The following is a 56309-nucleotide window of genomic DNA, read 5'->3' on the forward strand; positions in this document are numbered from 1 at the left end:
TGATTTTCGACTTAATTGAGGTTCGTTCCGACTTAATTTACTCTCATTTTGACTTAATTTTGTACATTCAGACTTAATTAGACTACAGAGATACCCCACTCCGTATGTTTTGAAGATCAGTTTCAGCCCCGAAACTCACCTACACCTCTCAAAATAGAAAGAAGATGGCCACAGCCATCTTCCAACACGCGATATTCTTCAGCAAAAGCTCTAAAAATCCATTAAAAAGCAATACTAGCTGATGCTTCAACCCTCTTTGAAGCCAAAAACTCATCCAAACGGCCCTGATCTTCCCTCCCAAGCCCCAAATAAGATCTCCTCATCAACCCAAAGCCACATAATTTCACGGTAATCGTGATTTTATTCACGGTAATCCTTCATATATTTACGGATAAGCTTCATAATTTCACGGATAAAATTTTTTATCAAATTTTCGACACCGACCGCCCCACAGACCAGCCACTTATAATATTCATCTCATCTTAACGCGTACATCCATCCTCCTCCAAAAGCATCATCTTTTCGACAGAATCATACAGGTTAAGAAGGTAATCATGAGGCAATAATGGTGGATAGAGATTTGCATTTTCGGAAAAAGGCAGGCTATAATATAACTATAGTCAAAGTTAGTCAAAGTCAGAAGGGGGAGGGGAAATGAGGAATATTTCAGATGTAATTGAAAATTACTTAAAGCAAATTCTCTCGAGCTCTAATGATCCGTCCATTGAAATTAAGCGGACAGATATTGCTGAAAGGTTTCAATGCGTGCCTTCTCAAATAAACTACGTCATTAACACGAGATTTACGATTGAAAAGGGGTTCGTAGTGGAAAGTAAAAGAGGTGGAGGAGGATATATTCGGATCATGAAGGTCCGTACCGAAAGCTCTGCCCACTTAATTGATCACTTAACCACCTTGATTGGTGAGAGGATATCGCAAGGCAACGCAGAAAATGTAATAAAGAGACTTATGGAAGAGACGATCGTTTCAGAACGAGAAGCAAGACTTATGCTGAGCGTGATGGACAGATCTATTTTAAAACTTAATCTTCCAGAACGAGACGAATTACGAGCAGAATTATTAAAAGCTATGATAAAAACGTTAAAATATCGAACCACATAGCCCTTTTTTTCATTCTATATAAAGGGAGGGAGCAGAATGAATTGTGAAGAGTGCCATGAACGTGAAGCGTCATTGCATTTTACAAAGATCATAAATGGGGAGAAAACTGAATTTCACATTTGTGAACATTGTGCCAAAGAAAAAGGAGAATTCTTGCCGGGGTCGAATTCTTTTTCCATTCACCAATTGCTTTCTGGGCTTTTACACGGCGATGGACATGTCCCGAACACGCCATCATCCAACTTCATTCCGCCCTCATTAAGCTGTGAAAAATGCGGGATGAGTTATTATCAGTTTGCGAAGATCGGTCGCTTTGGGTGTGATAATTGCTACAAGGCGTTTGAATCGAAACTAAATCCTATTTTTAAAAGAGTTCATGGTGGTAACACTTTGCATGCGGGAAAGATTCCACTCCGTGCAGGAAGCAGTATTCAAGAAAAAAAGCAGCTTCAGCAATTAAAGCAAGCTTTGCAGCAGTATATATTAAATGAGGAATTTGAAAAAGCTGCTGAAACAAGGGATGTCATCAGAGAGATCGAGCACCGCTTGCAACAGGGGAGGGATACGTAACCGATGTCTTTGGAACGATTTATCAGTGACGCAATCAGTCCCTGGATGAAACGGGAGGGGCCGGAATCGGATATAGTTCTATCGAGCCGTGTCCGACTTGCAAGAAATATTCATCAATATGTATTTCCCATCGCAGCAGATAAAGAATCAGCTCATGAAGTCATTTCAGCGATCTCGACTTGTATGAGCTCAGAAAATGAAGAAGAAGCAGAAAAGCTTGAAATGCTGATGATGGAGGAGTTAAAACCTGTTCAAAAACGGGTACTTGTTGAGAAACATTTGATCAGTCCCAATTTAGCAGAGCAAGCGAAATACGGTGCAGTTCTCATGAATGCAGATGAATCGGTCAGCATCATGGTGAACGAAGAAGATCATATACGCATCCAATGTTTAGCACCAGGGTTTCAATTAGAAGAAGTGCTTCATCGGGCGAATGAGATCGATGATTTTATCGAAAAGAACGTTGATTATGCGTTTGATGAAAGACGAGGATATTTAACAAGCTGTCCGACGAATGTAGGAACTGGACTTCGTGCCTCTGTCATGATGCACCTTCCAGCTCTCGTACTCTCAAAAAAGATGAGCCGCATCATTCCAGCGATCAATCAGTTAGGGTTAGCGGTAAGAGGGATCTACGGGGAAGGTACCGAGGCGCAAGGAAACATTTTTCAAATTTCAAATCAGATGACACTAGGCAAGTCGGAAGAGGATATAATGGAAGATCTCGCAGGTGTCGTCATGCAGGTCATCCAACAAGAACGAGCAGCTCGTCAACAGCTGCAGGATGGATTGAAATTACAGCTTGAAGACAAGTTATTCCGTTCATTGGGAACATTAGAGAATTGCCGGATCATCCAATCAAAAGAAGCTGCCAAGTGTTTATCAGATGTGCGGCTAGGCATTGATTTAGAAATTTTACCTGGCATTTCAAAAACGATCCTCAATGAGCTTATGATACTTACACAACCAGGTTTTCTTCAACAATATGCAGGTGAAGTTCTAACTCCAGAAGAACGTGACATAAGAAGAGCCACTTTAATCAGAGAAAGAATAAAATTGGAAAACCGATAAGGAGCGTGACGAGTATGATGTTTGGTCGTTTTACTGAGAGAGCACAAAAAGTTTTAGCTTTAGCACAAGAAGAAGCGATTCGTTTAGGTCATAATAATGTGGGAACTGAACATATCCTGCTTGGACTGATCCGTGAAGGCGAAGGAATTGCAGCAAAAGCACTTCAAGTTCTTGGTCTAGGGCCAGAAAAGATTCAAAAAGAAGTGGAAACATTGATCGGCCGCGGTCAGGAAGCTGTTCAAACGATCCACTATACGCCTCGTGCCAAAAAAGTGATCGAACTTTCCATGGATGAAGCTCGTAAACTCGGACATTCATACGTGGGAACGGAACACATTCTATTAGGCTTGATCCGTGAAGGAGAAGGCGTTGCAGCTCGTGTTCTCAACAACCTTGGTGTCAGCCTTAACAAAGCCCGTCAACAAGTGCTGCAGTTACTAGGAAGCAATGAATCTTCTTCTAGTCATAGAGGTTCATCTGCTAGTGCCAACACACCTACGTTAGACAGCTTAGCGCGAGATCTAACAGCGATTGCTCGTGAAGGTACACTAGACCCAGTAATCGGGCGTGCGAAAGAAATTCAGCGTGTTATTGAGGTTCTAAGCCGCCGTACGAAGAACAATCCTGTATTGATAGGTGAGCCTGGTGTTGGTAAAACAGCTATCGCTGAAGGTTTAGCGCAGCAGATCATCAATAACGAAGTGCCAGAAACACTTCGTGATAAGCGTGTAATGACGCTTGATATGGGTACAGTTGTAGCTGGAACGAAGTACAGAGGTGAATTTGAAGACCGTCTAAAAAAAGTGATGGATGAGATCCGCCAAGCGGGCAACATCATTCTATTCATCGACGAACTTCATACACTTATCGGTGCAGGTGGAGCAGAAGGTGCGATTGATGCATCCAACATTCTAAAGCCAGCTCTTGCTCGCGGTGAACTTCAATGTATCGGTGCTACAACCCTTGATGAGTATAGAAAATATATTGAAAAAGATGCAGCGCTTGAGCGTCGTTTCCAGCCGATCACAGTTAACGAGCCGACGAAGGATGAGAGTATTCAAATTCTTCAAGGACTTCGCGATCGTTATGAAGCTCACCACCGTGTAACGATTACGGATGAAGCGATTGAAGCATCTGTTCAGTTATCTGATCGTTACATCTCAGATCGTTTCTTACCAGATAAAGCGATTGATCTTATTGATGAAGCGGCTTCAAAAGTTCGTCTTCGTTCATATACAGCTCCACCGAACTTAAAAGAGCTTGAACAAAAGCTCGAGGAAGTTCGTAAAGAGAAGGATGCGGCTGTTCAGAGTCAAGAATTTGAAAAAGCGGCTTCACTTCGAGATTCTGAGCAACGCCTTCGTGAAGAGTTAGAAAAGACGAAGGATGTTTGGAAAGAGAAGCAAGGTAAAGAAAACACAGAAGTAACACCAGAAGATATCGCGCAAGTAGTATCGTCTTGGACGGGAGTTCCGGTTTCCAAACTTGCTGAAGAGGAAACAGAACGCCTTCTGAAGATGGAAGAGATTCTGCATGATCGCGTTATCGGTCAATCAGAGGCTGTTACGGCAATCTCTAAGGCTATCCGAAGAGCACGTGCTGGACTTAAAGATCCGAAGCGTCCGATCGGCTCATTCATCTTCTTAGGACCAACAGGTGTTGGTAAAACTGAGCTTGCAAGAGCTGTTGCTGAGACACTATTTGGCGATGAAGATGCGATTATTCGTATCGATATGTCCGAGTACATGGAGAAGCATACAACATCTCGTCTCGTTGGATCACCTCCAGGCTATGTTGGACACGAAGAAGGCGGCCAGTTAACAGAAAAAGTTAGAAGAAAGCCTTACTCTGTTATCTTGCTTGATGAGATTGAAAAAGCGCATCCTGAAGTATTCAATATCTTACTTCAAGTGCTAGAAGATGGTCGTTTAACTGATTCTAAAGGACGTACGGTTGATTTCCGTAACACGGTTGTGATCATGACTTCAAACGTAGGAGCGAGCACGCTTAAGCGTAACCGTTCTCTAGGATTTGCTGTTCATAACGAAGGTCAGAAGTACAATGACATGAAGTCTAAAGTGATGGATGAACTAAAACGTGCTTTCCGTCCAGAGTTCCTTAACCGTATTGATGAAATCATCGTGTTCCATTCTCTAGAAAAAGAGCACTTACTAAGAATCGTTAGCCTGATGGCAGCATCACTGAAACAACGTTTAAGTGATCAAGGTATCGAGATCGAGTTAACACAAGCTGCGCTCGAAAAGATTACAGAAGAAGGATACGATCCAGATTACGGAGCTCGTCCGTTGCGTCGTGCCCTACAGCGTAAGATTGAAGATCGATTATCTGAAGAGCTTCTAAGAGGAAATATCAACAAAGGGCAGACCGTTAAGATTGATGTTGACGAGAACGATTTTGTCGTCCAAACGGTCTAACTTTTACCACATATGAGAATATCCTACAAAAGACCCGGAAGACAGACATGTCCTCCGGGTTTTTGTCGAAATAATCTTGCCTGTTCGCCTTTTTTTGCAGAGCTCAAATGGAAGTAGTTGTTAGGTTTTATGTTATGATATTAGTGAATAAATCTTGATATTTTCAGTATTTAACTTTCTTGAATTAGAAAGGCGTTTCCATACTCATGGTTGCTCTTAGGAGTGGTTGCTTTCCGTTACAGGTGTTCGCTTTCCGCGGGGCGTGCGGTGAGCCCCCTGCCGCTTTGCGCCTTTAGGGGTCTCTCCTGCCCACTCGTCCCGCAGGACAAGGAATGCTTCGGCAGCGACACATCGCACGAAGAAAATTTGAAGTGTAATTTTCGAGGAGTCTCACACCTTCCACTCCAATCAACCTTTCCATGAAGTTTTTTAAAAGTATCAATTTCTCGAAGCGTCTGAAACTAGAAACTAAAGGTTATGAAATAGATAGATATTAAAGTGTTAAGTTTTGAAGAGGAGTTTTTATAGATGGCTAAAGTAAAATCAATCTTTCTTTGCCAAGATTGCGGTTATGAATCACCGAAATGGATGGGGAAATGTCCCGGTTGCCATGCGTGGAACACGATGGTGGAGGAAACGATTCGTCCTGAAAAAAACATAAGAGGGTTAAGTTCTGGGGGAGATAAGAACGTAAAGCAGAAACCTCAGTCGATAGCGGATGTGAAAAGCGAGCAAGAGCCGCGAATACCAACAAACTATCAGGAGTTCAACCGTGTACTAGGTGGAGGAATCGTTCCAGGTTCAATGGTTTTAGTTGGTGGAGACCCCGGAATAGGTAAGTCCACCCTGTTGCTGCAAACATCAGCACAGCTCGCAAAAAAAGGAGAGCGTGTTCTATACATATCTGGTGAGGAATCTGTGAAACAGACGAAGCTGCGTGCCGATCGTTTAGAGATCGACGCAAAGGACTTATTTGTTTTGGCAGAAACAGATTTAGAACTGATCGAACAGGCGATGTCTGATGTGATGCCTTCTGTGATGATCATCGATTCGATTCAAACCGTTTATCGAGCTGAAGTCACTTCGGCTCCTGGAAGTGTATCGCAAGTACGAGAGTGTACATCGCATTTGATGCGAATGGCGAAAACAAAAGGTATCGCTGTATTTATTGTAGGACATGTTACAAAAGAAGGAAATATCGCGGGTCCGCGTCTTTTAGAGCACATGGTAGATGCCGTATTGTACTTTGAGGGTGAACGGCATCACACTTTCCGAATCTTAAGAGCAGTTAAGAACCGTTTTGGCTCTACGAATGAAATCGGTGTTTTTGAAATGAAAGAAGTAGGTCTGGAAGAAGTATTAAATCCTTCTGAAATCTTTTTAGAAGAACGTTCCAAAGGGGCAGCGGGTTCGACCGTAGTTGCTTCTCTCGAAGGGACTCGACCGATGTTAGTAGAGCTTCAGGCACTAATATCGCCAACAAGCTTTGGTAATCCTAGAAGGATGGCTACTGGTATCGATCATAACCGCGTCTCACTGCTTATGGCCGTTTTAGAAAAGAGAGTCGGGTTGCTGCTTCAGAACCAGGATGCTTATCTAAACGTTGCGGGCGGTGTCCGTCTGGATGAGCCGGCGATCGACCTTGCAGTTGCGATCAGCATCGCATCAAGCTTTCGCGATTCACCAACCAAGCCAACAGATGTTATGATTGGAGAAATAGGATTAACGGGAGAGGTTAGAAGAGTTTCCCGTATCGAGCAGCGCGTACATGAAGCTGCGAAGTTAGGTTTTACGCGAGCTATTATACCTGATAAAAATATCGGTGGCTGGACGGTTCCAAAAGGAATTCAAGTCGTCGGAGTATCGACCGTTTATGAGGCATTACAAGCAGCGTTAGGAGGGTAAAGTATATTATGGATCATGCGATTAAAGAAGCAATCATAAGCCAAATGCTACAGCTAGTTGCTCCCGGAACACCACTACGGGAAGGGATTGACAACGTACTGCGAGCGAACACAGGTGGACTGATCGTTGTTGGATATAACGATAAAGTAAAAGAAATCGTTGATGGAGGTTTCTCTATTAACTGCAAATACTCACCAGCATCTCTATATGAACTTGCTAAGATGGATGGTGCGATCATTTTAAACGAAGATGCTGTTAAGATTCTGTATGCGAACACACAACTGATTCCAGATACGGTTATTCCGTCAACAGAAACGGGGATCCGTCACAGAACGGCAGAACGTGTTGCGCGTCAAACAGGTAACCTTGTGATCTCCATTTCTCAACGTCGTAACGTAATCACTTTGTATCAGGGGATGATTCGTTATTCGTTAAAAGAGATCGGTGTGATCTTGACGAAAGCGAATCAAGCGATTCAAACGCTTGAGAAATATAAAGTTGTTTTCGACCAAAGTGTTACGAACCTTGGCGCTCTAGAATTTGAAGAATTAGTGACTTTCCAAGAAGTTACACAAGTTATTCACAGAATTGAGATGGTTTTACGCATAAAAAATGAGATTATTAAATATGTTAATGAACTTGGTGTTGAAGGAAGGCTAATTCGAATCCAGATGGAGGAGCTTGTTTCAAACATCGAGGAAGAAGCACTGCTTTTAATCAAGGACTATATGAAAGATCGTGAAAGTGATCCTTATGCGATTCTTCGCCAATTGAACAAACTATCATCTGAAGAATTGTTCGATGAATCCGTTATTATGAAACTTTTAGGCTTCTCAGCCGGTATGAATATGCAGGATGAGACGATTCATCCACGCGGTTACCGTATTCTTGGCAAGATTCCAAGGCTTCCAGCGGTTATTATCGAAAATCTGACAGATGCATTTGAAAACCTTCCGCAAATTTTGCGCGCGTCCATTGATGAATTGGACGAGGTAGAGGGTATCGGTGAGATCCGTGCCAAAAAAGTAAAAGAAGGTCTAAAACGCATTCAGGAACAGCTTTTCGTCGATCGTCATATCTAGTGGAAACTTCCTCTGAAAAAAAAGGAATTTTCTATCTTTTACACGTTTTTAATACGGTCATTTTGTAAATAATGATTAGGGGAGGTGAATCAGGCATGCTAAAAAGAATTGTTCAGCTATTTTTCATTGTAATAGGTGGCATGCTCGGCTATCTATATATACCAGATCTTATTCGTGTACTTAACTTCGGTGATCTTCCGAATCAGGTAACATCCCCATATGTCGGGGCAGTGATTGGTGCACTTATACTTTTTTTATCTACATTTTGGCTGTCAGATTACGTAGTAGGATTAATCCGCTGGGCTGAGGAAACAGTTGTAAAGGCTCCGGCTACTGACCTTTTATCTGGAACGATGGGGCTGATCATCGGACTGATCGTCGCATTTTTAATCCAGTCACCGTTAAGTTCTATGGATATTGTTGTGGTCAGCTCCATACTACCTATCGCTATTACATTCCTTCTCGGTTATTTAGGCTTTCAGGTAGGTTTTAAAAAGAGAGATGAGTTGATTCAGCTGTTCTCATTGAAAAGCCAAGGAAAAGAGCGTAAAAAAGAAGCAGAGATCGAAAAGCCGAGTGGTAAGTATAAGATCCTAGATACGAGCGTCATTATCGATGGTCGAGTGGCTGATATCTGTCAAACTGGCTTTTTAGAAGGTCCGCTCATTATTCCTCGTTTTGTATTAGAAGAATTACAATATATTGCGGATTCTTCAGATGTTCTAAAACGTAACAGAGGACGCCGAGGTCTGGATATTCTAAATCGAATTCAAAAAGAGCTTTCTATGAAAGTTGAAATCTATGAAGGTGACTTTGAAGAAGTTACGGAAGTGGATAGTAAGCTAGTAAAACTCGCTCAGTTGCTAACCGGTGTCGTCGTAACGAATGATTTTAACTTGAACAAAGTATGTGAACTGCAAAACGTTGCAGTACTGAATATTAATGACCTAGCCAATGCGGTTAAACCGGTTGTTCTTCCGGGCGAAGAACTTGTAGTACAAGTGATCAAAGACGGAAAAGAACAGAGTCAAGGTGTAGGCTATCTGGACGATGGAACGATGATCGTCGTAGAAGATGGTCGTGATTATGTAGGCAAGACGATTGATGTTATCGTAACTTCAGTACTCCAAACATCAGCGGGCAGAATGATTTTTGCTAAAAAGAAACTATTAGAAAAAGCATTGTAACGAACGGTGGGGAAGCACGTGAATTATTGGACAGTCATTCCTGCTGCAGGACAAGGTAAACGAATGAAAGCTGGCATCTCAAAGCAGTGGATCGAGCTTTTAGGAAAACCAGTCCTCGCTCACACACTTGATGTGTTTGAAAAAGATTCAAATTGCGAGGGAGTCATCTTGGTCGGTAGTGAAAAGGAATTGCAGCAGATGCAATATTTTGTAGAGTCGTTCCAATATCAAAAAGTGCGCAAAATCGTTCCAGGCGGAAAAGAGCGTCAGCAAAGTGTTTATGAGGGTTTGAAGTTCGTACCTACTGATGCAGATCTCGTCCTCATTCATGATGCAGCGCGTCCTTTCATCACACACGATTCTATTTTACAACTAGTTAACACGGCACGAGATACCGGCTCTGCCGTGTTAGCTGTTCCTGTGAAGGACACAGTTAAGCGGGTAATCGAGAATCAAGTGGAAGAAACGATCGACCGTTCCAGCTTGTGGGCTGTTCAAACCCCGCAAGCTTTTCGTCTTTCTATCGTAATGGATGCACACAAGAAAGCAGACGAAGAAGGCTATATTGGAACGGATGACGCAAGCCTAGTAGAACGAATTGGACGAACAGTCGCTATTGTAATGGGAGACTATCATAATATAAAATTAACTACGTCTGATGACTTGTTATTTGGACAAGCCATTTTGTTAGAGAGACAGGGGGAAAAAGCATGATGCGCATCGGACAGGGTTTTGATGTACATGCCTTCAGTGAGGGTCGTCCGTTAATCATTGGCGGTGTAACGATTCCTTATGAGAAGGGACTTTTAGGGCATTCTGATGCTGACGTTCTTTTGCATGCCATCACAGATGCATTGCTAGGTGCAGCGGGTGAAGGAGATATCGGCAAACACTTTCCAGATACAGATCCAGCTTACAAAGACGCAGATTCGAAGCGTTTGCTGCTCGATTCTTGGAAATTGGTTGAGAAAAAAGGTTATTCTTTAGGTAATATAGATTGTACGATCATTGCTCAAAAGCCAAAGATGCTTCCGTACATTGAAGAGATGCGCGGAGTGATCGCCGGTATTTTTGGGGTTGATGTAGAAAGAATCAACGTGAAAGCAACGACTACTGAAAAGCTAGGTTTCCCTGGACGCGAAGAGGGAATCGCAGCTCAAGCGGTTGTTTTGATAGAAAAGGCACTTTAAAAAATGTTGCTTTGGGAGCATTCCGTTCATTATCTTCTCTGATAAAGTTGATTGGAGTGGAAGATGCGAGACTCCTGTGGGACAGGCGGTTAGGTGAGACACTTAAGAGTGAAACGTACGAATGTGGCTCATCGACTGCCCCACGGAAAGCGAGCATCTGGAACGGAAATCAACTACTTTCAAAGGCATCATCGTTAAGTAAAAAATATTTTTAGAGGTGAAACATGATGGCAAACGAAGTTCGAGTGCGTTATGCACCAAGTCCAACGGGACACTTACATATAGGGAATGCACGTGCAGCTCTATTCAATTATCTATATGCACGCCATACTGGCGGGAAATTTATTATTCGTATTGAAGATACGGATCAAAAGCGTAACATTCAAGGCGGAGAAGAGAGTCAGCTGGATCACTTAAAATGGCTCGGTATGGATTGGGATGAAAGTGTTGATATCGGAGGAGATTACGGTCCGTATCGTCAGATGGAACGTTTAGATCTATACGAGAAGTATACAGATGAACTACTTTCAAAAGGTCTTGCATACACTTGTTATTGTACAGAAGAAGAGCTTGAAGTGTCTCGTGAAGAGCAGATGGCTAAAGGGGATACTCCTGTTTATGATGGACGCTGTCTAAACCTATCAGTGGAAGAAAAAGCGGCTCTAGAAGAAGAAGGTCGCCGTCCGAGCATTCGTTTTAAGGTTCCGCAAGACCGTACGATCACGTTTGATGACATGGTTAAAGGTGAAGTATCTTTTGAATCAAGTGGCTTTGGTGACTTTGTTATCGTGAAAAAAGATGGAATTCCAACTTACAACTATGCGGTTGTTATCGATGACCACGAAATGGCGATCACTCACGTACTGCGTGGAGATGATCACATCTCAAACACACCGAAGCAGTTATTGATCTATGATGCGTTAGGATTTTCGCATCCGAAGTTCGGTCATACAACATTAATCGTGAATGAAAATCGTAAGAAACTGAGCAAACGCGACGAATCGATCGTTCAGTTTATCGAGCAATACAAAGATCTCGGATACTTGCCAGAAGCGCTGTTTAACTTTATTGCTCTATTAGGCTGGTCTCCAGGTGGAGAAGAAGAGATCTTCAGCAAAGAACAGTTCATTGAAATTTTTGATCCGAACCGTTTATCCAAAGCACCTGCCGTGTTTGATACGCAAAAGTTAGAGTGGCTGAACAACCAATATATGAAGCAACAAGACGTAGCTCGTATCGTTGAGTTGTGTATGCCTCACCTAGTAAAAGCGGGCAGAGTGTCTATGAACCCTAGCCCTGAAGAACAAGAGTGGATTACGAAGCTTGTCGCTCTTCATCAGGAAAAAATGAGCTACGGTGCAGAGATCGTAGACTTAACGGAACTATTCTTCAAAGAAGAGATCGAGTACGAAGGGGAAGCATTTGAAGTATTGCAAGGTGAAGGTGTTCCATCCGTTATGGAATCGTTCTTAACTCAGATCGAAAACAGTGATTCTTTTGAAGCGGAAGACATCAAAGCAATGATGAAAGCTGTTCAAAAGGAAACGGGTCAAAAAGGGAAGAACTTGTTCATGCCGATCCGTGTGGCGACGACTGGTCAGCAACATGGTCCAGACCTGCCTGCTGCTGTTTCTCTTTTAGGAAAAGATGTTATTACAAAGCGCGTAAATGCTGTACTGACTCAAATTAAAAAGTAATAAAAGTACACATTTTGCAAAGATTATAATATAGTAAAAGAAACTTATAATAAACGTGTAAAACGCAGATGAGGAAAGTAGGCTAGCGCCTTTTCATAGTAGAGAGAACCATCACCGGCTGAAAGTGGTTCATGAAAATGCTTGCTGAAGTGCCCCTCGGAGTCCCATGCCGAAAATTTTAGTAGGTTTGGGCGGCAACTCCCCGTTATGGAGCTTAAGGGAACAGGTGAGTTTAATAAGCCTGTTAAACAGAGTGGAACCGCGTCTATCCGTACGTCTCTGTGTCATATTTGGCACAGGGGCGTTTTTTATTTGTAGTCTTCGTCGCTCTTGAAAGTAGTTGATTTCCGTTACAGGTACTCGCTTTCCGGGGGGCGTGCGGTGAGCCTCTTAGCGCTTAGCGCTGTTAAGAGTCTCACCTGTCCCGCTGATCCCCCAGGAGTCTCGCACCTTACACTCCAATCAATTTTGCGATGAAGAAAATAAAAAATGCCTGAGACATCACGCGTAACAGGCAAGTCCCTTTTATAAAAAGGCAAGGAGGTTGGAGAACATGTTTTCAGCCATGAAAGAAGACATTCAGGTTGTTTTTGAGAAAGACCCAGCGGCTAGAAGTTCATTCGAAGTATTTTTAACATACTCTGGACTGCACGCGGTTTGGGCCCATAGATTAGCACATAAGTTATTCAAACGAAACTGGCTGTTTTTAGCCCGCTTGATCTCACAGATCAGCCGCTTTTTTACCGGCATCGAAATACACCCGGGCGCACAGATCGGCCGCCGCTTTTTTATCGATCATGGAATGGGTGTGGTGATCGGCGAAACGTGTATCATCGGTAATGATGTAACGCTCTATCAAGGCGTTACGCTCGGAGGTACGGGAAAAGAAAAAGGTAAAAGGCATCCTACGCTCGAAGATCACGTTCTTGTTGCTACAGGAGCCAAGGTTCTAGGGAACATTACCATCGGAAAAAATTCAAAAGTGGGAGCAGGATCGGTTGTTCTTCAACATGTTCCGCCTGATGCGACCGTAGTTGGGATTCCAGGAAGAGTTGTGATTAAAGACGGCATCAAAGTAGGATGCGAACTTGATCATCGCGATTTGCCTGATCCGGTAGCTGATAAATTTAGAGAGATGCATAACGAGATGAAACGAATGCGTGAAGAATTGGAAACATTGAAAAAAGGGAGTGAAGTTTAAATGGGTATTAAAATCTATAATACGATGACACGTCAAAAAGAGCTTTTTGTTCCGTTAGAAGAAGGAAAAGTAAAAATGTATGTGTGTGGACCGACTGTATATAACTATATCCATATCGGTAACGCAAGACCGGCTATTGTTTTTGATACGGTAAGAAAGTACTTGGAATACAGAAATTATGAAGTGCAATTCATCTCCAATTTTACGGATGTTGATGATAAGCTCATTAAAGCGGCTAACGAGATGGGAAGCGATGTTCCAACGATCGCTGAGAAATTCATCAACGCCTACCATGAGGATACTTGCGCACTAGGCGTACAAAAGGCTGATGCGCACCCGCGTGTAACAGAAACGATGCCAGAGATCATTGATTTTATCGAGAACCTTATCAAAAAAGGGTTTGCTTATGAAGCAGCGGGGGATGTTTATTTTAAAACGCGTTCGTTCAACGGTTATGGTAAACTTTCTCATCAATCGATCGACGACTTAAGATCTGGTGCGAGAATTGAAGTAGGAGAGAAAAAAGAAGATCCGCTTGATTTTGCGCTATGGAAAGCAGCGAAAGATGGAGAGATCTATTGGGAGAGTCCTTGGGGGAAAGGTCGCCCAGGGTGGCATATCGAATGCTCGGCGATGGCTAAAAAATACTTAGGTGATTCAATCGACATTCATGGCGGCGGTCAAGATCTAGCCTTTCCGCATCATGAGAATGAGATCGCACAATCGGAAGCATTAAATGAAGCTCCGATGGCTAAGTATTGGATGCATAATGGGTATATTAATATTGATAACGAAAAAATGTCCAAATCACTTGGGAACTTTGTTCTTGTTCATGATCTTGTACAACAGCAGGATCCACAAGTTATTCGATTCTTTATGCTGGCCGTCCACTACCGCAATCCGATCAACTTCAGTCAAGAGTTGTTAGAAGCGGCAGAGGCAGGATTGAATAGAATCCGTACGTCTTATGAAAACTTGAAACACCGCTTGAGTGTATCGGCAGACCTTTCCATGGATTCAGAAAAATGGACTCAGCTTGTTAAAGAAACAAGAGAGAAATTTATCACGGATATGGATGATGATTTCAACACGGCGAACGCGATCTCTCATCTTTTTGATTTTTCGAGAGAAGCGAACGTATACTTGCAAGAGAAGAACACTTCGAAAGCCGTTATTACAGAGTTCATCGCTCTGTTCGATGAGCTTGCTGGTGTGCTCGGACTTACTCTTCATAAAGAAGAAGAATTGTTAGACGAAGAGATTGATGCTCTTATTCAAGAACGTAATCAAGCACGTAAAGAAAAGAACTTTGCTCGCGCTGACGAAATTCGTGATCAGTTAAAAGAACAGAACATTATTTTGGAAGATACCGCACAAGGTGTTCGGTGGAAAAGAGATAAGTAAATGAAGATAACGGACTCAGATATTAAACAACTGAACGGAACCACGCTTGCTTATATGGGAGATGCAGTAATGGAGCAGTTCGTGCGTGAACACCTAATCCGTAACGGACAGGTGAAACCGAATAAGCTCCATGTATCTGCCACAAAGTTTGTTTCAGCAAAAGCGCAAGCAAGCATGGTCGTTCAGCTGCTTGAAGAGAACTATTTTACAGAAGAAGAGGTCGCTGTGATTAAGCGTGGCCGCAATGCGAACCAGGGAACGGTACCGAAAAATACGGATGTTCAAACGTATCGGCATGCCACAAGCTTTGAAGCGATCATCGGTTATCTTTATCTGTTGAATAACCATGAACGATTAACGAACATGATGGAATATGTGTTATCAGATAATAAAAAGGGGGAGGTCTAAAAGATGAGTGAAACAAAAGAACAAAAAGAACAAGAACTGATCATCGGAAGAAATCCAGTTATGGAAGTACTGCGCTCTGGCCGTGATATCAATAAAATTTTCGTGGGTGAAGGATCTCAAAAAGGACCTGTGAGCACGATCGTCTCAATGGCGAAAAAACAAAATGTCCTTGTGCAATATGTACCAAAGCAGAAGCTCGATTCATTAAGCGGAGGAGGCAATCACCAAGGTGTAATCGCGGGTGTTGCAGCCTACTCTTATGCAGATATCGATGATTTGTTTAAAATTGCTGAAGAGCGTGGAGAAGAGCCGTTCTTTCTTTTATTGGACGAGCTTGAAGATCCGCATAATCTAGGTTCGATCATGCGTACAGCTGATGCAGTCGGTGCACATGGTATCATCATTCCGAAAAGACGTTCAGTAGGACTGACCGCTACAGTAGCAAAAGCTTCAACGGGTGCGATCGAGTACATTCCGGTTGTTCGTGTAACGAATCTTGTCCAAACGATGAAAGAGTTAAGGGACCGTGGTATGTGGTTTGCCGGCGCTGACATGAAAGGGAAAGATGACTATAGACAAGCGAAGTGGGACATGCCTTTAGGTCTTGTGATCGGAAGCGAAGGTAAAGGGATGGGAAGACTCGTATCAGAAACGTGCGATTTCCTTGTTCAGCTTCCGATGAAAGGGAAGGTTACCTCGCTTAATGCATCCGTTGCAGCTAGTCTCTTGATGTATGAAGTGTACCGTAACCGTAATCCGTTAGAAGCCCGAAAATGAAAACTCGCCACTATTTGATTGTTGATGGCTACAACATCATTGGCGCTTGGCCCGAATTACGGAGCTTGAAAACATCGGATTTTGCCAAAGCAAGAGACCTGTTGATCGAATATATGGCAGAATACCAGGGAACGACTGGGTATCAAGTAATCGTCGTATTTGATGCCCACCTCACACCTGGCACAGAGAAAAAAACGAAAAACCACCGCGTTGAAGTCATTTTCACAAGAGAGAACGAAACGGCAGATGAACGGATCGAACGTCTAGTCGGAGAGTTGAAATCAATCGATACGCGAATTTATGTCGCAACTTCAGATTCAACGGAACAGTGGCAGATTTTTGGTAAAGGCGCATTGAGAAAATCTGCGAGAGAATTAAAGAATGAGATGGATGAAATAGAAAAGCATATTCATGTGTCCGTTGGCGAGCGGAAAAGGAAGCAAACCTCCTCCTCTATCCTTCTTTCAGACGAAATTGCCGAAATATTTGAAAGATGGAGAAGAGGGCAAAAATAAGGAATCTTGACGCTTTTGTGAACTATGAGCTATAATATTGCTATATTTTGCCGGTAAAAACCTGGTGGGGGGATTTGTCGTGAACATAGATCTCAAGGAACGGTCAGTAAGCGATTACGAGCTCATGGAAGATGAAAGCCTTGTGGAACTGGTTCATGAGGGGGACAGCGCAGCACTTGAATATTTGATCAACAAATATAAAAACTTTGTTCGTGCGAAAGCAAGATCATACTTTTTGATCGGTGCAGACCGTGAAGATATCATTCAAGAAGGCATGATCGGGCTGTATAAAGCCATTCGCGATTTTAAAGAGGACAAGCTGTCATCCTTTAAAGCTTTTGCCGAACTATGTATAACAAGGCAAATGATTACCGCTATCAAAACGGCAACTAGACAAAAGCACATTCCGTTAAATTCTTACGTGTCGTTGGACAAGCCGATCTATGATGAGGAGTCCGACCGTACACTAATGGATGTTATATGCGGTACAAAAGTCACTGATCCAGAAGAACTGATTATCAATCAAGAAGAATTTGATGATATTGAAGTGAAGATGGGAGAAATATTAAGTGACCTGGAACGCAAAGTTCTGATGCTGTATCTTGACGGAAGATCGTACCAGGAAATCTCAGTGGATCTCGACAGACACGTGAAGTCGATCGACAACGCGCTTCAGCGAGTGAAACGTAAATTAGAGCGTTATTTAGAGCTAAGAGAAATATCATCTTAAGAGCGGGGATTGTTCCTGCTCTTTTTCTTTTGGTTTTTTGGAATCTGTGAGCTGATGCTGATGTGCGTGCATGTACAAGTTGATTATGTTTATGAATGAGGGGTATCAGACTTGTAATGGTAGTCGAATCTTGTCAACTCGCCGATATATGTGGAAAACTCGCCGAATTATAGCCAAAACTCGCGGGATTAATAGAATAATTTCTAGGATTAATGCAAAAATTTTAGGGGTTAGCATAATAAATACCGGAGTGGGTATACTTCAATCGGCTAAATTGAGTAGTAAATCAAAAGAATTATTGTGGTCTTGAGAACAAAATAGCCTGCTAAATCATTTTCGGCTGGCTTTTCACCCTATTTTCTTAATTCAGAGAACCCTTTTTTAGTCTTTTTGTTTAATTGCTCGGTCACCGCTTGCCCTGCAACTTTAAAATGCTTCTCGCACCACACGATTCCTTCACTAACAAAGCGAACCCTCTAATACAATATTCAATCACTCACACATCCAACACAATCAGCTCTCAAAACGTCATTTTCCCTTTATTGACAAGCGTATACCCCTATGTTAAGGTTTTAAAAGTAACATTGTAACGTGGATGAGTGGCTTTGTCGCACGAAAGGTGTTTATTTAGCATGAGAAAAAAAGTTTTTTTAGCCTGTAAACAATGCTCAAAACGAAATTATACAACGATGAAGAACCAGCAAAACAATCCTGAACGAGTCGAGGTTAAAAAGTTTTGCAGCTACTGCAATGCTCATACCATTCACCAGGAAACGAAGTAAGCGAAACAAGCTTTTTTTATAAATGTTAATTGATCAAAAGGCATGGGGGTTTATGAAGATGGCGGATGTTGCAGAAAAGACAAAAAAATCACCAGCAAAGTTTCTTTCCGATGTAAATAAGGAGATGAAGCGTGTAAGCTGGCCTTCGCGAAAAGAATTATTTCGCTATACGGGGATTGTACTGTCAACTGTAGTGATTATGGCTTTGTTCTTCTGGGTTGTGGATCTAGGGATTTCACAATTAGTTGAGCTTATTTTAGGGTAGATTAGATATAGCTTCTTTTGGATAGAATGCTAGAGTATATCCATTTTAGGAGGGAAAGGACACGGGTCCCATCGTATGGAAAAAAATTGGTACGTAGTTCATACCTATTCAGGTTATGAAAACAAAGTAAAAGCAAACTTGGAAAAGCGTTTGGAATCTATGGGGATGACAGATAAGATTTTCCGTGTACTTGTACCTGTAGAAGAAGAGACCGAAACAAAGAACGGTAAGACAAAAACAAGCATGAAGAAAGTTTTCCCTGGTTATGTATTAACGGAAATGATCATGACAGATGATTCTTGGTACGTTGTACGTAACACACCTGGGGTAACAGGATTTGTCGGTTCTGCTGGAGCGGGCTCGAAGCCAACGGCACTTTTGCCTGAGGAAGTAGATCATATTCTTAAAGGTATGGGTATGGAAGCTCCGCGCGTTGAAGTTGATTTCGAAATTAAGGAATCTGTAAAAGTAAAAGAAGGTCCTTTTGCTGACTTTGTTGGTACGATCGAAGAGATCGACGCGACAAAACAGAAGCTGAAAGTTCACGTCAACATGTTTGGTCGTGAAACACCAGTTGAACTTGAGTTTACCCAAGTTAGCAAGTTATAATGGAAAAAGACTTGTAATCACTTCAAAAAGGTGATAGAATTTTTTATGTTTGATATTACTAATCAACTGCTTCCTCTCTTTTAGGAGGGGAAGCGTATTTTTGAGTGGGAGGGTTTCGGCCCATAATACCACATCACGGACTTAAGGAGGTGTGTCGCGTGGCTAAAAAGGTTATTAAGATGGTAAAATTGCAAATCCCTGCTGGTAAAGCAAACCCGGCACCGCCAGTTGGACCTGCACTAGGACAAGCTGGGGTAAACATCATGGGATTCTGTAAAGAATTCAACGCTCGTACTGCTGATCAAGCTGGTTTAATCATTCCGGTAGAAATCACGGTTTTCGAAGACCGTTCATTTACATTCATCACTAAAACTCCTCCGGCTGCTGTTCTTTTAAAGAAAGCTGCAGGAATCGAGTCAGGTTCTGGTGAGCCTAACAAGAAAAAAGTTGCGACTGTAAAGCGTGATAAAGTTCGCGAAATCGCAGAATCAAAAATGCCTGACCTAAACGCTGCTAGTGTTGAAGCTGCAATGCGTATGGTTGAAGGTACAGCACGCAGCATGGGAATTGTTATCGAAGACTAATTCCTGTGTTTGATGTCTATTAGGTTGCGAGTAAATGGATTGATATCCTGCCCGTCAAACGGTTCGCAACCTTTATTCATGCAATGCGTTCGATTGCACTTGATGGTAAGTGCAATAAGTGGGAGGAATATCCGCTAAACCACATAAGGAGGACAAAAACAAATGGCAAACAAAGGTAAGAAATACCAAGAAGCGGCTAAATTAGTAGACCGCACAAAAGCATATGACGCTGCAGAAGCGATCGAGCTAGTTAAAAAAGCTGCTCCTGCAAAATTTGACGAGTCTGTAGAAGTTGCAGTTCGTTTAGGTGTAGACACGAAGAAAGCTGACCAACAAGTTCGTGGAGCAGTAGTGCTTCCAAACGGAACTGGTAAGACTCAACGTGTATTAGTATTCGCAAAAGGTGAAAAAGCAAAAGAAGCTGAAGCTGCTGGAGCAGATCACGTTGGCGATTCTGACTACATCAACAAAATCCAACAAGGTTGGTTCGAGTTCGACGTAATCGTTGCTACTCCGGACATGATGGCTGAAGTTGGTAAACTTGGACGTGTTCTAGGGCCTAAAGGATTAATGCCTAACCCTAAAACAGGAACAGTTACATTTGAAGTTGAAAAAGCGATTAACGAAATCAAAGCTGGTAAAGTAGAATACCGTGTCGACAAGACTGGTAACGTTCACGTTCCAATCGGTAAAGTATCTTTCGAAGCTGAGAAGCTTGCAGAAAACCTTAACACAATCATCGAAACATTGTTGAAAGTTAAGCCTGCAGCTGCAAAGGGAACTTACATGAAGAACGTAGCTGTTTCTTCTACAATGGGACCTGGGATCAAAGTTAATCCATCTTCATTTGCTGTAAAACGATAGTTGACAAACGGGTTTTGACCCGTTATATTATATACTGTTAAACACAAACGCATCAGATGAATGCCGTAGACAGCAGGAGCCAACTGGCTTAAATCTTCCTGCCGAGGTGAAGCGTCGTAAGCTCATTAGTTAATTACTTATGACTTTAGATACTCACGCCTCCATGTCTCGACATGGAGGCTTTGTTTTTGGACAAAACCTGCGGTGATGCAATCATTTTACAGGAGGTGTAATAATGAGCAGCATTTTAGAAACAAAAAAGCAGTTAGTATCCACTATTTCTGAGAAAATCAAAAATAGCCAATCAACAATCCTTGTTGACTACCGTGGTCTTACTGTTTCTGAGGTTACTGAACTTCGTAAGTCTTTACGTGATGCTGGCATCGAGTTTAAAGTTTACAAAAACTCAATGGTAGTTCGCGCTGCTGAAGAGAATGACCTTAAAGAATTAGCAGAACACTTAACTGGTCCTACAGCGATCGCATTTTCAAATGAAGATGTTGTAGCTCCTGCTAAGATTCTTAACGACTTCGCTAAGAAACACGAAGCGCTTGAGATCAAAGCTGGTGTAATCGAAGGACGTATCGCGTCTCTAGAAGAAGTGAAAGCTCTTGCTGAACTTCCATCAAGAGAAGGTCTTCTTTCTATGGTACTCAGCGTGCTTCAAGCACCTATCCGCAACTTTGCGTTGGCTACTAAAGCCGTTGCAGAACAAAAAGAAGAACAAGGCGCATAAGTCTTATCTTCAACCAATAACTTACATTCCATAAGGAGGAAATTATAATGTCTAAAGAGCAAATCATTGAAAGCTTAAAAACAATGACTGTTTTAGAGCTTAACGACCTAGTAAAAGCAATCGAAGAAGAGTTTGGTGTAACTGCTGCTGCTCCTGTAGCTGTAGCTGGTGGAGCTGCTGGTGGAGACGCTGCTGCTGAACAAACTGAATTCGACGTAATTCTTGCAAGCGGTGGAGCTTCAAAAATTAAAGTTATCAAAGTTGTTCGTGAACTTACAGGTCTTGGCCTTAAAGAAGCGAAAGAACTTGTTGACGGTGCTCCTAAGCCAGTTAAAGAAGGCGTATCTAAAGACGAAGCTGAAGAAATCAAAGCTAAACTTGAAGAAGTTGGAGCTTCTGTTGAAGTTAAGTAATTCAAAAGAAAAGGTTCGCCCGATGGCGGACCTTTTTGTTTGTTTCGCTTAATCTTTTTAGAATGAACTATTCTAAAATCTTGCTGCTTTTATTTTGTCGCTTCTTTGAACAGTTGATTGAAGTGAAAGGTGCGAGACTCTCGGCTAGGACAGGCGGGCAGTCTGAAAAGTGGAAGTGGCTCGTTCAGCCCCGACAAGCAAAAGGTGAATGGGCAAGGAAGGCGCACTTTGCCTTTTTGACCGTTTAACTTTTGACCTCGAGGGGGCTAGCCACTGCAACTAGACGGGTGAGACACTTAAGAGTGAAACGTACGAATGTGGTTCACTGCCTGCCCCGCGGAAAGCGAGTACCTGTAACGGAAATCAACTACTTTCAAAGGCGACATTGTAAAAGCTTTTTATAGATAGACCGTTAAAGAATTTTGGAACGGGAATACTGTCTTTATCAGAAGGTAAGGAGAGTTTGAAAACAATGAAGAACCATTATTACTCTGAAACACCTGGTACAGAAAGCAAAAGAGAAACATGGGAATTTACATTAAACGGCGAAAAGTTTCGCTTTACGACAGATGCTGGTGTCTTTTCGAAGAAAGAAGTAGATTTTGGCAGTCGCGTTTTAATAGAGTCCTTTGTATCTCCAGAAGTATCTGGTGATTATATAGATGTAGGATGCGGTTACGGGCCGATCGGGCTTTCGCTTGCTAGAGCGGAACAAGATCGTGTTGTTCAAATGGTGGATATCAACGAAAGAGCAATTGAACTTGCCAAGCTGAACGCAGATAAGAACAAGGTTGATAATGTAAAGATCTATAAAAGTTACTTATTTGCCGAAGTGAAGGATGAAGAGTTCGCTGCTGTTATCACAAATCCGCCGATTCGTGCAGGTAAGACGGTCGTTCATCAAATTTTTGAAGAAGCTTATCACAAACTTTGCGTTGGTGGCGAGTTATGGGTAGTGATTCAAAAGAAACAAGGTGCGCCATCTGCTATGGATAAAATGGAACAATTATTCGGCCAAGTTGAAACGGTTGCGAAGAAAAAAGGCTACTATATTTTACGCGCAATAAAAGTTTGACTTGATAAATCCCGTATGTTAGTATTATAAAATGCCAATGGATTCGCATTTTGCTGCTTATTTTTCGTGGTAAGCGAAAAAACGTTGATAAATCAACGTTTTTTACTCATGTTTAGACGTATAGAATGCGAAAAAGTTGGACAAAATTATATAATAGCTTTTATCAAAATAGGAAAACTGCGGTTTTAAAAATATGAAACCCTTTTTCTTTTTGTTTTCTAACCTTCTTAATAGAATGTTAGATAGAAATATGATACACGAAAAAAACGCTGGATTTGAGGGGTGAAGCAGTTGACAGGTCAACTAGTTCAGTTTGGACGCCACCGCCAACGAAGAAGTTATGCAAGGATTAGCGAAGTGCTTGAATTACCAAACTTAATTGAAATTCAAACCGCTTCCTATCAATGGTTTCTTGATGAGGGGTTACGTGAAATGTTCCGAGACATTTCGCCGATTGAAGATTTTACAGGGAACCTCGTTTTAGAGTTTATTGATTATAACTTAGGTGAGCCGAAGTATCCTGTAGATGAATCAAAAGAGCGCGATGTTACTTACGCTGCTCCGCTTCGTGTGAAAGTGCGTCTGATCAATAAAGAGACGGGCGAAGTAAAAGAGCAGGAAGTATTTATGGGAGATTTCCCGTTAATGACAGATACGGGAACCTTTGTGATCAACGGGGCAGAGCGTGTAATTGTATCACAGCTCGTTCGTTCACCAAGTGTTTACTATAGTGAGAAAATCGACAAAAACGGTAAAAAAGGTTTTACCGCTACTGTCATTCCAAACCGCGGTGCTTGGCTGGAGTTCGAAACAGATGCTAAGGACGTAGTTTATGTGCGTATTGACCGCACAAGAAAAATCCCTATTACCGTATTGCTTCGTGCTTTAGGGTTTGGGTCTGATCAAGAAATCATTGATTTGCTTGGAGAAGACGAGTATCTACGTAACACGCTAGATAAGGATAATACAGAAGGAACGGAAAAAGCCCTTCTCGAAATCTATGAGCGTCTTCGTCCAGGAGAGCCTCCAACAGTAGATAATGCAAAAAGTTTATTAGATTCTAGGTTCTTTGATCCTAAACGCTATGACTTAGCTAACGTTGGACGCTACAAAATCAATAAAAAGCTTCATATAAAGAATCGTCTCTTTAACCAGAAACTAGCTGAAACACTTGTTGATGCTGAAACTGGTGAAGTGATCGCCGAAGAAGGTACGCTTCTTGACCGTAGAACGCTAGATAAGATTATCCCTGCTCTTGAGAGTGGTGTAGGCTTTAAAACCGTAACACCAGCAGGAGGAGTGGCTGAAGATCAAGATATCGCTCTTCAATCTATCAAAATCTATGCGCCTGATGATCAAGAGGGTGAAAGAATCATTAATGTTATCGGAAACGGACTTGTTGATAAAGAAATTAAAAACATCACGGTTTCTGACATTATTGCTTCTATCAACTACTTCTTCAACTTATTGCATCAAGTAGGTACAACAGATGATATTGACCATCTTGGAAACCGTCGTCTGCGTTCGGTTGGTGAGCTTCTTCAAAACCAATTCAGAATCGGACTTTCTAGAATGGAACGTGTTGTGCGTGAGCGTATGTCGATCCAAGACACAAATGCGATCACACCACAAGCGTTGATCAATATCCGTCCTGTTATCGCATCTATTAAAGAGTTCTTCGGAAGCTCTCAGCTTTCACAGTTCATGGATCAAACGAACCCGCTAGCAGAATTAACGCACAAACGTCGTCTATCTGCACTAGGGCCAGGTGGTCTTACACGTGAACGTGCAGGCTTTGAAGTTCGTGACGTTCACTACTCTCACTACGGTCGTATGTGTCCGATTGAGACGCCAGAGGGTCCGAACATCGGTTTGATCAACTCACTTTCTTCTTATGCAAAAGTGAACCAATATGGATTTATCGAAACACCATACCGTCGGGTTGATCCTGAAACAGGTCGTGTAACGAGCCGTATTGATTACTTGACTGCTGATGAAGAAGATCTATATGTAGTTGCACAGGCGAACTCTATCTTAGGTGATAACGGAGAGTTCATGAACGAAGACGTAATCGCACGTTTCCGTGGTGATAACACTGTTGTTAAACGCGAACGCATCGATTATATGGATGTATCGCCGAAACAGGTTGTATCCGCTGCGACAGCATGTATTCCGTTCTTAGAGAATGATGACTCCAACCGTGCCCTAATGGGAGCGAACATGCAACGTCAGGCTGTACCTTTACTTGTTCCTGAATCACCGATCGTTGGTACAGGAATGGAGCACGTTTCTGCAAAAGACTCTGGAGCTGCAGTTATCTGTAAGCACGAAGGAATTGTTGAGCGCGTTACAGCAAAACAAGTTCAAGTACGCCGCATTAAAGAAGTAGATGGCAAGGAAGTTTCAGGCGACCTTGACACTTACAATATGCTTAAGTTTATTCGTTCCAACCAAGGAACGTGTTATAACCAGCGTCCGATCGTAAGCACAGGTAACCGCGTGACGAAAGGGGAAATCTTAGCGGATGGCCCTTCAATGGAAGTCGGTGAACTTGCTTTAGGTCGTAACGTTCTTGTTGCCTTCATGACTTGGGAAGGTTACAACTACGAGGATGCTGTTATCATGAGTGAGCGTCTCGTTAAAGACGACGTTTATACTTCGATTCATATTGAAGAATATGAGTCAGAAGCGCGTGATACAAAACTTGGACCGGAAGAAATCACTCGTGATATTCCAAACGTCGGAGAAGATGCATTACGCAACCTGGACGAACGCGGAATCATTCGTGTTGGTGCAGAAGTTAAAGATGGAGATATCTTAGTTGGTAAAGTAACGCCTAAAGGTGTAACTGAATTAACAGCTGAAGAACGTCTATTACATGCGATCTTCGGTGAAAAAGCTCGTGAAGTCCGCGATACATCATTGCGTGTACCTCACGGTGGAGATGGAATCATCCTTGACGTTAAAGTGTTTAACCGTGAAGATGGCGATGAACTACCTCCAGGTGTGAATCAGCTCGTTCGTGCATACATCGTGCAAAAACGTAAGATTCATGAAGGAGATAAGATGGCCGGCCGTCACGGAAACAAAGGTGTAATTTCTAAAATTATGCCTGAAGAAGATATGCCTTATCTTCCAGATGGAACACCAGTTGACATCATGTTAAACCCGTTAGGGGTACCTTCCCGTATGAACATCGGTCAGGTATTGGAGCTTCACCTTGGAATGGCTGCTCGTCAGCTAGGTATTCATGTTGCTACACCGGTATTCGATGGAGCGCGTGAGGAAGATGTTTGGTCTACGATCGAAGAAGCTGGAATGGCTCGCGATGGTAAAACGGTACTTTATGATGGACGTACAGGTGCTGCGTTTGATAACCGTGTATCAGTTGGGGTTATGTATATGATCAAACTGGCTCACATGGTAGATGACAAGCTACATGCTCGTTCAACTGGACCTTACTCACTTGTTACACAACAGCCTCTTGGCGGTAAAGCTCAATTTGGAGGTCAGCGTTTCGGTGAGATGGAAGTATGGGCGCTTGAAGCATATGGCGCGGCATACACACTACAGGAAATTCTTACGGTTAAATCCGATGATGTTGTCGGCCGTGTGAAAACGTATGAAGCCATCGTTAAAGGCGAAAACGTTCCTGAACCAGGTGTTCCAGAATCATTTAAAGTATTGATCAAAGAACTTCAATCTCTAGGAATGGACGTTAAGATCTGTTCTGGAGATGACAAGGAAATTGAAATGAGAGAGCTTGATGATGAAGACGATCAGGCAAGCGAGAAATTAAATCTAAATCTTGAGTCTTACACTTCGAATGACTAAAACAGGATATCAAAAGGGAGGTACGCTCCTTGATAGACGTAAATAATTTTGAATATATGAAAATTGGTCTTGCTTCACCGGACAAAATCCGGTCGTGGTCAAGAGGGGAAGTAAAAAAACCTGAAACAATCAACTACCGTACACTTAAGCCCGAAAAAGACGGCTTGTTCTGTGAAAGAATTTTCGGTCCTACAAAAGACTGGGAATGTCATTGCGGAAAGTATAAGCGCGTCCGTTATAAAGGCGTGGTTTGTGACCGTTGTGGTGTTGAAGTAACAAGAGCCAAAGTTCGACGTGACCGTATGGGTCACATCGAGCTTGCCGCTCCTGTATCTCACATTTGGTACTTCAAAGGTATCCCAAGCCGTATGGGTCTTGTTTTGGATATGTCTCCAAGAGCATTAGAAGAAGTAATCTACTTTGCTTCATACGTTGTTACTGATACAGGAGATACTCCTCTTGAGAAGAAACAACTGCTTTCAGAGAAGGAATACCGCACATACCGTGAAAAGTATGGAAAAGGTTTCACTGCACAAATGGGTGCAGAAGCGATCAAACGTCTTTTAGAAGACATCGATGCTGAAAAAGAAGTTGAGATGTTGAAAGAAGAGCTTAAAACAGCACAAGGTCAACGCCGTACTCGTGCGATTAAGCGTTTAGAAGTACTAGAAGCATTCCGTCATTCAGGCAACCATGCTGATTGGATGATTCTAGAAGTACTTCCGGTTATTCCGCCGGAATTGCGTCCGATGGTTCAGCTTGATGGTGGACGTTTTGCCACATCTGACCTTAACGACCTTTACCGTCGTGTTATCAACCGTAACAACCGTCTGAAGCGTCTATTAGACCTAGGTGCTCCTAACATTATCGTTCAAAATGAAAAACGTATGCTTCAAGAAGCAGTCGATGCATTAATCGATAATGGTCGTCGTGGCCGTCCGGTGACTGGGCCAGGAAATCGTCCGTTAAAATCACTTTCACACATGCTGAAAGGGAAACAAGGACGTTTCCGTCAAAACTTGCTAGGTAAACGTGTTGACTACTCTGGACGTTCGGTTATCGTAGTAGGTCCGAACTTAAAGATGTACCAATGTGGTCTGCCTAAAGAGATGGCACTTGAGCTCTTCAAACCGTTTGTTATGAAAGAGCTAGTTTCAAAAGGTCTTGCACACAACATTAAGAGTGCAAAACGCAAAGTAGAGCGCGTTCAGCCAGAAGTTTGGGATGTACTAGAAGAAGTTATTCGTGAACACCCAGTTCTACTAAACCGTGCGCCTACACTTCACAGACTTGGTATCCAAGCATTCGAACCAACGCTTGTAGAAGGCCGTGCAATCCGTCTTCACCCGCTCGTATGTACAGCTTACAACGCTGACTTTGACGGTGACCAAATGGCGGTCCACGTTCCTCTATCTGCTGAAGCACAAGCAGAGGCTCGTATCTTAATGCTAGCTGCCCAAAACATCTTGAACCCGAAAGATGGTAAGCCGGTAGTAACACCGTCACAGGATATGGTTTTAGGTAACTATTACTTAACTCTTGAACGTGAAGGAGCTATTGGTGAAGGGTCTGTATTTAAAGACATCAATGAAGCGATCATCGCTTATGAAAATGGATTCGTGCACTTGCATTCTCGTATTGCAGTACCAGTATCCAGCTTAAATAAAGAAACTTTCACAGATGAACAGCAATCTAAGCTTCTTATGACTACAGTAGGTAAGTTGTTATTCAACGAAATCCTGCCTCCGTCATTCCCTTACATTAACGAACCGACTACGACGAACCTTCAAGTGGAAACACCTGAAAAGTACTTCTTAGATCCGGCTGCTAACGTAAAAGAGGAAATTCAGAAGCATGAGGAAATTGTTCCATTTAAGAAAGGAATCCTAGGTAAGATTATCGCGGAAGTATTCAAACGCTTTAAGATTACTGAAACGTCTAAGATGCTTGACCGCATGAAGGACTTAGGATTTAAATATTCTACGCGCGCTGGTATCACGATCGGTGTATCCGATATCGTTGTATTACCTGAAAAGCAAGAGATTCTTGCTGTAGCCGAAGAAAAAGTAGTAAACGTTACAAAGCAATTCAGACGTGGTTTGATCACAGAAGAAGAGCGCTATGAGCGTGTAATCAATGTTTGGAGTTTGGCGAAAGACGAAATCCAAAATAAATTGATGGGTACACTTGATAAGCGAAACCCAATCTTCATGATGAGTGACTCCGGTGCCCGTGGTAACGCATCTAACTTTACGCAGCTAGCTGGTATGCGTGGTCTGATGGCCAACCCGGCTGGTAAAATCATCGAGCTTCCAATCAAATCAAGTTTCCGTGAAGGCTTAACAGTACTCGAGTACTTTATCTCTACTCACGGAGCGCGTAAAGGTCTTGCCGATACAGCCCTTAAAACAGCTGACTCAGGTTACCTTACTCGTCGTTTGGTTGATGTTGCTCAAGATGTTATCGTACGTGAAGATGACTGTGGAACGGACCGTGGCTTAGAAGTTGCAGCTATTAAAGAAGGCAACGAAGTTATCGAGCCTCTTCATGAGCGTTTGATCGGTCGTACTGCTTATAAAAAGGTATACCATCCTGAAACAAAAGAACTTCTTGCAGACGTTAATCAGCTGATCACTGAAGACATGGCCGCTTATATTGAAGAAGTAGGCGTGAAAGCAGTAACGATCCGTTCTGTATTTACTTGTGACACACGTCACGGTGTTTGTAAGAAATGTTACGGACGCAACCTTGCAACAGGCTCTGACGTTGAAGTTGGGGAAGCTGTTGGAATTATCGCTGCTCAATCCATTGGTGAGCCAGGTACACAGCTTACAATGCGTACCTTCCATACAGGTGGGGTAGCAGGAGATGATATCACACAAGGTCTTCCGCGTATCCAAGAATTGTTTGAAGCGCGTAACCCGAAAGGTCAAGCGGTTATCTCTGAGCTTGAAGGTACGGTTGTTGGCGTGAACGACAATAAAGATAAGCGTGAAGTAGTCGTTCAAGGTGAAATCGAATCTAGATCTTACACGATTCCTTTCGGTGCCCGTATTAAAGCGGTCGAAGGTGATAAGGTAACTGCCGGTCAAGTATTGACGGAAGGTTCGATCGACCCTAAAGAATTAATTAAAGTACGTGGTGCAGAAGGCGTACAAGAATACCTATTGCGTGAGGTTCAGAAAGTTTACCGTATGCAAGGGGTAGAAATCGGAGATAAGCACGTTGAGGTTATGGTTCGCCAGATGCTTCGTAAAGTGCGCATCATCGATTCTGGTGATTCTCAAGTACTTCCAGGAGCACTTATGGATATTCATGCGTTTACGGATGTTAACCGTAGTGTACTTCTTGAAGGTGGAACTCCTGCTACAGGTCGTCCAGTGCTTCTTGGTATTACAAAAGCATCTCTTGAGACTGAATCATTCTTATCTGCTGCATCATTCCAAGAAACAACTCGAGTTCTTACAGATGCTGCCATCAAAGGTAAGCGTGACGAATTACTCGGACTTAAGGAAAATGTTATTATTGGTAAGCTGATCCCGGCTGGAACGGGTATGAACCGTTACAGAAACATTGGAATCAACTCTCCAGTAGTTGAAGATGAAAACAATGAAGAGGCAGAACTGCCTACAGAACTTGTTTCTCAAGATTAATAAATGAAATGTTGACATCGGGAGCGCATCGGTGATATGATTACGGATGTGCTCCTAAGATTTGTTACTTTGGAGGATATTCGTATGTCTTATGAAAAAGTGACACAGGCTTCTGAAATTATCGTAGGTACTAAGCAAACAATCAAAGCTTTACAGAACGGCGAGGTCAAAGAGCTGGTCGTTGCGGAAGACGCAGATTTTCGAGTAACGAGCAAAGTATTGCAGATTGCCGAAGAGAAGCATGTACCGATCGTAAAGGTTGATTCCATGAAAAAGCTTGGAAAAGCATGCGGTATAGATGTCGGGGCCGCAACTGTTGCGATAAAAGGATAAAATTCATGTTTTTGCGATGGGCATCAATATCGCTCCTCTCGCAAAAACTTTCTTTTGTCCTAAAATGAACCACCTGGGTCGGTGGTATTACGAAAAAAGAGAGGAGGAAATACAAAATGCCTACAATTAACCAATTAGTTCGCAAAGGTCGTGTTTCTAAATCAAAGAAATCTGACTCTCCTGCGTTAAACAAAGGTTACAACAGCTTCAAAAAGTCCCAAACTAACGTTTCATCTCCGCAAAAGCGTGGAGTTTGTACTCGTGTTGGTACTATGACTCCTAAGAAGCCGAACTCGGCGCTTCGTAAGTATGCGCGTGTTCGTCTAACAAACGGAATCGAAGTTACAGCTTACATTCCTGGTATTGGCCACAACCTTCAAGAGCACAGTGTTGTTCTTATCCGTGGAGGACGTGTAAAAGACTTACCGGGGGTACGTTACCACATCGTTCGTGGTGCACTTGATACGGCTGGTGTTAACAACCGTATGCAAGGTCGTTCTAAATACGGAACGAAGCGTCCAAAGGAAGCTAAGAAGTAATATTTTTAAAATAAACTAAACAACTATCAGAAAGGAGGGGACCACATGCCACGTAAAGGACCTGTTGCTCGTCGTGATGTGTTACCTGATCCAATTTACAAGTCTAAGCTTGTAACTCGTCTAATCAATAAAATTATGATTGACGGTAAGAGAGGGGTAGCTCAAACAATCTTGTACAATGCGTTCGATCTTATTAAAGAACGTACGAACCAAGATCCTATGGAAGTGTTTGAACAAGCTCTTAAAAATATCATGCCAGTTCTTGAAGTTCGTGCTCGCCGTGTTGGTGGAGCTAACTACCAAGTACCAGTTGAAGTTCGCCCAGAGCGTCGTACAACACTAGGACTTCGTTACCTAACGAACTACTCTCGTCTACGCGGAGAAAAGACAATGGAAGAACGTCTTGCGTATGAGATCATGGATGCTGCTAATAACACTGGTGCTTCAGTTAAGAAGCGCGAAGATATGCACAAAATGGCAGAAGCAAACAAAGCGTTTGCTCACTACCGCTGGTAAAATCATAGAGGCAGTTCTCGGACTGTCTCTAAAACACTATAAAAATTCCTTTTAAAAAGGGAAGGAGAGAAATTCATGGCTAGAGAATTCTCCTTAAAAAATACTCGTAATATCGGTATCATGGCTCACATCGATGCTGGTAAAACAACGACTACTGAACGTGTTCTTTACTATACTGGCCGTATCCACAAAATTGGTGAAACTCATGAAGGAGCTTCACAAATGGACTGGATGGAGCAGGAACAAGAGCGTGGAATCACGATTACTTCCGCTGCTACAACTGCTCAATGGAAAGGTCACCGTGTCAACATCATTGATACACCAGGACACGTAGACTTTACAGTTGAAGTAGAACGTTCATTACGTGTATTAGACGGAGCGGTTGCATTACTTGATGCTCAATCAGGTGTTGAACCACAAACAGAAACAGTTTGGCGTCAAGCGACTACTTACGGGGTACCTCGTGTAGTATTCGTAAACAAAATGGACAAGATCGGTGCGGATTTCTTATATTCCGTAAAAACGATTCATGACCGCCTTGGTGCTAACGCTCACCCGATCCAATTACCGATCGGTGCGGAAGACCAATTCGAAGCAATCATCGACCTTATCGAAATGAAAGCTGTATTCTACGGAAACGACCTTGGTACTGATATCGAAGTTCGTGACATTCCGGAAGAGCACATGCCTTTAGCTGAAGAATACCGTGGAAAACTTATCGAAGCGGTTGCTGAGCTAGATGAAGAAATGATGATGAAGTACTTAGAAGGCGAAGAAATTACGAACGAAGAACTTAAAGCAGGTATCCGTCAAGGAACTTGTAACGTTGAGTTCTACCCAGTAATGTGTGGATCGGCATTTAAGAACAAAGGTGTTCAGCTTATGCTAGACGCAGTTCTTGATTACCTTCCATCGCCAATCGATGTACCAGCTATTAAAGGTGTACTTCCTGACTCTGAAGAAGAAGTAACTCGTGAATCAAGTGACGAAGCACCATTCTCTGCACTTGCATTTAAAGTTATGACTGACCCTTATGTTGGTAAGTTAACATTCTTCCGTGTTTACTCTGGTACACTAAACTCTGGATCTTACGTACAGAACTCTACTAAAGGAAAGCGCGAGCGTGTTGGACGTATCCTTCAAATGCACGCAAACTCCCGTGAAGAGATCTCTATCGTATACGCTGGAGATATCGCAGCTGCTGTAGGTCTTAAAGATACTACAACTGGTGATACACTTTGTGATGAAAAGAACCTTGTTATCTTAGAATCCATGGTATTCCCAGAGCCAGTTATCTCACTATCTATCGAGCCGAAGTCTAAAGCAGACCAAGACAAGATGGGTATGGCGCTTGCTAAGCTAGCTGAAGAAGATCCAACATTCCGTACTGAAACAAACGAAGAAACTGGACAAACGATCATCGCAGGTATGGGTGAGCTTCACCTTGACATCCTAGTTGACCGTATGCGCCGTGAATTCAAGGTAGAAGCTAACGTGGGTGCTCCTCAGGTTGCTTACCGTGAAACAATTCGCCAAGCTGCTAAAGTTGAAGGTAAATTCGTTCGTCAGTCTGGTGGTCGTGGACAATACGGTCACGTTTGGATCGAATTTGAGCCAGGTGATGAAGGATCTGGATTCGTATTTGAAAACAAAATCGTTGGTGGGGCAGTTCCTCGTGAATACATCCCTGCAGTTCAAGCTGGTATCGAAGAATCAATGAAAAACGGAATGCTTGCTGGTTTCCCATTACTTGACCTTAAAGCTCGTATCGTTGATGGATCATACCATGATGTTGACTCCAACGAAATGGCGTTTAAGATTGCCGGTTCAATGGCTCTTAAGAACGCTAAATCAAAGTGTGACCCTGCAATTCTTGAGCCGATCATGAAAGTTGAAGTAACGGTTCCTGAAGAGTACATGGGTGATATCATGGGTGACGTAACTTCCCGTCGTGGACGTGTTGAAGGTATGGAAGCTCGTGGTAACGCACAAATCGTTAAAGCGATGGTTCCACTTGCTGAGATGTTCGGATATGCAACTAGCTTGCGTTCTCGTACACAAGGCCGCGGTACTTACTCAATGCACTTCGATCACTACGAAGAAGTACCTAAGTCAATCTCTGAAGAAATCATCAAAAAATCAACTGGAGCTTAATCTCTTCGGTTGTAAGAAACAACATTTTCATGTAATCTAAAATGGGCAGTACAAACTGTTCGTTTTAAATAAAAAATCTACTATATGTAAACATATTTAAGGAGGAATCTTTCTCATGGGTAAAGAGAAATTTGATCGTTCCAAAACGCATGCTAACATTGGTACTATCGGTCACGTTGACCATGGTAAAACAACTTTAACAGCTGCTATCACTACTGTTCTTGCTAAGAAAAACGGTAAGGGTGTAGCAATGGCTTATGACCAAATCGACGGTGCTCCAGAAGAGCGCGAGCGTGGAATCACAATCTCAACTGCACACGTTGAGTATGAAACTGATTCTCGTCACTATGCACACGTAGACTGCCCAGGACATGCTGACTATGTTAAGAACATGATCACTGGTGCAGCACAAATGGATGGTGGGATCCTAGTAGTATCTGCTGCTGACGGCCCAATGCCACAAACTCGTGAGCACATCCTTCTTTCTCGTCAAGTAGGTGTACCTTACCTTGTTGTATTCATGAACAAGTGTGACATGGTAGACGACGAAGAACTTCTTGAGCTAGTAGAAATGGAAGTTCGTGACCTTCTTTCTGAGTATGACTTCCCAGGAGATGACATTCCTGTAATCAAAGGTTCTGCTCTTAAAGCTCTTGAAGGAGACGCTGATTGGGAAGCTAAAATCTATGAGCTTATGGACGCTGTAGATTCTTATATCCCAACTCCTCCACGTGACACTGAAAAGCCATTCATGATGCCAGTTGAGGATGTATTCTCAATCACTGGTCGTGGTACAGTTGCTACTGGACGTGTTGAGCGTGGTGTAGTAAAAGTTGGTGACGTAGTTGAGATCCTTGGTCTTACTGAAGAGCCAAAATCAACAACTGTAACAGGTGTTGAAATGTTCCGTAAGCTTCTTGACTATGCTGAAGCTGGTGACAACATTGGTGCACTTCTTCGTGGGGTTTCTCGTGAAGATGTTGAGCGTGGACAAGTTCTTGCTAAGCCAGGTACTGTTAAAGCTCACACTAAATTCAAATCAGAAGTTTATGTTCTTTCAAAAGAAGAGGGTGGACGTCACACTCCATTCTTCTCTAACTACCGTCCTCAGTTCTACTTCCGTACAACTGACGTAACTGGTATCATCCAACTTCCTGAAGGCGTAGAAATGGTTATGCCTGGAGATAACGTTGAGATGACTGTAGAACTAATCGCTCCAATCGCTATCGAAGAAGGAACTAAGTTCTCTATTCGTGAAGGTGGACGTACAGTTGGTGCAGGCGTAGTTGCAACAATCACTGAGTAATCTTATTACTCTTTTATAAAAAAACACTCTCCTTTTGGAGAGTGTTTTTTTATGTAATTTTTCATACTTAAGTTTTTGAATGAGGTTGATTTCCGTTCCAGGATGCTCGCTTTCCGCGGGGCGTGCGGTGAGCCCCTTGCCACTTTGTGCCTTTAAGGGTCTCACCTGACCGCTCGTCCCGCAGGAGTCTCGCACCCTCCACTCCAATCAACTGATCAAAGAAGAAGAGTATGAACAAATACCCCAATGGAAACATGCAGTAAGAAAAAAATGATTTTTAAGTATAAATGAATCGATAGTGAAAAAAGCTCTATCCAATTAGCATTGAGCAGCTGATCCTGAGTGTCAGTATGTGCCTGAAATAGCTTGAAACACATCCAATCCAAAAATAAAGATGATGAATCCAGAAATTTAATAGCTGAATCCAAAAGTTTGGCCCTTGAATCCACGAGTTTTGGTCGTGAATCCACAAATAGTAAAATATATATACATGCGATTACAGTCGGCTGAAAAACTGAATAACCATACGCGTGATCAGCAACGCATTATCTGGATCTCCACCACCAATTGCATCTCTCTTCTATATATATAGAAGAAACACATCCAAATATGCAAAAGAAGAAAAAGGAAGTTGAAATCTGCTAATAAAGTCTCTATAATAGAAAAAGTGCGATTAGCAATAAATAAATGCAAATAACACTTGCATTGGGCGTTGCTTTTCTCTATAATAAGTAATGTTGGTCATTCACTGCGATGATCCGGAAGGTTGCTGACACACTAGGCCCCTTTGCCATGGCTGGTGATATCAGGTTGAATTTCCGCGGAGCAATGTCTGTTTATCAAAATAGGCGAATAAAGGAGGGAAAAAAATGGCAAAGCAAAAGATTCGTATCCGTTTAAAGGCGTATGATCACAGAATTCTTGATCAATCAGCTGAAAAAATCGTAGAAACTGCTAAGCGTTCAGGAGCAAAGGTATCTGGTCCTATCCCACTACCTACTGAGAAAGCGATCTACACGATCCTTCGTGCGGTTCATAAGTACAAGGACTCTCGTGAGCAGTTCGAAATGCGTACTCATAAGCGCTTGATCGATATTATCGAGCCAACACCACAAACAGTTGATTCGTTAATGCGTTTGGATCTACCGTCTGGTGTAGACATCGAAATTAAACTATAATTTCACGTTTGCTTATAAATATTTTACTTATTAATAGGAGGTGTGACGAATGACCAAAGGAATCTTAGGTAGAAAAATTGGTATGACTCAAGTTTTCGCAGAAAACGGAGATCTAATTCCAGTTACTGTAGTAGAAGTAACTCCTAACGTTGTTCTTCAAAAGAAATCCGTTGAGAATGATGGCTACGAAGCTATCCAACTTGGATTTGATGATAAAAAAGACTCTCGTTCTAACAAGCCGCAAGCAGGACATGCTGCTAAAGCTAGCACGAGCCCTAAGCGCTACGTTAAAGAATTCCGTAATGTTGATGTTGCGGGATACGAAGTTGGTCAGGAAGTCAAAGCTGACATTTTTGCAGAAGGTGACGCTGTAGACGTTACTGGTACATCTAAAGGAAAAGGATTCCAAGGTGTTATCAAACGTCACGGGCAATCACGCGGGCCAATGAGCCACGGTTCCCGTTACCACCGTCGTCCTGGTTCAATGGGTGCAGTTGACCCTAACCGTGTTTTCAAAGGGAAAGCATTACCTGGACGTACTGGCGGAGATACAGTAACTGTACAAAACTTAGAAGTTGTAAGAGTTGATGCAGAACGTAATCTTCTACTAATCAAAGGTAACGTACCTGGAGCGAAAAAGAGCTACGTTACAATTAACTCTGCTGTTAAAGCAAAGGATGCTAAATAAGGAAGGAGGACAATCTGATGCCAAAAGTAGCATTATTTAAACAAGATGGTACTCAAGCTGGCGATATCGAATTAAACGATTCCGTTTTCGGTATTGAACCAAATAAAAGCGTGCTTTTCGACGCTGTTATTATGCAGCAAGCATCACAGCGCCAAGGAACGCACGATGTAAAGAACCGTTCTGAAGTTGCTGGTGGTGGACGCAAGCCTTGGAAACAGAAAGGTACTGGACGTGCTCGTCAAGGATCTATCCGTTCTCCACAATGGGTTGGCGGTGGAGTGGTTTTCGGACCAACACCAAGAAGCTATTCTTACAAATTGCCTAAGAAGGTTCGTCGCTTAGCTATTAAATCAGCGCTATCTTCTAAGGTTCTAGATAACGACTTAATCGTTTTAGAAGGACTTGCATTCGAAGTTCCTAAAACAAAGGAAATGATGCAAGTACTTGCAAATCTATCCGCAGATCGTAAAGCATTAGTTGTAACTGCTGATTACAATGACGCTGTTGCATTGTCTGCACGTAACATCCCTGGCGTAACAGTTGTTACGGCTAACGGCGTTAGTGTTCTTGACGTGTTAAACCACGACAAGCTTCTTATGACTAAAGACGCTGTGGAAAAAGTAGGGGAGGTGCTCGCATAATGGAAGCTCGTGATGTGATTAAGCGCCCCGTTATTACAGAGCGTTCTACTGAAATAATGGCTGACAAAAAATACACGTTCGAAGTTAACCCTCGTGCTACTAAGACTCAAATCAAAGGCGCACTAGAAGAAATCTTTGGCGTGAAAATTCAATCTGTTAACACTGCTAACTACAAAGGTAAGTTTAAGCGTGTAGGCCGTCATACTGGTTACACTTCTAAACGTAAAAAAGCTGTAGTTACATTAACTCCAGAAAGCAAAGAACTCGACTTTTTTGAAGGAGTTTAAAAAGAACTCGTAAAGGAGGGAAATTACAATGGGTATCAAAAAGTTTAAACCGACAACTAATGGTCGTCGTAACATGTCTCAGCTTGACTTTGCTGAAATTACAACTGACCAACCAGAAAAATCCTTGCTTGCTCCTCTTAGCAAAAAAGCAGGGCGTAACAACCAAGGTAAACTAACTGTTCGTCACCAAGGTGGAGGACACAAGCGTAAGTATCGTATCATCGATTTCAAACGTAACAAAGACGGAATACCAGGTCGCGTTGCTACAATCGAGTACGATCCAAACCGTACGGCTAACATCGCGCTAATCCACTATGCAGATGGTGAGAAGCGTTATATCTTAGCTCCAAAAGGAATTAAAGTAGGGCAAGAAATCATGTCCGGTACTGAAGCTGATATTAAAGTAGGTAACTCTCTTCCATTAGCTAACATTCCTGTAGGTTCTACAATTCACAACATCGAACTTAAGCCTGGTAAAGGTGGACAATTGGCTCGTTCAGCTGGTGCTGAAGCTCAACTTCTTGGTAAAGAAGAAAAGTATGCGCTAGTTCGTCTTGGTTCTGGTGAAGTTCGTATGATCCTTCTTACTTGCCGCGCAACTATCGGTCAAGTTGGAAACTTAGAGCATGAACTTGTAAACGTTGGTAAAGCAGGTCGTTCTCGTTGGAAGGGTATCCGCCCAACAGTTCGTGGTTCTGTAATGAACCCTAACGATCACCCACACGGTGGTGGTGAAGGACGCGCTCCAATCGGACGTAAATCACCAATGTCTCCATGGGGTAAACCAACTCTTGGATATAAAACTCGTAAGAAAAATAGCCAAACTGACAAGTACATTGTACGTCGTCGCAAAAAATAATGTGATTGTACTACGGTTCAATCGAGCCGTAGCGCAAACACAAAGGGAGGTTCTCAAATGGGTCGCAGTTTGAAAAAAGGGCCTTTTGTAGATGACCACTTGATGAAAAAGGTCGAGGCACTTAATGAATCTAACGACAAGAAAGTAGTTAAAACTTGGTCTCGTCGTTCTACGATTTTCCCTGACTTCATCGGTCACACAATCGCTGTTTATGATGGTCGTAAACACGTGCCGGTTTATTGTACAGAAGATATGGTCGGTCACAAGTTAGGTGAGTTTGCACCTACTCGTACTTACAAAGGCCATGCAGCTGATGATAAGAAAACAAGACGTTAATTGAGGGGAGGTACACAAAATGGAAGCAAAAGCAATTGCTAAACAAGTGCGTATTGCTCCTCGTAAAGCTCGCATCGTAATCGACTTGATTCGAGGCAAGCAAGTAGGTGAGGCACTTGCGATTCTACGTTTGACGCCTAAAGCAGCTTCTCCTGTAATTGAAAAGGTGCTTAAGTCTGCTATCGCAAACGCAGAACACAACTATGAAATGGAACCGAACAACTTGGTGATTAAGCAAGCGTTCGTTGATGAAGGTATTACTCTTAAGCGTTTCCGTCCTCGTGCGATGGGTCGCGCAAGCCGTATCAACAAACGTACTAGCCACATCACAATCGTTGTTTCTGAAAAGAAGGAGGGTTAAGACGTGGGTCAAAAAGTAAATCCAATAGGTCTACGTATTGGCGTCATCCGTGACTGGGATTCAAAATGGTACGCTGAAAAGGATTACGCTAATCTTTTACATGAAGACCTTAAGATCCGTTCTTATATTGAAAAGCGTTTAAAAGACGCTGCTGTATCAGGTGTTGAAATCGAACGTGCAGCTAACCGTGTGAATATCACAATCAAAACTGCTAAACCAGGAATGGTTATCGGTAAAGGTGGATCTGAAGTTGAAGCACTTCGTAAAGCCCTTAACGACATCACTGGTAAAAGAGTTCACGTAAACATCTTTGAAATCAAACAAGCTGACGTTGATGCTAAGCTAGTTGCTGAAAACATCGCTCGTCAACTTGAAAACCGTGTATCTTTCCGTCGTGCTATGAAGCAGGCGATCCAACGTGCAATGCGTATGGGTGCGAAAGGTATCAAAACACAAGTGTCAGGCCGTCTTGGCGGAGCTGATATCGCTCGTGCTGAACATTATAGTGAAGGTACAGTTCCTCTTCACACACTTCGTGCAGACATCGATTACGGTACTGCTGAAGCAGACACAACTTACGGTAAGCTTGGAGTTAAAATCTGGATTTATCGTGGTGAGGTCCTTCCAACAAGAGGAACGAAAAAAGAGGAAGGAGGCAAATAATTATGTTATTGCCAAAACGTGTTAAATATCGTCGTGAACACCGCGGTAAAATGCGTGGGAACGCAAAAGGCGGTACTGAAGTTCATTTCGGAGAATTCGGTTTGCAAGCTCTTGAAGCTAGCTGGATTACTAACCGTCAGATCGAAGCAGCTCGTATTGCGATGACTCGTTATATGAAGCGTGGCGGTAAAGTATGGATTAAAATTTTCCCGTCTAAGCCTTACACTGCAAAGCCTCTAGAAGTCCGAATGGGATCTGGTAAAGGTGCTCCTGAAGGATGGGTAGCTGTAGTTAAGCCAGGAAAAGTTATGTTTGAAATCGCAGGTGTCTCTGAAGAAGTGGCACGCGAAGCGTTGCGTCTTGCAGCACACAAACTTCCTGTAAAATGTAAGTTTGTTAAACGCGAAGAAGTGGGTGGTGACACAAATGAAGGCTAATGATATTCGTAACCTGACCACTGCAGAAGTTGAACAAAAAGCAAAAGCACTTAAAGAAGAGCTTTTTAACCTTCGTTTCCAACTAGCGACAGGTCAACTTGAAAACCCGGCCCGCATTCGTGAAGTTCGTAAAGCAATTGCCCGTGCAAAAACGGTTTTACGTGAAAGAGAGCTTGGGATTACTAACGGTTAAATCTTGAGAGGAGGTTCGCACAATGAGTGAACGTAACCAGCGCAAGGTGTACACTGGTCGTGTTGTTTCTGACAAGATGGACAAAACGATTACAGTGCTTGTAGAAACTTACAAGACTCACACTTTATATAACAAGCGCGTTAAATACTCTAAAAAGTTAAAAGCGCATGATGAAAACAACACTGCTAAAATTGGCGATATCGTAAAGGTTATGGAAACGCGTCCGCTTTCTAAAGACAAGCGATTCCGTCTAGTTGAAGTAGTACAAGAAGCAGTAATTATTTAATAAATTGTTCGGATTATACTCATATCCGAAAGGAGGTCCATTCGCATGATTCAACAAGAATCCCGTTTAAGAGTAGCTGATAACTCCGGTGCGAAAGAGTTACTTTGCATTAAAGTTCTTGGTGGTTCTGGTCGTAAGTACGCTAACGTTGGTGACATTATCGTTTGTTCGGTTAAGTCCGCAACACCAGGTGGCGTTGTTAAGAAAGGTGACGTTGTTAAAGCGGTAGTGGTACGTTCTAAGCGTGGTATGCGCCGTAACGACGGATCTTACATCCGCTTTGATGAGAACGCGGCTGTAATCGTTAAGGATGATAAAGGTCCTCGAGGAACTCGTATCTTCGGACCAGTAGCACGTGAACTTCGTGACAAGCAATTTATGAAAATCGTATCTCTTGCTCCAGAAGTTCTTTAATATATTTACTAGCAAGGCGTTTATTGTCTTGTAAGGAGGTGCAACATCACAATGCCATTGCATGTGAAAAAAGGCGATAAAGTACAAGTTATTTCCGGCAAGGATAAAGGTAAACAAGGTGTGATCCTTGAAGCTTATCCGAAGCTAAACAGAGTGCTTGTTGAAGGCGTGAACGTTGTTAAGAAACACGCAAAACCTTCTCAAGCTAATCCACAAGGTGGAATCCTTAGCCAAGAAGCACCAATTCATGCTTCTAACGTAATGCCTCTTGACCCTAAAACTGGTGCTCCTACTCGTGTAGGCTACAATGTAGTTGATGGGAAAAAAGTTCGTGTGGCCAAAAAATCTGGTGAAACCCTAGATAAATAAGTCTCAGAGTGAAAGGAGGACACATAATGAACCGTCTACAAGAGCGATATAAAGCAGAGATCTTACCATCTCTAATGGAAAAGTTTAATTACACTTCAGTAATGCAAGCACCAAAGATTGAAAAAATCGTTATCAACATGGGTGTTGGTGAAGCAGTATCCAACTCTAAAGTATTAGATACAGCAGTAGAGGAACTTACAGCAATCGCTGGTCAAAAGCCTGTGATCACGCGTGCTAAGAAATCTATCGCTGGATTCAAACTTCGTGAAGGTATGCCGATCGGATCAAAAGTTACACTTCGCGGAGAGCGCATGTATGACTTCCTTGATAAGTTAATCAGCGTTTCCCTTCCACGTGTACGTGACTTCCGCGGGGTTTCCAAGAAGTCTTTCGACGGCCGCGGTAACTACACGCTTGGAGTTAAAGAGCAATTGATCTTCCCAGAGATCGACTATGATAAAGTAAACAAAGTTCGCGGAATGGACATCGTTATCGTAACGACTGCGAACACTGACGAAGAAGCACGTGAGCTTCTTACACAAGTCGGAATGCCATTCCAAAAATAACCTTTAGCCAAAGGAGGTTTACCCGTGGCAAAGAAATCCATGATTGCTAAGCAACAACGCAAGCAAAAGTTCGGAGTGCAAGAATATACGCGCTGTGAACGTTGCGGGCGTCCTCATTCAGTAATCCGCAAGTTCAAACTGTGCCGTATTTGTTTCAGAGAACTTGCTTACAAAGGTCAAATTCCTGGCGTTAAAAAAGCCAGCTGGTAATACCCTGAAAAAAGGGAAGGAGGTAACTAGTAATGGTTATGACAGATCCAATTGCAGATATGCTTACTCGTATCCGCAACGCAAACACTGTTCGTCACGATAAATTGGAGCTTCCTGCTTCTAATATGAAAAAAGAAATCGCAGAAATCCTAAAGCGTGAAGGTTTTGTTCGCGATGTGGAATATGTAGAGGATAGCAAACAAGGAATGATTCGTATCTTCCTTAAGTACGGTTCTAACAATGAGCGTGTAATCTCAGGTCTTAAGCGTATCTCTAAGCCTGGTCTACGTGTTTATGCAAAATCAACTGATCTTCCACGTGTACTTGGAGGACTTGGTATTGCGATCGTATCTACTTCTAAAGGCATTATGACTGATAAAGAAGCTCGCCAATCACAAATGGGTGGCGAAGTACTAGCGTACGTTTGGTAATAAATAGCGAATGGAGGTGTCAACATGTCTCGCGTAGGTAACAAACCGATTGAAGTTCCAGGTGGCGTTACGATCGATGTTGCAACTGACAACACGGTTTCTGTAAAAGGCCCTAAAGGTGAACTTTCTCGCAAATTCAATGCTGACATTAAGATTAATGTTCAAGATAACGAAATTACTGTGGAACGCCCGAGCGACCACAAAGAGCACCGTGCATTGCATGGTACAACTCGTAGTGTACTAAACAACATGGTTATCGGTGTAACTAACGGTTATGAAAGAGCTCTAGAAATTATCGGGGTTGGATATCGTGCTTCCAAAGCTGGTAACAAGCTTGTACTTAACGTAGGTTACTCTCATCCTGTTGAAATCGTTCCTGAGCAAGGGATCGACATCGAAGTACCTTCTAACACGAAGGTAATCGTTAAGGGTATTGACAAGCAACGTGTAGGTGAAGTTGCTGCAAACATCCGTTCAGTTCGTTCACCTGAGCCTTACAAAGGTAAAGGTATTCGTTACGAAGGTGAATTCGTTCGCCGTAAAGAAGGTAAAACAGGTAAATAAAGCCGTTAGGTAGCGGAAAGGAGTGCAAAGGATGATCACGAAAGCAGATAAGAATGTCGCTCGTAAGAAAAGACATGCTCGTGTTCGCCGCGTTGTAAGCGGAACAGCACAACGTCCTCGTTTGAACGTATTCCGTTCTACAAAGCACATCTATGCTCAATTGATCGATGATCAAGCAGGTGTAACAATTGTATCTGCATCTTCCCTTGATAAAGGTGTAAGTGTAGAAAACGGTGGAAACGTAGATGCTGCTAAAGCGATTGGTCAAGAAATCGCTAAGCGCGCAGTTGAAAAAGGAATCAAATCGGTAGTATTTGACCGAGGCGGATATTTATATCACGGACGTATTAAAGCATTAGCAGACGCAGCTCGTGAAGCTGGGTTAGAATTTTAATCGAAGGAGGGAACCTGATGCGTATCGACCCTAACAAACTTGAACTTGAAGAACGCGTCGTTACCGTTAACCGTGTAGCTAAGGTAGTAAAAGGTGGACGTCGTTTCCGCTTTGCTGCAGTAGTTGTAGTTGGTGACAAAAACGGTCACGTTGGATTCGGTACTGGTAAAGCCCAAGAGGTACCAGAAGCGATCCGTAAGGCGATTGAAGATGCTAAGAAGAACTTAGTAACTGTACCGATCGTAAAAACAACAATTCCTCACCAAGTAATTGGACGCTTTGGAGCAGGTAACGTACTTCTTAAGCCTGCATCTGAAGGTACTGGGGTAATTGCTGGTGGACCTGTACGTGCAGTATTGGAGCTTGCTGGTGTAGGTGACATCCTTTCTAAGTCACTTGGATCTAACAACCCAATCAACATGGTTCGTGCAACTATCGAAGGTTTGAAAAATTTAAAGCGTGCTGAAGACGTTGCGAAACTTCGCGGTAAATCAGTACAAGAGCTTTTAGGTTAAGGAGGGAACTTTAGATGGCTAAGAAATTAGAAATCACCCTCACTCGTAGTGTTATCGGCCGTCCTGAAAACCAACGTATCGTTGTTAAGACACTTGGTTTGCGCAAAATGCACCAGACGGTTGTACACGAAGATAACGCGGCTATCCGCGGTATGGTTAACAAGGTGTCTCACCTTTTAACAGTGAAAGAATTAGAAGCTTAATAAGATAAATAAATCATGAGGAGGTGCTCAGATGAAACTTCATGAGTTGAAGCCATCAGAAGGATCCCGTAAAGTTCGCAACCGTGTAGGTCGCGGTATCGGATCAGGCAATGGTAAAACAAGTGGTCGTGGTCATAAAGGTCAAAACTCTCGTTCAGGCGGTGGTGTTAGACCTGGATTCGAAGGTGGACAAAATCCACTAGCACGTCGTTTACCGAAACGCGGATTCACAAACCCTACTCGTAAAGAGTATGCAGTTGTAAATCTTGAGAAGCTAGTTCGTTTTGAAGAGGGCACAGTAGTTACTCCGGAACTTCTTATCGAAACAGGAGTAGTTAGCAGTCTTAAAAACGGAATTAAAGTTCTAGGAAATGGCAAGTTAGAAGCTAAGCTTACAGTTAAGGCGCACAAATTCTCTGTTTCTGCTAAAGAAGCAATTGAAGCAGCGGGCGGAACTACTGAGGTGATCTAATGTTCCAGACAATCTCCAACATTATGCGTGTGGGTGATCTGAGAAACAAGATATTGTTTACACTTGCTATGCTGGTAGTGTTCCGTCTAGGAACATTTATCCCAGTACCAGGCGTAAATCGCGATGTACTGAAATTCAGTACAGGCGACAGTGCTAACATTTTTGGTTTTTTGAATACGTTTGGCGGTGGAGCTTTACAGAACTTCTCCATTTTCGCTATGGGTATCATGCCGTATATTACAGCATCGATCATCGTGCAGCTTCTGCAGATGGACGTTGTTCCTAAATTTACGGAGTGGAGTAAGCAAGGTGAAGTTGGGCGTAAGAAGTTAGCTCAATTCACTCGTTATGGAACTATTGTTCTTGGTTTTATCCAGGCAATCGGTATGTCTATCGGTTTTAACAATCTTTTCCCAGGACTTATTCAAAACCCTAGTATGTCTACGTATCTTTTTATCGCGTTAGTTTTAACTGCAGGTACTGCATTCTTAATGTGGTTAGGTGAGCAGATTACCCTTAAGGGGATTGGAAACGGAATTTCAGTTCTGATTTTTGCGGGGATTGCCGCAGCTATTCCTACAGCAGTTAACCAGCTTTTCACAACGCAATTTGAAGGTGGTAACGATCAGTTATTCATGCATATTGTAACGATTGTACTGCTTGCTCTTGCGATTGTACTCATTATTATGGGTGTTATCTTTATTCAACAAGGTGTTCGGAAAATCCCGATTCAGTATGCAAAGCGAGTCGTTGGAACAAAGCCTGTTGGCGGCCAGTCAACTCATCTTCCGATTAAAGTTAATGCAGCAGGTGTTATCCCGGTTATCTTCGCGATTTCCTTGATCATCACGCCAAGAACTGTTGCTGGCTTCTTCGGACAGAATGATGTAACGACTTGGATTATCAACACGTTTGACTACACGAAACCAGTCGGAATGATTATATATGCGCTCCTTATTATTGGATTCTCGTATTTCTATACGTTCATCCAAGTAAATCCGGAGCAAATGGCGGAAAACTTAAAGAAGCAGGGTGGATACATTCCTGGCATTCGTCCAGGAGCTAACACTCAAACTTATATAACAAGAATTCTGTATCGATTAACATTTGTTGGATCTCTATTCCTGGCTGCAATTGCAGTCCTGCCAGTTGTCTTTACAGCAATTCCAGGTTTGAACCTTCCGCCAGCCATTCAAATTGGTGGAACAAGCTTGCTGATTGTTGTAGGTGTGGCACTAGACACCATGAAGCAAATTGAGAGTCAGCTGATCAAGCGACACTACAAAGGCTTCATAAAATAAGAGCACGGGAAGATTCATCTTCCCACATGCTCTTAAAAAAAGACGATTGTGATTTATGGAGGGATTAGATGTATCTAGTCTTAATGGGATTGCCCGGAGCAGGTAAGGGTACTCAAGCAGAAAGAATTGTTGAGAAATACGGAATACCTCATATCTCTACTGGAGATATGTTCCGAGCAGCAATTAAAGAGGAGACTCCTCTTGGACTTGAGGCAAAATCGTACATGGATGCGGGTAACCTCGTTCCTGACGAAGTTACAATCGGTATCGTACGTGACCGACTTTCTAAAAAGGACTGCGAAAAAGGATTTTTACTTGATGGATTCCCTCGGACAGTTGCCCAAGCGGAAGCATTAGAAGAAATCACAACAGAGCTAGGAAGAACGATTGATTATGTGTTAAACATTTCAGTAGATTCTGATCAGCTTATGCAGCGATTAACAGGTCGTCGGATTTGCCAAACATGCGGAAGCACGTATCATGTAATATTCAACCCGCCAAAGGTTGAAGGAGTATGTGATAAAGACGGCGGTACGCTTATCCAACGTCAAGATGATAATGAAGAGACCGTTCGAAACCGTTTAAATGTAAACATGAAGCAGGCTAAACCACTGCTTGATTTTTATGGTGAAAAAGGTTACCTGAAAAACATGAATGGTGATCAGGATATCGACAAAGTCTTTCAAGACATTGACCAACTTATTGGGGGATTGGCGAAATGATAATCTGCAAAACACCGCGAGAGATTGAAATCATGCGGGAGGCAGGTCGCATTGTTGCCTTAACTCATCAAGAGTTAAAAAAACACATTAAGCCTGGCATAACTACTAAGGAACTGGATAAAATTGCTGATACGTTTATCCGCAGCCAAGGTGCAATTCCTTCATTTAAAAACTATAATGGTTTTAGTGGGAGCATCTGTGCTTCTGTAAATGAAGAACTTGTGCACGGAATTCCAGGTAAACGCGTACTCAACCATGGCGACATTATCTCTATAGATATTGGGGCGAAGTACAAAGGATACCACGGTGACTCCGCTTGGACGTATGGAGTTGGCGAGATTTCAGATGAAGCTCAAAAACTTCTGGATGTAACCGAAGAGTCTTTATATAAAGGACTTGAAAAAGCAAAAGCCGGTGCCCGGTTAACTGACATTTCTCATGAGATACAAAAGTATGCTGAGAGTGAAGGGTTTTCTGTTGTTCGCGAATATGTCGGACACGGAATAGGCCAGGACTTACATGAGGACCCGCAAATTCCTCATTATGGACCGCCTGGTAAAGGGCCGGTGCTGAAAAAGGGCATGGTTCTAGCAATAGAGCCTATGATTAATGCGGGAACTCGCTATGTTCGAACATTATCCGATAACTGGACGGTTGTCACAACGGATGGCAAATGGTGTGCTCATTTTGAACACACGGTTGTCATTACGGAAGAAGGCTTTGAAATCTTAACAAAGATCTAAGTGAAGGTGATGAGATGGTAAGCGAATCTGATTCGGTACCGAGCATAGGTCAACTAGTTCGGATACTAAAAGGAAGAGACGCAGATCGGTTAGGTGTGATTGTCGGTATTCTCGATGGACGTTTCGTCCTCGTAGCAGATGGTGACAAGAGAAAGTTTGATCGAGCCAAGCGCAAGAACCTAAACCACTTAGAGCTGCTGGATTTTACTTCTCCGGAAGTTGTTAAAAGCATTCTTGAAACAGGTCGTGTAACCAATGGCAAATTGCGTTATGCAGTAGCGAAGTTTTCCGACGAGAAAGTCATTGCTCTGAAGAAGGGAGATCAAGTCGATGGCTAAAGATGATGTTATTGAGGTCGAAGGTACAGTAATTGAACCTCTTCCGAACGCCATGTTTCGTGTTGAACTAGAAAACGGACACAAAGTTCTAGCGCACGTTTCTGGAAAGATTCGTATGCACTACATTCGAATTCTTCCAGGGGATAAAGTAACCGTAGAATTGTCTCCGTATGACTTATCACGTGGTCGTATAACGTATCGTTTTAAATAATCAATGTACTCCGTGACATAAGGAGGTTATAAACAATGAAGGTAAGACCATCAGTCAAGCCAATATGTGAAAAATGTAAAGTGATTCGCCGCAGAGGCACTGTAATGGTGATCTGTGAAAATCCGAAACATAAACAAAAACAAGGTTAATATACAGGAGGTGCAAAAATTATGGCACGTGTTGCAGGTGTAGATATTCCTCGTGATAAGCGAGTAGTAATCTCTTTAACATACATCTTCGGTATCGGTAAAACAAAAGCACAGCAAATTCTTGCTGGAGCTGGAGTTTCTGAAGATACACGCGTTCGTGATCTTACTGAAGATGAATTAAATAAAATCCGCGAAGTCATCGATGGACACAAAGTGGAAGGTGACCTTCGTCGTGAAGTATCACTAAACATCAAGCGTCTAATCGAGATCGGAGCATATCGTGGTGTTCGTCATCGTCGTGGATTACCAGTACGTGGTCAAAACACGAAGAACAACTCCCGTACTCGTAAAGGACCTCGTCGTACAGTAGCGAATAAGAAAAAGTAAGTAAAGGAGGTAAACTCTAAATGGCAAAAGCACGTAAGACTAATACACGTAAACGTCGTGTCAAAAAGAATGTTGAAGTCGGCGTAGCACATATCCGTTCTACATTCAACAACACGATCATTACGATCACTGACACGCACGGGAACGCAATCTCTTGGGCGACTGCTGGTCACCTAGGATTTAAAGGTTCTCGTAAGTCTACTCCGTTCGCAGCACAAATGGCAGCTGAAACAGCTGGTAAAACTGCAATGGAACATGGTATGAAAACGTTGGAAGTATCCGTTAAAGGACCTGGTGCTGGACGTGAAGCAGCAATCCGTGCCCTTCAAGCGGTAGGCTTAGAAGTAACAGCTATTCGTGACGTTACTCCTGTACCTCACAACGGTTGCCGCCCGCCAAAACGCCGTCGCGTGTAACAATATACACGGTATATATTTCTATAACTTGTCTATAATGGTTATAGTGAAAGTTTTGGTAAATGATAAGTCGGAATGCCTATGGGGAATTTCGGCTGGAAATCTCCAGCCGAGATTCGACGTTTGAAGGAGGGTTCAGTTGAATGATCGAAATCGAAATGCCAAGAATTGAGACGGTTGAAATCAGCGACGATGCCACATACGGAAAGTTTGTTGTTGAACCACTTGAACGTGGATACGGGACTACACTAGGCAACTCCTTGCGTCGTATCTTGTTGTCCTCACTACCTGGTGCAGCAGTTACATCTATTCAGATCAATGGCGTATTGCATGAGTTCTCTACAGTTGAAGGTGTAGTTGAAGATGTTACAACCATCATCTTAAACCTAAAGAAACTTGCAATGAAGATTTACTCTGATGAAGAGAAGACACTTGAAATCGATGTACAAGGTGACGGTGTTGTAACAGCTGGCGACATTACGCATGACAGCGATGTTGAAGTCCTTAACCCGGATCTTCATATCGCAACACTAGCAAAAGGAGCTCATTTCCAAATGAAGCTTCATGCGAAACGTGGTCGTGGTTATGTACAGGCAGAAGGCAATAAACGCGAAGACCTGCCGATCGGAGTAATTCCTGTTGATTCGATTTACACGCCAATTTCGCGTGTGAACTATCAAGTGGAAAACACTCGTGTAGGACAAGTAACAAACTATGATAAGCTAACGCTTGATGTATGGACAGATGGGAGCATTCGTCCAGAGGAAGCAGTTTCTCTTGGTGCGAAGATCATTAGCGAACATTTAAACATTTTTGTTGGCTTAACAGATCAAGCTCAGAACGCTGAGATTATGGTAGAAAAAGAAGAAGATCAAAAAGAAAAAGTACTTGAGATGACGATCGAAGAACTTGATCTTTCTGTTCGTTCTTATAACTGCCTAAAGCGTGCTGGCATTAATACAGTTCAAGAACTTGCGAATAAGTCTGAAGAAGACATGATGAAAGTACGCAACCTTGGAAAGAAATCTCTTGAAGAAGTTCAAGAGAAACTTGAAGAGCTAGGTCTTTCATTACGCGCTGACGATTAATTCGTAATACGCGCTTTTTCAAGACGAGAGAGAAACGCGCAGAGGAGGGAATACAAGCATGGGATACCAAAAGTTAGGTCGTGTATCTGCGGTTCGTAAAGCAATGCTTCGTGATTTAGCTACTGATTTAATCATCAACGAGCGTATTGAAACTACAGAAGCACGTGCAAAAGAAGTTCGTAAATTTGCTGAGAAAATGATTACGCTTGGTAAGCGTGGAGACCTTCATGCTCGCCGTCAAGCTGCATCGTTCCTTCGTAACGAAGTAGCAGACGCTGAGTCTGGACAAAGATCTCTACAAAAGCTTTTCAGTGATCTTGCACCTCGCTATGCAGAGCGTAACGGTGGTTACACTCGCATCGCAAAAATCGGCCCTCGCCGTGGTGATGGTGCACCAATGGTTATCATTGAATTAGTTTAATAAAACGTATGAAAGGGCGGGATCAAGTCTTCAATGACAATCTTGCCCTTTTTTATTTTATCGAAAATTCAAGTGGATTTTCGAAAGGTTGATTTGCGCTCCAGGTGCTCGCTTTCCGCGGGGCAGGCGGTGAGCCCCTTGCCGCTTTGCGCCCTTAAGGGTCTCACCTGACCGCTTGTCCCGCAGGAGTCTCGCACCTTGCGCTCCAATCAACTAGTCAATGAAGCTCGAACTTTTTGAAAGCACCTTGTTATTAAAGACTAATATCGAGCAGAGAGCAGCTTAGAATGAGCAGCAGTTAAGAGGAGGATGTCACATGGAAAACATCATTACCGTTAAAGATGTGACCTTTAGTTATCCGGGAGAAGAGACACCTACACTTAAAGGTGTATCGCTAGACGTGCATAAAGGGGAATGGCTTTCGATCGTGGGCCATAACGGCTCTGGAAAGTCCACGTTGGCAAAAATGCTCAACGGACTGTTGTTGCCTAGTGAAGGTGCTGTAAATGTCTCACAGTACACGACAGGCCTTCCTGACGACATTTGGGAAGTGAGAAGACTTGTAGGAATGGTCTTTCAAAATCCAGATAACCAGTTCGTAGGAACGAGCGTACAAGATGATATCGCGTTTGGACTTGAGAATTTTGGAGTTCCGCGAGACGAGATGGTTAAGCGTATCAATGAAAGTGTAGCAAGAGTGGGCATGGAAGCTTTCTTAAACCAGGAACCTCATCAGTTATCTGGTGGTCAGAAGCAAAGAGTGGCAATCGCTGGGATATTGGCGCAAAAACCTTCTGTTATCGTATTGGATGAGGCGACATCGATGCTTGATCCGATAGGTAGGATCGAAGTCATCGATACCGTGCGCGAACTGAATAAAAAAGAAGGCATCACTGTCATCTCCATCACTCATGATTTAGAGGAAGCGCTAAGTGCAGACAGAGTTGTCGTTATGAAAATGGGAGAGAAGGCAGCTGAGGGCGTACCTGAAGATATTTTTCAGCAGCGTGAACTGTTGAAATCGGCCGGTCTGGATTTACCGTTTTCACTAAAGTTAAGTGAGGCTCTTCGCCATCAAGGTGTGGAGCTTGATAAAAGCTATTTAACGCAGGAAGAGCTGGTGAATGCATTATGGAAATTAGCATAAACCGTCTAGAGCATAAATACATGGAGGGAACTCCGTTCGAGAGACGGGCGCTGCATGATATTAACCTCGATATTCCGGATGGTACATTCCTTGCTTTGATCGGACATACCGGCTCTGGAAAGTCGACGCTTATCCAGCATCTAAACGGACTGTTAAAGCCTTCTGCAGGTTCGATTAAGATGGGCAGTACGGAACTTAAAGCTGGCGGCAAGAAGCAAGATTTAAAATCCCTTCGAAAAAAAGCCGGAATTGTATTTCAGTATCCTGAACATCAGCTTTTTGAGGAAACGGTAGAAAAAGATATCATGTTCGGTCCGCGGAATTTTGGTGTGTCAGAAGAAAGCGCGAAGCAAACAGCTGCTAGAGTGATCGAGATGGTTGGACTTCCAGAGGGTGTTCTAACTAAGTCTCCCTTTGACTTAAGCGGCGGCCAGATGCGCCGAGTGGCGATTGCGGGCGTACTTGCCATGAATCCCGAAGTGCTGATCTTGGACGAGCCTACAGCAGGTCTAGATCCAGCTGGGCGTGTAGAGATTATGGAGTTGTTCTATTCCCTGCATGAAAGAAACAACCTTACTACGATACTTGTTACTCACAGTATGGAGGATGCGTCGAGATATGCAGATGAGATCGCCGTGATGCATAAAGGTGAACTGTATCTCCATGGCAAGCCGACTGATATCTTTAATGAACGAGAAGCACTAAAGAAAGCGGGATTAGATGTGCCAGAGACCGTTCAATTTTTACAAAAATGGAACGAGAAGTCTGGACTGAATCTTGCTTTAACGAAGTTTACAGTTGAAGAACTGGCTAAACAAGTTAGTCAGAGTCTGAAGAAGAGGGGGAACTAATATGCTGCAGAATGTCATTATCGGGCAGTATTATCCAGCTTCCTCTCCACTTCATCGAATGGATTCACGTTCGAAGCTTATTGCTGCCTTTTTCTATTTGTTTATCGTCTTTCTGGCGAACAACTGGGTGACTTATGGTGTACTGATCGCTTTTACGGTGGTAACGATTAGTTTGTCAAAAGTTCCATTTCGTTTTTTATATAAAGGATTAAAGCCAATTCTGTTACTCGTCGTATTTACGATGCTTTTGCATATTTTCTTAACAAAAGAAGGCGATCTGCTTTATAAAGCGGGCTTTCTTGAAATTTACGAAGGCGGAGTGATTCAAGGGATATTCATCGCACTAAGGCTATTACTCCTTGTTATGATGACGTCGCTTTTGACCTTAACCACAACACCGATCGATATTACAGACGGTTTGGAGCACTTGTTAGGACCTTTGAAAAAGTGGAGACTTCCTGTTCATGAATTCGCGTTAATGATGTCGATCTCACTTAGATTTATTCCAACACTTTTACAAGAGACCGAAAAGATCATGAAAGCACAGATGGCACGTGGTGCTGATTTCACGAGTGGGCCGATAAAAGAACGAGCAAAGGCTTTTGTACCGCTTTTGGTTCCGTTATTCGTTTCATCGTTTAAGCGGGCGGAAGAACTCGCTCTTGCGATGGAAGCGAGAGGATACCGAGGTGGTGAAGGCAGAACTCGTCTTCGTGCGCTAGAGTGGCATCAGCGTGATACGTTTGCTCTCATTTTACTAGCACTGCTGACGCTTTCGCTATTCTTATTACGCAATTAAAGGAGATTGAACATGGCTCGTATGAAAGTAACCGTAGCCTATGACGGTACTGAGTTTGCCGGATACCAAATACAGCCTAGCGGCAGAACGGTGCAAGGAACGATTCAGGCCGTACTGCAAAAGATGCACAAAGGGGAACCTGTAGGCATCTATGCCTCAGGACGCACGGATGCGGGTGTTCATGCGATCGGTCAAGTGTTTCATTTTGATACACATATGGAGATTCCTTCTAATGCTTGGGGAAAGGCATTGAATGCGATGCTTCCTAATGATATTCTAATAAAAGACATTGAGATGGTCAGCGATTCGTTTCATTCTCGATTTTCTGCAACAGCTAAAGAGTATCACTATAAAATTTTTAGAAGTAAGCAACCAGATGTGTTCCAAAGAAATCATATGTTTCATTTTCCCTATTCATTAAACGTAGAGGATATGAAGCAAGCTGCGTCGTTATTTTTAGGCACACATGACTTTACCTCATTTTCCTCAGCAAAGTCCGAAGTTGAAGATAAAGTTCGTACGATCTTTGCTTTAGATGTTGAAGAACAGGGGGATGTCCTAACGCTGAAGGTAAGAGGCAGCGGGTTTTTATATAACATGGTCCGCATTCTTGTTGGTACACTTTTAGAAGTTGGACAAGGAAAGCGAAACCCAGATGAGATCTCTGCGATTATAAAAAGCAAGGACCGTGCGTTCGCTGGTAAAACAGCTCCGGCAAACGGACTCTATCTCTTTCGTGTAGATTATGCAGATAAAACGGAATAATATTTAGGATACGCTTGACATCGTTGTTTATATATTATAAGATATTATTTGGTATTTCTACAGATATCGTCCACATGCCCCGTGTAGATATCTCGGGAAATGTTCACATGAATATAATGAAATTTGATTGAAGATACAGGAGGGAAAACACATGCGTACGACTTTCATGGCGAAAGCTTCTGAAGTAGAACGTAAATGGTTTGTGATCGACGCTGAAGGCAAAACACTTGGACGTCTATCCAGTGAAGTTGCATCTATCCTTCGCGGTAAGCATAAGCCTATTTATACACCACACGTTGACACTGGTGATCACGTAATCATCATCAACGCTGAGAAGATTGAATTAACAGGTAAGAAATTAACAGACAAAATTTACTACCGCCACACTGGTCACCCAGGTGGACTGCGTACGAGAACTGCATTAGAAATGCGTACAACTCGTCCAGTTCAAATGCTTGAGCTAGCAATCAAAGGTATGCTTCCAAAGAACAGCCTTGGTCGCCAAATGTTCAAAAAGCTTCACGTTTACGCTGGAGCTGAGCACAACAACCAAGCACAAAAACCTGAAAACTACGAGTTACGCGGATAAAAAGGAGGGTATTTACGTGGCACAAGTACAATATTATGGCACTGGACGTCGTAAGCACTCCGTAGCGCGTGTACGATTAGTTCCTGGTGAAGGCCGTATCGTAATCAACGGACGTGACATTGACGAATTTTTCGGATTAGAAACTTTAAAGCTTATCGTTAAGCAACCACTTAACACAACTGAAACAACTGACAAGTATGACGTATTAGTTACTGTTCATGGCGGTGGATACACTGGACAAGCAGGAGCTATCCGTCACGGTATCTCTCGTGCGCTTCTAGAAGCAGATCCTGAGTACCGCGGTTCTCTTAAAGCAGCTGGATTCCTTACTCGTGACGCTCGTATGAAAGAGCGTAAGAAGTACGGACTTAAAGGCGCTCGTCGTGCACCTCAGTTCTCAAAACGTTAATTCTTATTACGTTTATCAAAACCCTGTTCTCTTTTTTAGAGAGCGGGGTTTTTTGTTTGTGATGAATCACGTCTGATTCGGGAGATCGGGTCTAATTCCGGAACCATTAATCCTAAAATCAAGAAAATTGAGTCTTAATCCAAATAATTAAGTCGAAACCAGAAAAATTAAGTCTAACGACTATTTTGTTCTGCAAATATCCCCGCCGCATGCAGTAAAGAGTTATTCCCATCTTTTATGTAGTGTCGTGAATCCATCTCTGGAGAAAATATAGATATGGAAAAACACAACATGATGAAAGGGGAGGCAACAATGGCAATTGTATTAAACAACTTTAAAGAAAAGCAGCGTTTCAAAAAAGAAACGTTCGAGCGGAAAGTACTTCGGGACTTATCCCTTGCTAACATAAAAAAAGAATTTCAACGTTTGTTTCAACCATTTTTTCAATACTCGCTTCTTTATCAAAATGACATTGAAGATGCATGCATCGACTTGGCGATCGATTCTTATCTTTTAGGAGCAGGCTATAGCAGGTTTGCGTATCACGGGGAAACGTTAGAAAAGATTAAGGAGAGGTCTTATGCTAAACAAAAGGCAATCGCAGACGGTCTTTTTGAATATTGGCAGTTCTGGTGCTGGGGAACAGAGATGATGATGGAATCCCTTCATCTATGCTGTGAGGCATTCGTTCATATTTGGTGGATGGAAGGCTATAAAAACGGTGAAAAACGCTACCGCATGAAGCTGCAATAATCAGTTATAAATTTCTTCTTGTCCCATATACATAATGTTATATGGCTTGTATAGGGGGACGAAACATGAAGAAGTGGGTGAAGGGAGCCGCATTTGCACTTGGATGCGCAGTCCTTATCTTTATTTTCACCTATCATTTTTTAGATGATGATTCGTGGCGCTCGTGGAACATGCCGCTCTCTGGAAAAATTATCGT

71 protein-coding genes and 2 other annotated features (1 of these 73 running past the window's edge) are annotated in these 56309 nt (G+C 42.7%); all 71 genes read left to right on the forward strand.

Annotated features, from left to right (window positions below):
- Positions 1–654 precede the first annotated feature (654 nt).
- Complete coding sequence (locus FS458_RS18975; RefSeq protein ID WP_137792299.1) at positions 655–1122, forward strand: CtsR family transcriptional regulator; 468 nt, start codon at positions 655–657, stop codon at positions 1120–1122.
- A 36-nt stretch (positions 1123–1158) separates the two neighbouring features.
- A complete protein-coding gene (locus FS458_RS18980) occupies positions 1159–1692 on the forward strand; it encodes a UvrB/UvrC motif-containing protein (RefSeq protein WP_066390592.1) in 534 nt (177 codons plus the stop codon).
- A gap of 3 nt (positions 1693–1695) precedes the next feature.
- Positions 1696–2763 (forward strand): protein arginine kinase, encoded by a 1068-nt coding sequence (locus FS458_RS18985; protein WP_144704541.1) that lies wholly within the window; start codon positions 1696–1698, stop codon positions 2761–2763.
- Between the two features lie 14 nt (positions 2764–2777).
- Positions 2778–5198 (forward strand): ATP-dependent protease ATP-binding subunit ClpC, encoded by a 2421-nt coding sequence (clpC, locus tag FS458_RS18990; RefSeq protein ID WP_144704544.1) that lies wholly within the window; start codon positions 2778–2780, stop codon positions 5196–5198.
- A gap of 528 nt (positions 5199–5726) precedes the next feature.
- Positions 5727–7103 carry a DNA repair protein RadA gene (gene radA / locus FS458_RS18995; protein WP_144704547.1) on the forward strand — a complete coding sequence of 459 codons (1377 nt, stop codon included), beginning with the start codon at positions 5727–5729 and terminating at the stop codon, positions 7101–7103.
- A gap of 8 nt (positions 7104–7111) precedes the next feature.
- On the forward strand, positions 7112–8185 hold the full coding sequence (gene disA, locus FS458_RS19000; RefSeq protein WP_066390602.1) for a DNA integrity scanning diadenylate cyclase DisA: 1074 nt from the start codon (positions 7112–7114) through the stop codon (positions 8183–8185).
- A 95-nt stretch (positions 8186–8280) separates the two neighbouring features.
- On the forward strand, positions 8281–9372 hold the full coding sequence (locus tag FS458_RS19005) for a PIN/TRAM domain-containing protein (protein ID WP_144704550.1): 1092 nt from the start codon (positions 8281–8283) through the stop codon (positions 9370–9372).
- An 18-nt stretch (positions 9373–9390) separates the two neighbouring features.
- Complete coding sequence (gene ispD, locus FS458_RS19010) at positions 9391–10086, forward strand: 2-C-methyl-D-erythritol 4-phosphate cytidylyltransferase (RefSeq protein ID WP_144704553.1); 696 nt, start codon at positions 9391–9393, stop codon at positions 10084–10086.
- A complete protein-coding gene (gene ispF, locus FS458_RS19015) occupies positions 10083–10562 on the forward strand; it encodes a 2-C-methyl-D-erythritol 2,4-cyclodiphosphate synthase (RefSeq protein WP_144704556.1) in 480 nt (159 codons plus the stop codon). The genes ispD and ispF overlap by 4 nt, the downstream gene beginning before the upstream one ends.
- 227 nt (positions 10563–10789) lie before the next feature.
- Positions 10790–12259 carry a glutamate--tRNA ligase gene (gene gltX / locus FS458_RS19020; RefSeq protein WP_144704618.1) on the forward strand — a complete coding sequence of 490 codons (1470 nt, stop codon included), beginning with the start codon at positions 10790–10792 and terminating at the stop codon, positions 12257–12259.
- A gap of 56 nt (positions 12260–12315) precedes the next feature.
- Positions 12316–12543: a binding site (T-box leader), on the forward strand.
- Positions 12544–12803: 260 nt separating this feature from the next.
- Entirely contained in the window at positions 12804–13460 is a 657-nt protein-coding gene (gene cysE / locus FS458_RS19025; protein WP_265589178.1) for a serine O-acetyltransferase, read from the forward strand.
- Positions 13461–14864: a cysteine--tRNA ligase gene (cysS, locus tag FS458_RS19030; RefSeq protein ID WP_144704559.1), complete on the forward strand. Its 1404-nt coding sequence runs from the start codon at positions 13461–13463 to the stop codon at positions 14862–14864. It abuts the gene before it with no gap.
- Positions 14865–15272 carry a Mini-ribonuclease 3 gene (locus tag FS458_RS19035; RefSeq protein WP_144704562.1) on the forward strand — a complete coding sequence of 136 codons (408 nt, stop codon included), beginning with the start codon at positions 14865–14867 and terminating at the stop codon, positions 15270–15272.
- Between the two features lie 3 nt (positions 15273–15275).
- Positions 15276–16049, forward strand: a complete 774-nt coding sequence (gene rlmB / locus FS458_RS19040) for a 23S rRNA (guanosine(2251)-2'-O)-methyltransferase RlmB (protein WP_144704565.1) — start codon at positions 15276–15278, stop codon at positions 16047–16049.
- Positions 16046–16564 carry an NYN domain-containing protein gene (locus FS458_RS19045; RefSeq protein ID WP_137792248.1) on the forward strand — a complete coding sequence of 173 codons (519 nt, stop codon included), beginning with the start codon at positions 16046–16048 and terminating at the stop codon, positions 16562–16564. The genes rlmB and FS458_RS19045 overlap by 4 nt, the downstream gene beginning before the upstream one ends.
- A gap of 79 nt (positions 16565–16643) precedes the next feature.
- Entirely contained in the window at positions 16644–17294 is a 651-nt protein-coding gene (gene sigH / locus FS458_RS19050) for an RNA polymerase sporulation sigma factor SigH (protein ID WP_066390628.1), read from the forward strand.
- A 632-nt stretch (positions 17295–17926) separates the two neighbouring features.
- Positions 17927–18076, forward strand: coding sequence for a 50S ribosomal protein L33 (rpmG, locus tag FS458_RS19055; protein ID WP_077365486.1), 150 nt, complete (start codon positions 17927–17929; stop codon positions 18074–18076).
- Between the two features lie 58 nt (positions 18077–18134).
- A complete protein-coding gene (secE, locus tag FS458_RS19060; RefSeq protein WP_082861218.1) occupies positions 18135–18341 on the forward strand; it encodes a preprotein translocase subunit SecE in 207 nt (68 codons plus the stop codon).
- Positions 18342–18416: 75 nt separating this feature from the next.
- Positions 18417–18950: a transcription termination/antitermination protein NusG gene (nusG, locus tag FS458_RS19065; RefSeq protein ID WP_066390634.1), complete on the forward strand. Its 534-nt coding sequence runs from the start codon at positions 18417–18419 to the stop codon at positions 18948–18950.
- Positions 18951–19108: 158 nt separating this feature from the next.
- The gene (gene rplK / locus FS458_RS19070) at positions 19109–19534 is read left to right on the forward strand and encodes a 50S ribosomal protein L11 (RefSeq protein ID WP_066285502.1); all 426 of its coding nucleotides are present in this window, start codon (positions 19109–19111) and stop codon (positions 19532–19534) included.
- A 162-nt stretch (positions 19535–19696) separates the two neighbouring features.
- A complete protein-coding gene (rplA, locus tag FS458_RS19075; RefSeq protein WP_066390636.1) occupies positions 19697–20398 on the forward strand; it encodes a 50S ribosomal protein L1 in 702 nt (233 codons plus the stop codon).
- Between the two features lie 45 nt (positions 20399–20443).
- Positions 20444–20594 (forward strand) — a sequence feature (ribosomal protein L10 leader region).
- Between the two features lie 39 nt (positions 20595–20633).
- Positions 20634–21134 (forward strand): 50S ribosomal protein L10, encoded by a 501-nt coding sequence (gene rplJ / locus FS458_RS19080; RefSeq protein WP_144704568.1) that lies wholly within the window; start codon positions 20634–20636, stop codon positions 21132–21134.
- Between the two features lie 47 nt (positions 21135–21181).
- Positions 21182–21547, forward strand: a complete 366-nt coding sequence (gene rplL, locus FS458_RS19085; protein ID WP_066237995.1) for a 50S ribosomal protein L7/L12 — start codon at positions 21182–21184, stop codon at positions 21545–21547.
- 35 nt (positions 21548–21582) lie between these two features.
- The gene (locus FS458_RS19090; RefSeq protein WP_144704571.1) at positions 21583–21795 is read left to right on the forward strand and encodes a hypothetical protein; all 213 of its coding nucleotides are present in this window, start codon (positions 21583–21585) and stop codon (positions 21793–21795) included.
- Positions 21796–22019: 224 nt separating this feature from the next.
- Positions 22020–22622, forward strand: coding sequence for a class I SAM-dependent methyltransferase (locus tag FS458_RS19095; protein ID WP_144704574.1), 603 nt, complete (start codon positions 22020–22022; stop codon positions 22620–22622).
- A 291-nt stretch (positions 22623–22913) separates the two neighbouring features.
- Positions 22914–26456: a DNA-directed RNA polymerase subunit beta gene (gene rpoB, locus FS458_RS19100; RefSeq protein ID WP_137792247.1), complete on the forward strand. Its 3543-nt coding sequence runs from the start codon at positions 22914–22916 to the stop codon at positions 26454–26456.
- 29 nt (positions 26457–26485) lie between these two features.
- Entirely contained in the window at positions 26486–30109 is a 3624-nt protein-coding gene (gene rpoC, locus FS458_RS19105) for a DNA-directed RNA polymerase subunit beta' (protein WP_144704577.1), read from the forward strand.
- 84 nt (positions 30110–30193) lie between these two features.
- A complete protein-coding gene (locus tag FS458_RS19110) occupies positions 30194–30442 on the forward strand; it encodes a 50S ribosomal protein L7ae-like protein (protein WP_066237983.1) in 249 nt (82 codons plus the stop codon).
- 116 nt (positions 30443–30558) lie between these two features.
- Entirely contained in the window at positions 30559–30981 is a 423-nt protein-coding gene (gene rpsL / locus FS458_RS19115; RefSeq protein ID WP_066390653.1) for a 30S ribosomal protein S12, read from the forward strand.
- 45 nt (positions 30982–31026) lie between these two features.
- Positions 31027–31497, forward strand: coding sequence for a 30S ribosomal protein S7 (gene rpsG / locus FS458_RS19120; RefSeq protein WP_066237973.1), 471 nt, complete (start codon positions 31027–31029; stop codon positions 31495–31497).
- 75 nt (positions 31498–31572) lie between these two features.
- Positions 31573–33651, forward strand: coding sequence for an elongation factor G (gene fusA / locus FS458_RS19125; RefSeq protein ID WP_066390663.1), 2079 nt, complete (start codon positions 31573–31575; stop codon positions 33649–33651).
- A gap of 115 nt (positions 33652–33766) precedes the next feature.
- Positions 33767–34957 (forward strand): elongation factor Tu, encoded by a 1191-nt coding sequence (gene tuf, locus FS458_RS19130; protein ID WP_066390665.1) that lies wholly within the window; start codon positions 33767–33769, stop codon positions 34955–34957.
- Between the two features lie 869 nt (positions 34958–35826).
- Positions 35827–36135, forward strand: coding sequence for a 30S ribosomal protein S10 (gene rpsJ / locus FS458_RS19145; protein ID WP_053356198.1), 309 nt, complete (start codon positions 35827–35829; stop codon positions 36133–36135).
- Between the two features lie 49 nt (positions 36136–36184).
- Positions 36185–36823, forward strand: a complete 639-nt coding sequence (gene rplC / locus FS458_RS19150) for a 50S ribosomal protein L3 (RefSeq protein WP_066390667.1) — start codon at positions 36185–36187, stop codon at positions 36821–36823.
- Positions 36824–36840: 17 nt separating this feature from the next.
- Positions 36841–37464, forward strand: a complete 624-nt coding sequence (gene rplD, locus FS458_RS19155; RefSeq protein WP_144704583.1) for a 50S ribosomal protein L4 — start codon at positions 36841–36843, stop codon at positions 37462–37464.
- Positions 37464–37751 (forward strand): 50S ribosomal protein L23, encoded by a 288-nt coding sequence (gene rplW, locus FS458_RS19160; protein WP_066390671.1) that lies wholly within the window; start codon positions 37464–37466, stop codon positions 37749–37751. The genes rplD and rplW overlap by 1 nt, the downstream gene beginning before the upstream one ends.
- Positions 37752–37779: 28 nt before the next feature.
- Positions 37780–38610, forward strand: coding sequence for a 50S ribosomal protein L2 (rplB, locus tag FS458_RS19165; RefSeq protein WP_066390675.1), 831 nt, complete (start codon positions 37780–37782; stop codon positions 38608–38610).
- A 57-nt stretch (positions 38611–38667) separates the two neighbouring features.
- Complete coding sequence (gene rpsS / locus FS458_RS19170) at positions 38668–38946, forward strand: 30S ribosomal protein S19 (protein WP_066237951.1); 279 nt, start codon at positions 38668–38670, stop codon at positions 38944–38946.
- A 19-nt stretch (positions 38947–38965) separates the two neighbouring features.
- Positions 38966–39307, forward strand: a complete 342-nt coding sequence (rplV, locus tag FS458_RS19175) for a 50S ribosomal protein L22 (protein WP_066237948.1) — start codon at positions 38966–38968, stop codon at positions 39305–39307.
- 3 nt (positions 39308–39310) lie between these two features.
- Complete coding sequence (gene rpsC, locus FS458_RS19180; protein WP_066237945.1) at positions 39311–39970, forward strand: 30S ribosomal protein S3; 660 nt, start codon at positions 39311–39313, stop codon at positions 39968–39970.
- A gap of 2 nt (positions 39971–39972) precedes the next feature.
- On the forward strand, positions 39973–40407 hold the full coding sequence (rplP, locus tag FS458_RS19185) for a 50S ribosomal protein L16 (RefSeq protein ID WP_066237943.1): 435 nt from the start codon (positions 39973–39975) through the stop codon (positions 40405–40407).
- On the forward strand, positions 40397–40600 hold the full coding sequence (gene rpmC, locus FS458_RS19190) for a 50S ribosomal protein L29 (RefSeq protein ID WP_066237940.1): 204 nt from the start codon (positions 40397–40399) through the stop codon (positions 40598–40600). The genes rplP and rpmC overlap by 11 nt, the downstream gene beginning before the upstream one ends.
- Positions 40601–40622: 22 nt before the next feature.
- The gene (gene rpsQ / locus FS458_RS19195; protein WP_066390676.1) at positions 40623–40886 is read left to right on the forward strand and encodes a 30S ribosomal protein S17; all 264 of its coding nucleotides are present in this window, start codon (positions 40623–40625) and stop codon (positions 40884–40886) included.
- 45 nt (positions 40887–40931) lie between these two features.
- Positions 40932–41300, forward strand: coding sequence for a 50S ribosomal protein L14 (gene rplN / locus FS458_RS19200; protein ID WP_066237936.1), 369 nt, complete (start codon positions 40932–40934; stop codon positions 41298–41300).
- Between the two features lie 57 nt (positions 41301–41357).
- On the forward strand, positions 41358–41669 hold the full coding sequence (gene rplX / locus FS458_RS19205) for a 50S ribosomal protein L24 (protein WP_066294477.1): 312 nt from the start codon (positions 41358–41360) through the stop codon (positions 41667–41669).
- Positions 41670–41695: 26 nt separating this feature from the next.
- Positions 41696–42235 (forward strand): 50S ribosomal protein L5, encoded by a 540-nt coding sequence (rplE, locus tag FS458_RS19210; RefSeq protein ID WP_066390678.1) that lies wholly within the window; start codon positions 41696–41698, stop codon positions 42233–42235.
- 24 nt (positions 42236–42259) lie between these two features.
- Positions 42260–42445, forward strand: a complete 186-nt coding sequence (gene rpsN / locus FS458_RS19215) for a 30S ribosomal protein S14 (RefSeq protein WP_066390681.1) — start codon at positions 42260–42262, stop codon at positions 42443–42445.
- Positions 42446–42477: 32 nt separating this feature from the next.
- Positions 42478–42876: a 30S ribosomal protein S8 gene (rpsH, locus tag FS458_RS19220; protein WP_066390683.1), complete on the forward strand. Its 399-nt coding sequence runs from the start codon at positions 42478–42480 to the stop codon at positions 42874–42876.
- 24 nt (positions 42877–42900) lie between these two features.
- A complete protein-coding gene (rplF, locus tag FS458_RS19225) occupies positions 42901–43440 on the forward strand; it encodes a 50S ribosomal protein L6 (RefSeq protein WP_066390685.1) in 540 nt (179 codons plus the stop codon).
- Between the two features lie 31 nt (positions 43441–43471).
- Positions 43472–43834 (forward strand): 50S ribosomal protein L18, encoded by a 363-nt coding sequence (rplR, locus tag FS458_RS19230; RefSeq protein ID WP_066237916.1) that lies wholly within the window; start codon positions 43472–43474, stop codon positions 43832–43834.
- Positions 43835–43848: 14 nt separating this feature from the next.
- Positions 43849–44349, forward strand: coding sequence for a 30S ribosomal protein S5 (rpsE, locus tag FS458_RS19235; protein WP_066237913.1), 501 nt, complete (start codon positions 43849–43851; stop codon positions 44347–44349).
- A gap of 14 nt (positions 44350–44363) precedes the next feature.
- A complete protein-coding gene (rpmD, locus tag FS458_RS19240; protein ID WP_066237910.1) occupies positions 44364–44552 on the forward strand; it encodes a 50S ribosomal protein L30 in 189 nt (62 codons plus the stop codon).
- Positions 44553–44583: 31 nt separating this feature from the next.
- Positions 44584–45024 carry a 50S ribosomal protein L15 gene (gene rplO / locus FS458_RS19245; RefSeq protein WP_066390689.1) on the forward strand — a complete coding sequence of 147 codons (441 nt, stop codon included), beginning with the start codon at positions 44584–44586 and terminating at the stop codon, positions 45022–45024.
- The gene (secY, locus tag FS458_RS19250) at positions 45024–46325 is read left to right on the forward strand and encodes a preprotein translocase subunit SecY (RefSeq protein WP_066390690.1); all 1302 of its coding nucleotides are present in this window, start codon (positions 45024–45026) and stop codon (positions 46323–46325) included. The genes rplO and secY overlap by 1 nt, the downstream gene beginning before the upstream one ends.
- A 68-nt stretch (positions 46326–46393) precedes the next feature.
- The gene (locus tag FS458_RS19255; RefSeq protein WP_066390692.1) at positions 46394–47047 is read left to right on the forward strand and encodes an adenylate kinase; all 654 of its coding nucleotides are present in this window, start codon (positions 46394–46396) and stop codon (positions 47045–47047) included.
- Complete coding sequence (gene map, locus FS458_RS19260; protein WP_066390693.1) at positions 47044–47790, forward strand: type I methionyl aminopeptidase; 747 nt, start codon at positions 47044–47046, stop codon at positions 47788–47790. The genes FS458_RS19255 and map overlap by 4 nt, the downstream gene beginning before the upstream one ends.
- A 14-nt stretch (positions 47791–47804) precedes the next feature.
- Complete coding sequence (locus FS458_RS19265; protein WP_137792243.1) at positions 47805–48128, forward strand: KOW domain-containing RNA-binding protein; 324 nt, start codon at positions 47805–47807, stop codon at positions 48126–48128.
- Positions 48121–48339, forward strand: a complete 219-nt coding sequence (gene infA / locus FS458_RS19270; protein ID WP_066237890.1) for a translation initiation factor IF-1 — start codon at positions 48121–48123, stop codon at positions 48337–48339. Before FS458_RS19265 ends, infA begins: the two co-directional genes overlap by 8 nt.
- Before the next feature lie 35 nt (positions 48340–48374).
- Positions 48375–48488, forward strand: coding sequence for a 50S ribosomal protein L36 (gene rpmJ / locus FS458_RS19275; RefSeq protein WP_007203526.1), 114 nt, complete (start codon positions 48375–48377; stop codon positions 48486–48488).
- 21 nt (positions 48489–48509) lie between these two features.
- Positions 48510–48875 (forward strand): 30S ribosomal protein S13, encoded by a 366-nt coding sequence (rpsM, locus tag FS458_RS19280; protein ID WP_066390695.1) that lies wholly within the window; start codon positions 48510–48512, stop codon positions 48873–48875.
- 20 nt (positions 48876–48895) lie between these two features.
- A complete protein-coding gene (gene rpsK, locus FS458_RS19285) occupies positions 48896–49291 on the forward strand; it encodes a 30S ribosomal protein S11 (RefSeq protein ID WP_066237883.1) in 396 nt (131 codons plus the stop codon).
- A gap of 143 nt (positions 49292–49434) precedes the next feature.
- On the forward strand, positions 49435–50379 hold the full coding sequence (locus FS458_RS19290) for a DNA-directed RNA polymerase subunit alpha (protein ID WP_144704585.1): 945 nt from the start codon (positions 49435–49437) through the stop codon (positions 50377–50379).
- Positions 50380–50437: 58 nt separating this feature from the next.
- Positions 50438–50800, forward strand: a complete 363-nt coding sequence (gene rplQ, locus FS458_RS19295) for a 50S ribosomal protein L17 (RefSeq protein ID WP_066237878.1) — start codon at positions 50438–50440, stop codon at positions 50798–50800.
- Positions 50801–51116: 316 nt separating this feature from the next.
- Entirely contained in the window at positions 51117–51947 is an 831-nt protein-coding gene (locus tag FS458_RS19300; RefSeq protein WP_144704588.1) for an energy-coupling factor ABC transporter ATP-binding protein, read from the forward strand.
- Entirely contained in the window at positions 51932–52798 is an 867-nt protein-coding gene (locus FS458_RS19305) for an energy-coupling factor ABC transporter ATP-binding protein (RefSeq protein WP_144704591.1), read from the forward strand. Before FS458_RS19300 ends, FS458_RS19305 begins: the two co-directional genes overlap by 16 nt.
- A gap of 1 nt (position 52799) precedes the next feature.
- Positions 52800–53597, forward strand: a complete 798-nt coding sequence (locus FS458_RS19310; RefSeq protein ID WP_144704594.1) for an energy-coupling factor transporter transmembrane component T family protein — start codon at positions 52800–52802, stop codon at positions 53595–53597.
- A 12-nt stretch (positions 53598–53609) separates the two neighbouring features.
- Positions 53610–54362 (forward strand): tRNA pseudouridine(38-40) synthase TruA, encoded by a 753-nt coding sequence (gene truA / locus FS458_RS19315; RefSeq protein ID WP_144704597.1) that lies wholly within the window; start codon positions 53610–53612, stop codon positions 54360–54362.
- Between the two features lie 151 nt (positions 54363–54513).
- Complete coding sequence (gene rplM / locus FS458_RS19320; protein WP_066237860.1) at positions 54514–54951, forward strand: 50S ribosomal protein L13; 438 nt, start codon at positions 54514–54516, stop codon at positions 54949–54951.
- 16 nt (positions 54952–54967) lie between these two features.
- Complete coding sequence (rpsI, locus tag FS458_RS19325; RefSeq protein ID WP_066237857.1) at positions 54968–55360, forward strand: 30S ribosomal protein S9; 393 nt, start codon at positions 54968–54970, stop codon at positions 55358–55360.
- Between the two features lie 312 nt (positions 55361–55672).
- Positions 55673–56113 (forward strand): DUF2521 family protein, encoded by a 441-nt coding sequence (locus FS458_RS19330; RefSeq protein WP_186320661.1) that lies wholly within the window; start codon positions 55673–55675, stop codon positions 56111–56113.
- Positions 56114–56178: 65 nt separating this feature from the next.
- Positions 56179–56309: the 5' portion of an N-acetylmuramoyl-L-alanine amidase CwlD gene (cwlD, locus tag FS458_RS19335; protein WP_144704603.1), read on the forward strand. The gene runs 595 nt beyond the window's last position; only the first 131 of its 726 coding nucleotides appear in the window; the start codon lies at positions 56179–56181; its stop codon lies beyond the right edge, outside the window.

This window comes from Fictibacillus phosphorivorans (assembly GCF_007673525.1).
Lineage (GTDB): Bacteria > Bacillota > Bacilli > Bacillales > Fictibacillaceae > Fictibacillus > Fictibacillus phosphorivorans_C.

What these genes read in the sequence shown, in the direction of transcription:
- FS458_RS18975 (WP_137792299.1), top strand. Translation starts at nt 655, where the DNA reads ATGAGGAATATTTCAGATGTAATTGAAAATTACTTAAAGCAAATTCTC.
- FS458_RS18980 (WP_066390592.1), top strand. Translation starts at nt 1,159, where the DNA reads ATGAATTGTGAAGAGTGCCATGAACGTGAAGCGTCATTGCATTTTACA.
- FS458_RS18985 (WP_144704541.1), top strand. Translation starts at nt 1,696, where the DNA reads ATGTCTTTGGAACGATTTATCAGTGACGCAATCAGTCCCTGGATGAAA.
- clpC (WP_144704544.1), top strand. Translation starts at nt 2,778, where the DNA reads ATGATGTTTGGTCGTTTTACTGAGAGAGCACAAAAAGTTTTAGCTTTA.
- radA (WP_144704547.1), top strand. Translation starts at nt 5,727, where the DNA reads ATGGCTAAAGTAAAATCAATCTTTCTTTGCCAAGATTGCGGTTATGAA.
- disA (WP_066390602.1), top strand. Translation starts at nt 7,112, where the DNA reads ATGGATCATGCGATTAAAGAAGCAATCATAAGCCAAATGCTACAGCTA.
- FS458_RS19005 (WP_144704550.1), top strand. Translation starts at nt 8,281, where the DNA reads ATGCTAAAAAGAATTGTTCAGCTATTTTTCATTGTAATAGGTGGCATG.
- ispF (WP_144704556.1), top strand. Translation starts at nt 10,083, where the DNA reads ATGATGCGCATCGGACAGGGTTTTGATGTACATGCCTTCAGTGAGGGT.
- gltX (WP_144704618.1), top strand. Translation starts at nt 10,790, where the DNA reads ATGGCAAACGAAGTTCGAGTGCGTTATGCACCAAGTCCAACGGGACAC.
- cysS (WP_144704559.1), top strand. Translation starts at nt 13,461, where the DNA reads ATGGGTATTAAAATCTATAATACGATGACACGTCAAAAAGAGCTTTTT.
- FS458_RS19035 (WP_144704562.1), top strand. Translation starts at nt 14,865, where the DNA reads ATGAAGATAACGGACTCAGATATTAAACAACTGAACGGAACCACGCTT.
- rlmB (WP_144704565.1), top strand. Translation starts at nt 15,276, where the DNA reads ATGAGTGAAACAAAAGAACAAAAAGAACAAGAACTGATCATCGGAAGA.
- FS458_RS19045 (WP_137792248.1), top strand. Translation starts at nt 16,046, where the DNA reads ATGAAAACTCGCCACTATTTGATTGTTGATGGCTACAACATCATTGGC.
- rpmG (WP_077365486.1), top strand. Translation starts at nt 17,927, where the DNA reads ATGAGAAAAAAAGTTTTTTTAGCCTGTAAACAATGCTCAAAACGAAAT.
- secE (WP_082861218.1), top strand. Translation starts at nt 18,135, where the DNA reads ATGGCGGATGTTGCAGAAAAGACAAAAAAATCACCAGCAAAGTTTCTT.
- nusG (WP_066390634.1), top strand. Translation starts at nt 18,417, where the DNA reads ATGGAAAAAAATTGGTACGTAGTTCATACCTATTCAGGTTATGAAAAC.
- rplA (WP_066390636.1), top strand. Translation starts at nt 19,697, where the DNA reads ATGGCAAACAAAGGTAAGAAATACCAAGAAGCGGCTAAATTAGTAGAC.
- rplJ (WP_144704568.1), top strand. Translation starts at nt 20,634, where the DNA reads ATGAGCAGCATTTTAGAAACAAAAAAGCAGTTAGTATCCACTATTTCT.
- rplL (WP_066237995.1), top strand. Translation starts at nt 21,182, where the DNA reads ATGTCTAAAGAGCAAATCATTGAAAGCTTAAAAACAATGACTGTTTTA.
- FS458_RS19095 (WP_144704574.1), top strand. Translation starts at nt 22,020, where the DNA reads ATGAAGAACCATTATTACTCTGAAACACCTGGTACAGAAAGCAAAAGA.
- FS458_RS19110 (WP_066237983.1), top strand. Translation starts at nt 30,194, where the DNA reads ATGTCTTATGAAAAAGTGACACAGGCTTCTGAAATTATCGTAGGTACT.
- rpsL (WP_066390653.1), top strand. Translation starts at nt 30,559, where the DNA reads ATGCCTACAATTAACCAATTAGTTCGCAAAGGTCGTGTTTCTAAATCA.
- rpsG (WP_066237973.1), top strand. Translation starts at nt 31,027, where the DNA reads ATGCCACGTAAAGGACCTGTTGCTCGTCGTGATGTGTTACCTGATCCA.
- fusA (WP_066390663.1), top strand. Translation starts at nt 31,573, where the DNA reads ATGGCTAGAGAATTCTCCTTAAAAAATACTCGTAATATCGGTATCATG.
- tuf (WP_066390665.1), top strand. Translation starts at nt 33,767, where the DNA reads ATGGGTAAAGAGAAATTTGATCGTTCCAAAACGCATGCTAACATTGGT.
- rpsJ (WP_053356198.1), top strand. Translation starts at nt 35,827, where the DNA reads ATGGCAAAGCAAAAGATTCGTATCCGTTTAAAGGCGTATGATCACAGA.
- rplC (WP_066390667.1), top strand. Translation starts at nt 36,185, where the DNA reads ATGACCAAAGGAATCTTAGGTAGAAAAATTGGTATGACTCAAGTTTTC.
- rplD (WP_144704583.1), top strand. Translation starts at nt 36,841, where the DNA reads ATGCCAAAAGTAGCATTATTTAAACAAGATGGTACTCAAGCTGGCGAT.
- rplW (WP_066390671.1), top strand. Translation starts at nt 37,464, where the DNA reads ATGGAAGCTCGTGATGTGATTAAGCGCCCCGTTATTACAGAGCGTTCT.
- rplB (WP_066390675.1), top strand. Translation starts at nt 37,780, where the DNA reads ATGGGTATCAAAAAGTTTAAACCGACAACTAATGGTCGTCGTAACATG.
- rpsS (WP_066237951.1), top strand. Translation starts at nt 38,668, where the DNA reads ATGGGTCGCAGTTTGAAAAAAGGGCCTTTTGTAGATGACCACTTGATG.
- rplV (WP_066237948.1), top strand. Translation starts at nt 38,966, where the DNA reads ATGGAAGCAAAAGCAATTGCTAAACAAGTGCGTATTGCTCCTCGTAAA.
- rplP (WP_066237943.1), top strand. Translation starts at nt 39,973, where the DNA reads ATGTTATTGCCAAAACGTGTTAAATATCGTCGTGAACACCGCGGTAAA.
- rpmC (WP_066237940.1), top strand. Translation starts at nt 40,397, where the DNA reads ATGAAGGCTAATGATATTCGTAACCTGACCACTGCAGAAGTTGAACAA.
- rpsQ (WP_066390676.1), top strand. Translation starts at nt 40,623, where the DNA reads ATGAGTGAACGTAACCAGCGCAAGGTGTACACTGGTCGTGTTGTTTCT.
- rplN (WP_066237936.1), top strand. Translation starts at nt 40,932, where the DNA reads ATGATTCAACAAGAATCCCGTTTAAGAGTAGCTGATAACTCCGGTGCG.
- rplE (WP_066390678.1), top strand. Translation starts at nt 41,696, where the DNA reads ATGAACCGTCTACAAGAGCGATATAAAGCAGAGATCTTACCATCTCTA.
- rpsH (WP_066390683.1), top strand. Translation starts at nt 42,478, where the DNA reads ATGGTTATGACAGATCCAATTGCAGATATGCTTACTCGTATCCGCAAC.
- rplF (WP_066390685.1), top strand. Translation starts at nt 42,901, where the DNA reads ATGTCTCGCGTAGGTAACAAACCGATTGAAGTTCCAGGTGGCGTTACG.
- rplR (WP_066237916.1), top strand. Translation starts at nt 43,472, where the DNA reads ATGATCACGAAAGCAGATAAGAATGTCGCTCGTAAGAAAAGACATGCT.
- rpmD (WP_066237910.1), top strand. Translation starts at nt 44,364, where the DNA reads ATGGCTAAGAAATTAGAAATCACCCTCACTCGTAGTGTTATCGGCCGT.
- rplO (WP_066390689.1), top strand. Translation starts at nt 44,584, where the DNA reads ATGAAACTTCATGAGTTGAAGCCATCAGAAGGATCCCGTAAAGTTCGC.
- secY (WP_066390690.1), top strand. Translation starts at nt 45,024, where the DNA reads ATGTTCCAGACAATCTCCAACATTATGCGTGTGGGTGATCTGAGAAAC.
- FS458_RS19255 (WP_066390692.1), top strand. Translation starts at nt 46,394, where the DNA reads ATGTATCTAGTCTTAATGGGATTGCCCGGAGCAGGTAAGGGTACTCAA.
- map (WP_066390693.1), top strand. Translation starts at nt 47,044, where the DNA reads ATGATAATCTGCAAAACACCGCGAGAGATTGAAATCATGCGGGAGGCA.
- FS458_RS19265 (WP_137792243.1), top strand. Translation starts at nt 47,805, where the DNA reads ATGGTAAGCGAATCTGATTCGGTACCGAGCATAGGTCAACTAGTTCGG.
- infA (WP_066237890.1), top strand. Translation starts at nt 48,121, where the DNA reads ATGGCTAAAGATGATGTTATTGAGGTCGAAGGTACAGTAATTGAACCT.
- rpmJ (WP_007203526.1), top strand. Translation starts at nt 48,375, where the DNA reads ATGAAGGTAAGACCATCAGTCAAGCCAATATGTGAAAAATGTAAAGTG.
- rpsM (WP_066390695.1), top strand. Translation starts at nt 48,510, where the DNA reads ATGGCACGTGTTGCAGGTGTAGATATTCCTCGTGATAAGCGAGTAGTA.
- rpsK (WP_066237883.1), top strand. Translation starts at nt 48,896, where the DNA reads ATGGCAAAAGCACGTAAGACTAATACACGTAAACGTCGTGTCAAAAAG.
- FS458_RS19290 (WP_144704585.1), top strand. Translation starts at nt 49,435, where the DNA reads ATGATCGAAATCGAAATGCCAAGAATTGAGACGGTTGAAATCAGCGAC.
- rplQ (WP_066237878.1), top strand. Translation starts at nt 50,438, where the DNA reads ATGGGATACCAAAAGTTAGGTCGTGTATCTGCGGTTCGTAAAGCAATG.
- FS458_RS19300 (WP_144704588.1), top strand. Translation starts at nt 51,117, where the DNA reads ATGGAAAACATCATTACCGTTAAAGATGTGACCTTTAGTTATCCGGGA.
- FS458_RS19305 (WP_144704591.1), top strand. Translation starts at nt 51,932, where the DNA reads ATGGAAATTAGCATAAACCGTCTAGAGCATAAATACATGGAGGGAACT.
- FS458_RS19310 (WP_144704594.1), top strand. Translation starts at nt 52,800, where the DNA reads ATGCTGCAGAATGTCATTATCGGGCAGTATTATCCAGCTTCCTCTCCA.
- truA (WP_144704597.1), top strand. Translation starts at nt 53,610, where the DNA reads ATGGCTCGTATGAAAGTAACCGTAGCCTATGACGGTACTGAGTTTGCC.
- rplM (WP_066237860.1), top strand. Translation starts at nt 54,514, where the DNA reads ATGCGTACGACTTTCATGGCGAAAGCTTCTGAAGTAGAACGTAAATGG.
- FS458_RS19330 (WP_186320661.1), top strand. Translation starts at nt 55,673, where the DNA reads ATGGCAATTGTATTAAACAACTTTAAAGAAAAGCAGCGTTTCAAAAAA.